The sequence below is a fragment of the Devosia faecipullorum genome (assembly GCF_015158295.1).
Lineage (GTDB): Bacteria > Pseudomonadota > Alphaproteobacteria > Rhizobiales > Devosiaceae > Devosia > Devosia faecipullorum.
In genome coordinates this window covers 1-56318 of record NZ_JACDXV010000009.1, presented here as the reverse complement: position 1 = coordinate 56318, position 56318 = coordinate 1, and the positions used below count along the sequence as shown (strand labels likewise).

57 protein-coding genes, 1 tRNA gene and 2 riboswitches (1 of these 60 running past the window's edge) are annotated in these 56318 nt (G+C 61.1%); of the genes, 36 read left to right on the top strand and 22 right to left on the bottom strand.

All coding sequences use genetic code 11. The features are described from left to right. The 9 genes from pyrE to H0482_RS15425 all read left to right on the top strand — a co-directional run. Positions 1 to 476, top strand: partial view of an orotate phosphoribosyltransferase gene (gene pyrE, locus H0482_RS15465; RefSeq protein ID WP_193730972.1) — the 3' portion only. The gene continues 115 nt to the left of window position 1, outside the view; only the last 476 of its 591 coding nucleotides appear in the window; the start codon falls outside the window, past its left edge; its stop codon occupies positions 474 to 476. Next, positions 473 to 901 (top strand): holo-ACP synthase, encoded by a 429-nt coding sequence (gene acpS, locus H0482_RS15460; protein WP_193730971.1) that lies wholly within the window; start codon positions 473 to 475, stop codon positions 899 to 901. The genes pyrE and acpS overlap by 4 nt, the downstream gene beginning before the upstream one ends. Positions 902 to 929: 28 nt before the next feature. Next, positions 930 to 1751, top strand: a complete 822-nt coding sequence (lepB, locus tag H0482_RS15455; protein ID WP_193730970.1) for a signal peptidase I — start codon at positions 930 to 932, stop codon at positions 1749 to 1751. Beyond that, on the top strand, positions 1748 to 2455 hold the full coding sequence (gene rnc, locus H0482_RS15450) for a ribonuclease III (RefSeq protein WP_193730969.1): 708 nt from the start codon (positions 1748 to 1750) through the stop codon (positions 2453 to 2455). Before lepB ends, rnc begins: the two co-directional genes overlap by 4 nt. Continuing rightward, complete coding sequence (gene era, locus H0482_RS15445) at positions 2452 to 3375, top strand: GTPase Era (protein WP_193730968.1); 924 nt, start codon at positions 2452 to 2454, stop codon at positions 3373 to 3375. The genes rnc and era overlap by 4 nt, the downstream gene beginning before the upstream one ends. A gap of 45 nt (positions 3376 to 3420) precedes the next feature. After that, positions 3421 to 4125, top strand: coding sequence for a DNA repair protein RecO (gene recO, locus H0482_RS15440; protein WP_193730967.1), 705 nt, complete (start codon positions 3421 to 3423; stop codon positions 4123 to 4125). A 66-nt stretch (positions 4126 to 4191) separates the two neighbouring features. Then, positions 4192 to 4587 (top strand): DoxX family protein, encoded by a 396-nt coding sequence (locus tag H0482_RS15435; protein WP_193730966.1) that lies wholly within the window; start codon positions 4192 to 4194, stop codon positions 4585 to 4587. A gap of 127 nt (positions 4588 to 4714) precedes the next feature. Next, entirely contained in the window at positions 4715 to 7015 is a 2301-nt protein-coding gene (parC, locus tag H0482_RS15430) for a DNA topoisomerase IV subunit A (RefSeq protein WP_193730965.1), read from the top strand. A 60-nt stretch (positions 7016 to 7075) separates the two neighbouring features. After that, positions 7076 to 7390 carry a Dabb family protein gene (locus tag H0482_RS15425; protein WP_193730964.1) on the top strand — a complete coding sequence of 105 codons (315 nt, stop codon included), beginning with the start codon at positions 7076 to 7078 and terminating at the stop codon, positions 7388 to 7390. Here the strand turns inward: H0482_RS15425 and H0482_RS15420 are convergent. After that, positions 7387 to 8118 carry an arginyltransferase gene (locus tag H0482_RS15420; protein WP_193730963.1) on the bottom strand — a complete coding sequence of 244 codons (732 nt, stop codon included), beginning with the start codon at positions 8116 to 8118 and terminating at the stop codon, positions 7387 to 7389. The genes H0482_RS15425 and H0482_RS15420 overlap by 4 nt on opposite strands. A gap of 61 nt (positions 8119 to 8179) precedes the next feature. Then, the gene (locus tag H0482_RS15415; protein WP_193730962.1) at positions 8180 to 8704 is read right to left on the bottom strand and encodes an RDD family protein; all 525 of its coding nucleotides are present in this window, start codon (positions 8702 to 8704) and stop codon (positions 8180 to 8182) included. Between the two features lie 153 nt (positions 8705 to 8857). On the opposite strand from H0482_RS15415, the gene H0482_RS15410 reads away from it, so the two are divergent. Further along, complete coding sequence (locus H0482_RS15410; RefSeq protein WP_193730961.1) at positions 8858 to 9796, top strand: DMT family transporter; 939 nt, start codon at positions 8858 to 8860, stop codon at positions 9794 to 9796. Between the two features lie 7 nt (positions 9797 to 9803). On the opposite strand, the gene hemB is transcribed toward H0482_RS15410, so the two are convergent. Beyond that, the gene (gene hemB / locus H0482_RS15405; protein WP_230989684.1) at positions 9804 to 10817 is read right to left on the bottom strand and encodes a porphobilinogen synthase; all 1014 of its coding nucleotides are present in this window, start codon (positions 10815 to 10817) and stop codon (positions 9804 to 9806) included. Between the two features lie 95 nt (positions 10818 to 10912). Here hemB and H0482_RS15400 point away from each other — a divergent pair, with 95 nt between their 5' ends. The 4 genes from H0482_RS15400 (at position 10913) to H0482_RS15385 (ending at position 13833) form a co-directional block, all read left to right on the top strand. Continuing rightward, the gene (locus H0482_RS15400) at positions 10913 to 11299 is read left to right on the top strand and encodes a hypothetical protein (RefSeq protein ID WP_193730960.1); all 387 of its coding nucleotides are present in this window, start codon (positions 10913 to 10915) and stop codon (positions 11297 to 11299) included. A gap of 248 nt (positions 11300 to 11547) precedes the next feature. After that, complete coding sequence (gene ldtR, locus H0482_RS15395; RefSeq protein ID WP_193730959.1) at positions 11548 to 12057, top strand: transcriptional regulator LdtR; 510 nt, start codon at positions 11548 to 11550, stop codon at positions 12055 to 12057. Between the two features lie 253 nt (positions 12058 to 12310). Then, positions 12311 to 13564: a L,D-transpeptidase family protein gene (locus H0482_RS15390; protein ID WP_193730958.1), complete on the top strand. Its 1254-nt coding sequence runs from the start codon at positions 12311 to 12313 to the stop codon at positions 13562 to 13564. Between the two features lie 56 nt (positions 13565 to 13620). Continuing rightward, positions 13621 to 13833 (top strand): DUF6898 family protein, encoded by a 213-nt coding sequence (locus H0482_RS15385; RefSeq protein ID WP_193730957.1) that lies wholly within the window; start codon positions 13621 to 13623, stop codon positions 13831 to 13833. 104 nt (positions 13834 to 13937) lie between these two features. On the opposite strand, the gene H0482_RS15380 is transcribed toward H0482_RS15385, so the two are convergent. Next, on the bottom strand, positions 13938 to 14381 hold the full coding sequence (locus H0482_RS15380) for a BA14K family protein (protein ID WP_193730956.1): 444 nt from the start codon (positions 14379 to 14381) through the stop codon (positions 13938 to 13940). A gap of 177 nt (positions 14382 to 14558) precedes the next feature. Then, a riboswitch (ZMP/ZTP riboswitch) is annotated at positions 14559 to 14641 on the top strand. Positions 14642 to 14761: 120 nt separating this feature from the next. Between H0482_RS15380 and glyA the strand changes: the two genes are divergently transcribed. The 4 genes from glyA (at position 14762) to nusB (ending at position 17624) form a co-directional block, all read left to right on the top strand. Continuing rightward, entirely contained in the window at positions 14762 to 16057 is a 1296-nt protein-coding gene (gene glyA / locus H0482_RS15375; protein ID WP_193730955.1) for a serine hydroxymethyltransferase, read from the top strand. A gap of 20 nt (positions 16058 to 16077) precedes the next feature. Beyond that, positions 16078 to 16557, top strand: a complete 480-nt coding sequence (gene nrdR / locus H0482_RS15370; protein ID WP_193730954.1) for a transcriptional regulator NrdR — start codon at positions 16078 to 16080, stop codon at positions 16555 to 16557. 115 nt (positions 16558 to 16672) lie between these two features. Next, entirely contained in the window at positions 16673 to 17146 is a 474-nt protein-coding gene (ribH, locus tag H0482_RS15365) for a 6,7-dimethyl-8-ribityllumazine synthase (RefSeq protein ID WP_193730953.1), read from the top strand. Further along, entirely contained in the window at positions 17139 to 17624 is a 486-nt protein-coding gene (nusB, locus tag H0482_RS15360) for a transcription antitermination factor NusB (protein WP_193730952.1), read from the top strand. The genes ribH and nusB overlap by 8 nt, the downstream gene beginning before the upstream one ends. Before the next feature lie 55 nt (positions 17625 to 17679). On the opposite strand, the gene H0482_RS15355 is transcribed toward nusB, so the two are convergent. Further along, positions 17680 to 18117: an outer membrane protein assembly factor BamE gene (locus tag H0482_RS15355; protein ID WP_193730951.1), complete on the bottom strand. Its 438-nt coding sequence runs from the start codon at positions 18115 to 18117 to the stop codon at positions 17680 to 17682. Positions 18118 to 18293: 176 nt separating this feature from the next. Between H0482_RS15355 and H0482_RS15350 the strand changes: the two genes are divergently transcribed. The 7 genes from H0482_RS15350 (at position 18294) to iolG (ending at position 23591) form a co-directional block, all read left to right on the top strand. Further along, a complete protein-coding gene (locus H0482_RS15350; protein WP_210319204.1) occupies positions 18294 to 18809 on the top strand; it encodes a ubiquinol-cytochrome C chaperone family protein in 516 nt (171 codons plus the stop codon). Beyond that, a complete protein-coding gene (locus H0482_RS16690) occupies positions 18806 to 19354 on the top strand; it encodes a YceD family protein (protein WP_193730949.1) in 549 nt (182 codons plus the stop codon). Before H0482_RS15350 ends, H0482_RS16690 begins: the two co-directional genes overlap by 4 nt. A gap of 76 nt (positions 19355 to 19430) precedes the next feature. Continuing rightward, positions 19431 to 20501: a phosphate acyltransferase PlsX gene (gene plsX, locus H0482_RS15340; RefSeq protein ID WP_193730948.1), complete on the top strand. Its 1071-nt coding sequence runs from the start codon at positions 19431 to 19433 to the stop codon at positions 20499 to 20501. Then, on the top strand, positions 20498 to 21475 hold the full coding sequence (locus H0482_RS15335) for a beta-ketoacyl-ACP synthase III (protein ID WP_193730947.1): 978 nt from the start codon (positions 20498 to 20500) through the stop codon (positions 21473 to 21475). The genes plsX and H0482_RS15335 overlap by 4 nt, the downstream gene beginning before the upstream one ends. 184 nt (positions 21476 to 21659) lie before the next feature. Continuing rightward, positions 21660 to 21971 (top strand): integration host factor subunit alpha, encoded by a 312-nt coding sequence (locus H0482_RS15330; RefSeq protein WP_193730946.1) that lies wholly within the window; start codon positions 21660 to 21662, stop codon positions 21969 to 21971. A gap of 27 nt (positions 21972 to 21998) precedes the next feature. Further along, positions 21999 to 22454, top strand: a complete 456-nt coding sequence (locus H0482_RS15325) for a MerR family transcriptional regulator (protein WP_193730945.1) — start codon at positions 21999 to 22001, stop codon at positions 22452 to 22454. 132 nt (positions 22455 to 22586) lie between these two features. Continuing rightward, a complete protein-coding gene (gene iolG / locus H0482_RS15320; RefSeq protein ID WP_193730944.1) occupies positions 22587 to 23591 on the top strand; it encodes an inositol 2-dehydrogenase in 1005 nt (334 codons plus the stop codon). A gap of 215 nt (positions 23592 to 23806) precedes the next feature. Here the strand turns inward: iolG and iolB are convergent, their stop codons facing one another. From iolB to H0482_RS15285, 7 genes are all read right to left on the bottom strand, one after another. Then, a complete protein-coding gene (iolB, locus tag H0482_RS15315; protein ID WP_193730943.1) occupies positions 23807 to 24607 on the bottom strand; it encodes a 5-deoxy-glucuronate isomerase in 801 nt (266 codons plus the stop codon). Continuing rightward, positions 24552 to 24803 carry a hypothetical protein gene (locus tag H0482_RS15310; RefSeq protein WP_193730942.1) on the bottom strand — a complete coding sequence of 84 codons (252 nt, stop codon included), beginning with the start codon at positions 24801 to 24803 and terminating at the stop codon, positions 24552 to 24554. The genes iolB and H0482_RS15310 overlap by 56 nt, the downstream gene beginning before the upstream one ends. Before the next feature lie 57 nt (positions 24804 to 24860). Further along, the gene (gene iolE, locus H0482_RS15305) at positions 24861 to 25778 is read right to left on the bottom strand and encodes a myo-inosose-2 dehydratase (RefSeq protein ID WP_193730941.1); all 918 of its coding nucleotides are present in this window, start codon (positions 25776 to 25778) and stop codon (positions 24861 to 24863) included. Between the two features lie 44 nt (positions 25779 to 25822). Next, a complete protein-coding gene (gene iolD / locus H0482_RS15300) occupies positions 25823 to 27670 on the bottom strand; it encodes a 3D-(3,5/4)-trihydroxycyclohexane-1,2-dione acylhydrolase (decyclizing) (RefSeq protein ID WP_193730940.1) in 1848 nt (615 codons plus the stop codon). Further along, positions 27667 to 29586 (bottom strand): bifunctional 5-dehydro-2-deoxygluconokinase/5-dehydro-2-deoxyphosphogluconate aldolase, encoded by a 1920-nt coding sequence (locus tag H0482_RS15295; protein WP_330998279.1) that lies wholly within the window; start codon positions 29584 to 29586, stop codon positions 27667 to 27669. Before H0482_RS15295 ends, iolD begins: the two co-directional genes overlap by 4 nt. A gap of 99 nt (positions 29587 to 29685) precedes the next feature. Next, positions 29686 to 30522, bottom strand: a complete 837-nt coding sequence (locus H0482_RS15290) for a MurR/RpiR family transcriptional regulator (protein ID WP_193730938.1) — start codon at positions 30520 to 30522, stop codon at positions 29686 to 29688. Positions 30523 to 30684: 162 nt separating this feature from the next. Further along, complete coding sequence (locus tag H0482_RS15285) at positions 30685 to 31653, bottom strand: DMT family transporter (RefSeq protein WP_193730937.1); 969 nt, start codon at positions 31651 to 31653, stop codon at positions 30685 to 30687. A 99-nt stretch (positions 31654 to 31752) separates the two neighbouring features. Further along, a riboswitch (FMN riboswitch) is annotated at positions 31753 to 31897 on the bottom strand. Between the two features lie 1005 nt (positions 31898 to 32902). Here H0482_RS15285 and H0482_RS15280 point away from each other — a divergent pair. Further along, the gene (locus H0482_RS15280) at positions 32903 to 34321 is read left to right on the top strand and encodes an MFS transporter (RefSeq protein WP_193730936.1); all 1419 of its coding nucleotides are present in this window, start codon (positions 32903 to 32905) and stop codon (positions 34319 to 34321) included. Positions 34322 to 34426: 105 nt separating this feature from the next. Here H0482_RS15280 and H0482_RS15275 read toward each other — a convergent pair whose 3' ends face one another. The 5 genes from H0482_RS15275 to H0482_RS15255 form a co-directional block, all read right to left on the bottom strand. After that, complete coding sequence (locus tag H0482_RS15275; protein WP_193730935.1) at positions 34427 to 36430, bottom strand: aldo/keto reductase; 2004 nt, start codon at positions 36428 to 36430, stop codon at positions 34427 to 34429. A 25-nt stretch (positions 36431 to 36455) separates the two neighbouring features. After that, the gene (locus H0482_RS15270) at positions 36456 to 37535 is read right to left on the bottom strand and encodes an ABC transporter ATP-binding protein (protein ID WP_193730934.1); all 1080 of its coding nucleotides are present in this window, start codon (positions 37533 to 37535) and stop codon (positions 36456 to 36458) included. Positions 37536 to 37545: 10 nt separating this feature from the next. Next, the gene (locus tag H0482_RS15265; RefSeq protein ID WP_193730933.1) at positions 37546 to 38358 is read right to left on the bottom strand and encodes a carbohydrate ABC transporter permease; all 813 of its coding nucleotides are present in this window, start codon (positions 38356 to 38358) and stop codon (positions 37546 to 37548) included. Next, positions 38355 to 39245 (bottom strand): carbohydrate ABC transporter permease, encoded by an 891-nt coding sequence (locus tag H0482_RS15260; protein WP_193730932.1) that lies wholly within the window; start codon positions 39243 to 39245, stop codon positions 38355 to 38357. Before H0482_RS15260 ends, H0482_RS15265 begins: the two co-directional genes overlap by 4 nt. A gap of 71 nt (positions 39246 to 39316) precedes the next feature. Then, complete coding sequence (locus tag H0482_RS15255) at positions 39317 to 40591, bottom strand: ABC transporter substrate-binding protein (protein WP_193730931.1); 1275 nt, start codon at positions 40589 to 40591, stop codon at positions 39317 to 39319. 63 nt (positions 40592 to 40654) lie between these two features. Here H0482_RS15255 and H0482_RS15250 point away from each other — a divergent pair, with 63 nt between their 5' ends. Further along, positions 40655 to 41611, top strand: coding sequence for a helix-turn-helix domain-containing protein (locus H0482_RS15250; protein ID WP_193730930.1), 957 nt, complete (start codon positions 40655 to 40657; stop codon positions 41609 to 41611). 53 nt (positions 41612 to 41664) lie between these two features. On the opposite strand, the gene nirK is transcribed toward H0482_RS15250, so the two are convergent. The 3 genes from nirK to H0482_RS15235 form a co-directional block, all read right to left on the bottom strand. Continuing rightward, positions 41665 to 42822, bottom strand: a complete 1158-nt coding sequence (gene nirK / locus H0482_RS15245; protein WP_193730929.1) for a copper-containing nitrite reductase — start codon at positions 42820 to 42822, stop codon at positions 41665 to 41667. 85 nt (positions 42823 to 42907) lie between these two features. Next, on the bottom strand, positions 42908 to 43147 hold the full coding sequence (locus H0482_RS15240) for a hypothetical protein (RefSeq protein WP_193730928.1): 240 nt from the start codon (positions 43145 to 43147) through the stop codon (positions 42908 to 42910). A gap of 189 nt (positions 43148 to 43336) precedes the next feature. Continuing rightward, on the bottom strand, positions 43337 to 43780 hold the full coding sequence (locus tag H0482_RS15235) for a universal stress protein (RefSeq protein ID WP_193730927.1): 444 nt from the start codon (positions 43778 to 43780) through the stop codon (positions 43337 to 43339). 289 nt (positions 43781 to 44069) lie between these two features. On the opposite strand from H0482_RS15235, the gene H0482_RS15230 reads away from it, so the two are divergent. The 4 genes from H0482_RS15230 (at position 44070) to H0482_RS16990 (ending at position 47209) form a co-directional block, all read left to right on the top strand. Beyond that, positions 44070 to 44146, top strand: a tRNA-Pro gene (locus H0482_RS15230). A 184-nt stretch (positions 44147 to 44330) separates the two neighbouring features. After that, the gene (locus H0482_RS15225) at positions 44331 to 44873 is read left to right on the top strand and encodes a hypothetical protein (RefSeq protein ID WP_193730926.1); all 543 of its coding nucleotides are present in this window, start codon (positions 44331 to 44333) and stop codon (positions 44871 to 44873) included. A 641-nt stretch (positions 44874 to 45514) separates the two neighbouring features. Then, on the top strand, positions 45515 to 46066 hold the full coding sequence (locus H0482_RS17045) for a DUF488 domain-containing protein (RefSeq protein WP_193730925.1): 552 nt from the start codon (positions 45515 to 45517) through the stop codon (positions 46064 to 46066). A gap of 159 nt (positions 46067 to 46225) precedes the next feature. Then, positions 46226 to 47209, top strand: coding sequence for a site-specific integrase (locus H0482_RS16990; RefSeq protein WP_193730924.1), 984 nt, complete (start codon positions 46226 to 46228; stop codon positions 47207 to 47209). Positions 47210 to 47238: 29 nt separating this feature from the next. Here the strand turns inward: H0482_RS16990 and H0482_RS15210 are convergent, their stop codons facing one another. Both H0482_RS15210 and H0482_RS15205 read right to left on the bottom strand, forming a co-directional pair. Next, positions 47239 to 47757, bottom strand: a complete 519-nt coding sequence (locus H0482_RS15210; RefSeq protein ID WP_193730923.1) for a Panacea domain-containing protein — start codon at positions 47755 to 47757, stop codon at positions 47239 to 47241. Continuing rightward, positions 47757 to 48605: a hypothetical protein gene (locus H0482_RS15205; protein WP_193730922.1), complete on the bottom strand. Its 849-nt coding sequence runs from the start codon at positions 48603 to 48605 to the stop codon at positions 47757 to 47759. The genes H0482_RS15210 and H0482_RS15205 overlap by 1 nt, the downstream gene beginning before the upstream one ends. Positions 48606 to 48874: 269 nt before the next feature. Between H0482_RS15205 and H0482_RS15200 the strand changes: the two genes are divergently transcribed. The 5 genes from H0482_RS15200 (at position 48875) to H0482_RS15180 (ending at position 56197) form a co-directional block, all read left to right on the top strand. Continuing rightward, positions 48875 to 49615, top strand: a complete 741-nt coding sequence (locus H0482_RS15200) for an NYN domain-containing protein (RefSeq protein WP_193730921.1) — start codon at positions 48875 to 48877, stop codon at positions 49613 to 49615. 70 nt (positions 49616 to 49685) lie between these two features. Then, a complete protein-coding gene (gene hsdR, locus H0482_RS15195) occupies positions 49686 to 53066 on the top strand; it encodes a type I restriction-modification system endonuclease (protein WP_330998278.1) in 3381 nt (1126 codons plus the stop codon). Further along, positions 53066 to 54547, top strand: coding sequence for a class I SAM-dependent DNA methyltransferase (locus tag H0482_RS15190; protein ID WP_193730919.1), 1482 nt, complete (start codon positions 53066 to 53068; stop codon positions 54545 to 54547). Before hsdR ends, H0482_RS15190 begins: the two co-directional genes overlap by 1 nt. After that, positions 54544 to 55947, top strand: coding sequence for a restriction endonuclease subunit S (locus H0482_RS15185; RefSeq protein ID WP_193730918.1), 1404 nt, complete (start codon positions 54544 to 54546; stop codon positions 55945 to 55947). The genes H0482_RS15190 and H0482_RS15185 overlap by 4 nt, the downstream gene beginning before the upstream one ends. A gap of 10 nt (positions 55948 to 55957) precedes the next feature. After that, complete coding sequence (locus H0482_RS15180) at positions 55958 to 56197, top strand: hypothetical protein (RefSeq protein WP_193730917.1); 240 nt, start codon at positions 55958 to 55960, stop codon at positions 56195 to 56197. Positions 56198 to 56318: the final 121 nt, after the last annotated feature.

The following is a 56318-nucleotide window of genomic DNA, read 5'->3' as shown; positions in this document are numbered from 1 at the left end:
TTCAATACGCACACCAGACCGAAAAGCTCTGCAAGGCACTGGCCGAGCGCATCCGCGCCGAAGTGCCCGGCGTCACCAAAGTGGTCTCCCCGGCCATTGGCGGCATCATTCCCGGCTATGAAACCTCGCGGCACCTGAATGTGCCGGCGCTCTATACCGAGCGCGTCGATGGCCAGTTCGAGCTGCGCCGTGGCTTCGAGATCGAGCCCGATGACGTGGTCGTCGTGGTCGAGGACATCGTTTCGACGGGTCTCTCTATCCGCGAATGCGTCGATGCGTTGCGCAAGATCGGCGCCAATGTCGCCGCCGCGGCCTGCCTGATCGACCGCTCCGGCGGCGAGGCCGATGTCGGCGTGAAGCTGGTCCGGCTTATCGAGTTCAAGGTGCCCGCCTATCCCGCCGACCAGCTGCCCCCCGAACTGGCCGCCATCCCCGCCGTCAAGCCCGGCAGTCGTGGCATCCAGGGGGTAAAATGATCATCGGCCTGGGCTCGGATCTGATTCAGATTCACCGCGTCGAGCAGACGCTGGCTCGGTTCGGCGACCGCTTCGTGCAGCGCTGCTTCACCGAGATCGAGCAGAAAAAGTCCGATCGCCGGGCACAGCGCGCCGCCTCCTATGCCAAGCGCTTCGCGGCCAAGGAAGCCTGCTCCAAGGCCTTGGGTACCGGCATATCCTGGGGCGTCTATTGGCGCGACATGGGGGTGGTCAACCTGCCATCGGGCAAGCCCACCATGCATCTGACCCATGGCGCGGCCCGGGCACTGGCCCGCCTTGTGCCGCCGGGACACGAGCCCCATATCCACCTGACCATTACTGACGATGCGGGCCTCGCCCAGGCCTTCGTCATCATCGAAGCCTTGCCTATCAAGCCCGTTGACCCGGCTGGGACAAACGCCTAACCCTTCCGCACCGCCCAAAGGGACTATCATGAGCCAGCCAGCCGACAAGACGACCAAGAAATCCGCGGCCAATGAATGGGTCGAAACCTTCGTGGTCATCGTCGAAGCGCTGCTGATCGCCATCGTGCTGCGGTTTTTCCTCTATCAGCCCTTTTCCATCCCCACCGCCTCGATGCAGCAGACGCTGATGATCGGCGACTATTTCGTCGCCAATAAATTCGTCTGGGGCTATGGCAAGCATTCCTTCTCGCTGGGGCGCTATGGCGATTTCGCGCTGCTCGATTTCGAGCTGCCGATCAATAATCGCATTTTCGGGCGCGATCCCAATCGTGGCGATGTCGCGGTTTTTCGTCCCGTTCCGCAGAACATGGAATATATCAAGCGCATCGTCGGCATGCCGGGCGACCGTATCCAGATGCGCGAAGGCCGCCTCTACATCAATGATGTGATAGTGGAGCGCGAATTGCTCGGCACCAAGCTCGATACCGACAGCATGGGCGATACCCGCGAAGTGAGCGTCTATCGTGAGACCTTCCCCGAAGGCAGCACGCATGTCATTCAGGAAATCGGCGACAATCTCTCGCTCGACAATACGCCCGAATATCTGGTGCCCGCCGGCCATTATTTCATGATGGGCGACAATCGCGACCGTTCGGCCGACAGCCGCGTGCTCAGCCAGGTCGGCTATGTTCCAGCCGTGAACCTGATCGCCAAGGCCGAAGCGCGCTTCTTCTCGATCAAGGATAATTTGCCGCCCTGGCAAATCTGGCAATGGCCAGCCAATGTGCGCTGGGATCGTATGTTCCAGTCCGTCTATGGCGATGCGCCGTATGACACGGACGCGCCGTGAGCCGCCGCGACAAGACCCACGAAAAACTCCAGTTCCGCCTCGGCTATCGCTTTGCCGATCCCGACCTTCTGGAGCGGGCGCTGACCCATGCCAGCGCCATATCGCCGGGCAAGCGCATCGAGCGCTCCTATCAGCGACTGGAATTTCTGGGCGACCGGGTTTTGGGCCTGGTGGTCGCCGACATGCTCTATCGGCTCTATCCCAAATCCAATGAGGGTGACCTGAGCCGCACGCTCAACACGCTTGTGCGCAAGGAAACCTGCGCCGATATCGCGCGCCAGTTGGACCTCGGCAAGGAGATGATCCTGGGCGACAGCGAGGCCCGCTCGGGCGGCGCCGACAAGGACGCCATCCTGGGCGACATGACCGAGGCGGTGATCGGCGCCATCTATCTTGATGGCGGACTGGAGCCGGCCCGTCTGTTCATCGAACGCAATTTCGAAGCCTTTCTCGCCAATGGCGAGGCCAGCCGCGCCGATGCCAAGACCACCTTGCAGGAATGGGCGCAGGCGCGCGGGCTTGAGCCCCCCGATTACGTATTGGTCGAGCGCACCGGCCCGGACCATGCACCCCAATTCACCATCGCCGTTGACCTTGCCGGTTTCGACCGGGTCGAGGCCACCGGCACTTCCAAGAAGATCGCCGAGCACAAGGCCGCCGAACTGTTTCTCGTCCGCCAGCAGGTCTGGAAGGAAAAATCATGAACTCGCCTGAAGAACTCGCCGATACGTCCTGCGGCTTCATCGCGCTGGTCGGCGCGCCCAATGCCGGCAAATCGACCCTGCTCAATTCGCTGGTCGGCACCAAGGTATCCATCGTCACCCACAAGGCCCAGACCACCCGCAGCCAGGTGCGCGGCGTGCTGACGCTGGAAACCGCGCAATTGGTCTTCATCGACACGCCCGGTATTTTCGCGCCGAAGCGGCGGCTGGATCGGGCCATGGTGGAAAGCGCCTGGGGCGGGGCAGGGGATGCCGACCTCGTCGCCTTTATTCTCGATGCCGAAAGGGGTTTAACCCCGGAAACGGAATCCCTGCTTGAAGGGCTGGAAAATATCCGCCAGCCCAAAGTGCTGATCCTCAACAAGATCGACACGGTCAAGCATGAGAGCCTGCTGGCCCTGGCGCAGAACCTCAATGAGCGGCTGCGTTTCGAAGCCACGTTCATGCTTTCCGCGCTCAGGGGCCATGGCGTGCAGGATTTCATCAACTGGTGCGTGAAGCATATTCCGCCCGGTCCTTGGCATTTTCCGGAAGATCATCTCACCGATCTCACCATGGCCATCACCGCCGCCGAGATCACGCGTGAAAAGCTGTTCCTGCGCGTCCACGACGAAATCCCCTATAATTCAACGGTCGAGACCGAGAGCTTCAAGATTCAGAAGGACGGCTCCTACAAGATCGACCAGGTCATCTATGTCGCCCGCGAGAGCCACAAGAAGATCGTGCTTGGCGCGGGCGGGCAGACCATCAAGGCCATCGGCGCGGAAGCCCGCAAGGAATTGATGGCCATGTATGAAGTGCCCATTCACCTCTTCCTCTTCGTCAAAGTCCGGGAAAAGTGGGCCGACGACCCGGAGCGCTACCGGGAGATGGGCCTAGAATTTCCGCACAGTAAGAATTAGCGGTGCCTCTTCCCATCCTCCAGGGGGAGAAGGGAAGGAAAAGAGATGGAATGGACAGGTGAAGCCCTGCTGATCGGCGCCCGCCGCCACGGCGAGGCCAGCCTCATTGTCGAGGCCATGGTCGTCGGGCGAGGCCGGTGCCTTGGCATGGTGCGGGGGGGCCGCTCGCCCAGGCTCGCCGCCACAATGCAGCCCGGAAACACAGTGCAGCTGACCTGGCGTGCGCGCCTTGAAGACCATCTCGGCACCTTCACCGTGGAACTGCTCCAGGCCCGGGCGGCCGAACTGATTGCCGACCGCAAGCGCCTCTATCTGGCGCAGACCATTTGCGAACATCTGCATCTCCTGCCCGAGCGTGATCCGCATGACCGGCTTCTGGCCATGGCGCTCGGCCTTATCGATCACGCTCCGGACGCCGCTGCTCTCGCGCGGTTCGAACTGGCGCTGCTCGAGGATCTGGGCTTCGGGCTCGATCTCGAGCGCTGCGCCGCCACCGGCGCCGCGACCGACCTGACACACGTTTCTCCCAAAACCGGCAGGGCGGTGTCGCGCACCGCTGCCGAGCCCTACAAGGACCGGTTGCTGAAGCTACCCAGTTTCCTGTTCGAGCGGGGCAATGCCTCGCCAGACGATCTGAAGGACGCGCTGCGCCTGACCGGTCATTTTCTCGACATGCATTTTTGGTCGGCCCGCCGCCGCGATCCGCCGGCGACACGCGAGCCGCTGATCGATCTGCTGACCCAACACTGAACCGGCTTGCGCAAATCATTGGCGGGACTAGCATCGCTCTCGGGTTCAAGAGAGGGAGACTCACCAATGATTGCCAAGGTTGTCTATTGGGTCAGCACGATCCTGTTCGTCGCGCTCTACGGTTTTAGCGTCTATAATTACGTCTCCGATCCGGTGGTGTCGGCCGCAGGCTATGCCGCCGTGGGCTATCCCGCCTATCTCGTCAGCATGATGATTTTCGTGAAGCTGGCCGGCATTCTCGCTGTGCTGGTCCGCCGGCCAATATGGCTCGCCCAACTGGCTTATGCGGGTTTCTTCTACCACCTGCTGCTGGCCGCGAGCGCCCATATCGCCTCGGGCATTCCAGGGGTGGAAATCGCCATCGTGCTGCTGGTTCTGGTCATTCTGTCCTGGCTGTCGCAGAACGCCGCGCGCGGACCGGGCGCCGCCTATGTGCCCCATTGGTTCGATCGCTTCGCCTGATTGCCGAGTGTGCCGCGCCAAGGTTCCGGCGCGGCACTTTTCCCCCGCCAAAATCGCGGGAAACCTAGGGTTTCCGCCCCTGTCGCTATATTCTGCTCCTGATTCGTTCCCATGAATTGAGCAGCCCATGTCCGACGCCGATAGTCTTCCGCCAGCCGACGATCTACGCATCGTCGATCTCAAGCAGGCGCTCGAAGAGCGGTATCTGAGCTATGCCCTGTCCACCATCACCCAGCGCGCTCTGCCCGATGCGCGCGACGGCCTCAAGCCGGTGCACCGACGCATTCTCCACGCCATGCGCCTGCTCAAGCTCGATCCGAACCAGGGCTACAAGAAATCCGCCCGTATCGTCGGCGACGTGATCGGTAAATTCCATCCGCACGGCGACCAGTCGATCTACGATGCGCTGGTGCGGCTGGCGCAGGATTTCGCGCTGCGCTACCCGCTGGTCGATGGCCAGGGCAATTTCGGCAATATCGACGGCGATAGCCCCGCGGCCATGCGTTACACCGAAAGCCGCATGACCGACGTGGCCACGCGCCTGCTCGAAGGCATTACCGAGAACGCCATCGACTTCAAGCCGACCTATGACGGGGAGGATGAAGAGCCGGTCGTGCTGCCGTCCAATTTCCCCAACCTGCTCGCCAATGGCTCCACCGGCATCGCCGTGGGCATGGCCACGTCGGTGCCGCCGCATAATCTGGTCGAGCTGTGCAATGCCGCGCTCAAGCTGATCCACAATCCTTCGGCAACGACCGAGGAATTGGTTCATCCCGATCCATCCGCACCGCCCAGCATGGACGATCTGGTGCGCGGCCCCGATTTCCCGACCGGCGGGCAATTGGTCGAATCGCGGTCCTCCATCGTCCATTCTTACGAAACTGGGCGCGGCGCCTTCCGGCTGCGCGCCATCTGGGAAAAGGAAGACAAGGGCAGGGGCGTCTACCAGATCGTGGTGACGCAGATCCCTTATGGCGTGCAGAAATCGCGCCTGGTGGAAAAGATCGCCGAGCTGCTGCTGGCGAAAAAGCTACCCCTGCTCAAGGATGTCCGTGACGAAAGCGCCGACGATATTCGCCTGGTGCTCGAGCCGCGGGCCGGCACGGTCGATGCCGTCATCCTGATGGAGCAATTGTTCAAGCTGACCGAGCTGGAAATCCGCTTCAGCCTCAATCTCAACGTCCTGGACAAGGGCACGGTGCCCCGCGTCATGGGCCTTGCCGATGTTCTGCGGGCCTGGCTCGATCATCGCAAGGTGGTGCTTGTCCGGCGTTCCCAGCATCGGCTCGAACAGATCGCCAACCGCCTCGAAGTGCTCGAAGGCTATATCGTCGCCTATCTCAATCTCGACGAGGTGATCCGCATCATCCGCGAGGAAGATGACGCCAAGGCCAGCCTGATGGCCGCTTTCGAGCTGACGGACAACCAGGCCGAAGCGATCCTCAATATGCGGCTGCGCTCGTTGCGCAAGCTCGAGGAAATCGAGCTGCGCAAGGAGCATACCAATCTCTCCGAGGAAAAGGGCCGGCTCGACGCCCTGCTCGCGTCCGACAAGCGCCAATGGGGCGAAATCGCCAAACAGGTCGAGGGGCTGAAAAAAGCCTATCCGCTGTTCGAGGCCGATGGAACCAGCCCCCACAAACTGGGCGCGCGCCGCACTCTTTTCGGCAATGCGCCCATCGCCGATGCGGCCGAAATTACCGAGGCCTTTATCGAGCGCGAGCCGATCACCGTCATCCTCTCGGAAAAGGGCTGGATTCGCGCGCCCAAGGGCCACAACGCCACCGTCGATGAAAAGGGCTTCAAGTCCGGCGACCGGCTGAAGCTCGCCTTCAATTGCGAGACCACCGACAAACTGCTCATGCTGACCACTGGGGGTAAGGTCTATACGCTGGGCGCGGACAAGCTGCCCGGCGGTCGTGGCCAGGGCGAGCCAGTGCGCATCATGGTGGATATCGAAGAAGGGCAGGACATCGTCGACCTCTTCGTCTATTCTCCGGGCCGCAAGCGCATCGTCGCCTCGTCCGCGGGCTATGGTTTCCTGGTCCCCGAAGACGATCTCATCGCCAATACCCGCAAGGGCAAGCAGATTCTCAACGTCACGCTGCCCGACGAGGCCCGCCTGATCGTGCCCGGCGACGGCGACCGCGTGGCCGTGATCGGCCTGAATCGCAAGCTGCTGGTCTTTCCCATGGCGCAACTCGCCACCATGAGCCGGGGCAAGGGCGTCCGGCTCCAGCGCTACAAGGATGGCGGCATTTCCGACATCAAGGCATTCTACGCCGCCGATGGCCTCACCTGGACCGACAGTTCCGGCCGCACCTATTCCAAGCCCACCGAGGAATTGACCGACTGGCTGAGCGATCGAGCTACCGCGGGCCGCCAGCCGCCCACAGGCTTCCCGCGAAATAACAAATTTGTCGGGTGATTAGGCCGGAATCCCTTTCTCAACGCTTTCGCCTAACCGATTCACAAGGCTCGTCAATTCATGATCCGGCACATTGTTCTCCTGCGCTTTCGTCCCGATATTTCTGCCGAGCAGCGCGGGGCCATCTTTGCTGAACTTGAATCTCTGCGTGAAGTTGTGCCCGGATTTCTCGGCATGAGCGCAGGCGCTAATGTGTCGCCGGAAAACAAGGACAAGGGCTTTGCCGATGCCTTCACCATGGATTTCACCGATTCAGAAGCGCGGGATGCCTATCTGATCCATCCGGCCCACCAGGCAGCGGGCGCAAAGCTGGTGGCGGCGCTGGAGGGCGGGCGCGACGGCCTGATCGTCTTCGACATGATAGTGGGTGATTAGTCTTCGAGCCGCTTCCAGCCCTCTGGGCCGCACTGCACCTCGAGCGGACGATACTCGCCCTTATAGGCCATTTTGGGCGAAGCGGGCACCCAATAGCCCAGATAGACATGGGCCAGCCCCGCCGAGCGCACCTGGGCGATATGGTCGAGAATGAGGAATGTGCCCAGGCTGCGATAGGCTAGGTCGGGGTCGTAGAAGGAATAGACCATCGACAGCCCGTCGGGCATGACATCGGTCAGCGCCACGGCGACCAGCGGCTGGTCGGGCAATTCGCGCAGGCGATATTCCACCAGCACCGATTGCACCGGCGTGTCCTCGACCATGTACTCATAGTCCTGGTAGCTCATCTGCGTCATGCCGCCGCCTTCGTGCCGGGCGGCGAGATAGCGTTTGAACAGATCGTATTGCTCGGCCGTCGCATGGGTCGGCTGCACGGCTATGCCGATATCGGCATTGGCGCGCAAGACCCGGCGAAAACGTCTCGACGGTTCGAATTGCGGCGCGACGATCCGTACCGACTGGCAGGCATTGCAGCCTTCGCAGGCGGGACGGTAGATGAGGTTCTGGCTGCGGCGGAAACCATTGTCGCTCAGCAATTGGTGCAGCATGGAGGCCCGCCGCCCGGACAGATGCGTGAAAAGCTTCCGCTCCATGCGATCGGGCAGGTAGGGGCACGGCATGGCCGCCGTCAGAAAGAGCTGGGTGGTTTCCGGTGTCTGCTCGGTCATCTATGACCTGGGATAGAACGAACCAGGTCAGTCTAGCGCCGCACAGGCGCGCAGGCAATGATTACGCGCTGTAGTGATCATCGTCCGACATTCTGGCGCGACGCCAGTGGTTCATCATCGGTGAGCGGCGCACCATGAGCGTGCCCATGATCAGATCGTGCAGCATCTGCCGGCGCGGCGTGAACAGCGCGAACAGGATGGTCACCGGCCAGCAGACCCAGAAGGTCACCCAGAACAGCAGGGCGTGAAATATCGCCATCCAGCCATCGAGCGGCTGGCCTCGTGTGGGCGTGAGCACCAGGTCCATGGCCTGCATGCCGATTGTTGCCCGCCGGGGCGAGCCAAGCGTGATGGCGTAATAGATGACGATGGCGGCCGGCACCACGAAGGCCAGCGACAAGAGGCTAAGCCCGAAAGTGAAAAGGCCCAGCGCGACGGCGACAAGCGCCAGGGCCAGCGTGATCGCGCCAATCAGCGCCGCGTCGATGAAATAAGCCACGACCCGCCGCGTCAGCAGCCCGTCGAACAATTCAGGGGCGCTGGATGGGTCCGGCAGATAGGGGCGGGCGGCGAAATCCTGGCTCATGCCTGACAAATTGTCACGGCCCCCAAGCAATGCAAGAGTGAAGGCACATAAATGTTTCCATATCTGTCATCCGGCGCGAGGCGTGGCTAAGCTCGGCCAATTGCTGCTTCTCGAGTCGCCGGATATTGACCGGCGTCCTGCTGGAACGTTTTCATGTCCACCACCGCCTCACCCGCGCCGCTGACCCATCAGCCATTGCGCGGCTTCATCCTCATTCTCCTCGGCACGCTGTTTTTTGCCTATAACGACTCAACCAACAAGCTGCTGCTGGAGGACTATGATGTTCCGCTGGTGGCGGCCATTCGCTACATTGGCCATACGCTGTTGATGCTGGCGCTGGTGGCGCCTTTCCATGGGCGCGAAATGGTCCGCACCACCCGTACGTTCTGGGTCGTCGTGCGGGCCGTCAGCCTGGCGCTGGGCTCGTTGCTGGTCAGCCTAGCGCTGCAGCGCATGCCGGTCGCTGAAACCACTGCCATCGTCTATCTCACCCCGGTCCTCGTCGTGGCCCTGTCCGGCCCGGTCCTGCACGAAAAGGTCGGCCTGACGGCGTGGATCGCGGCTGTTGTGGGCTTTGCTGGCGTATTGTTGATCGCGCGTCCCGGCGGCGGTCTCGATCCATGGGGCGTGGTTTTCGTGCTGGGCAACGTGATGCTGTCCGTTGCCTACAACCTTCTCTCGCGCGTCCTGGCCCGTACGGAGCGCACCATGGCCATGCTGTTCTATTCGGCGCTCGCCGGCGCAATCGGCTTCGGCATTTTTCTGCCCTGGACCATGTATGGCGCGGCGCCCACCTCCTTACAGCTTTTCCTGTTTATCGGCCTCGGGGTCTCGGCCTGGCTCGGCCACTACTGCTTCACCCAGTCATATCGCTATGCGCCGGCCGGCTTCATCGCCCCGATGAGCTATATGCACTTGCTCTGGGCCGGCATTCTGGGCTGGCTGCTGTTCGGCCACACTCCCGAGCCGGTGGCGCTGCTGGGCATGCTGCTCGTGGTCGCCGCTGGGGTGATCAGCGCGATCCGGCCAAGGCGCGGCGAGCGCCCCGCCCAATTGGCGTCGGAAGATGGTCTGACCGAAAAGGCAGGATAGCCTGAGGCTATGCGCCCAGTTTGCGGGCCATTTCCAACGCGTAATAGGTGAGCACGCCATTGGCGCCGGCCCGCTTGAAGGCCCAGAGGCTTTCCAGCACTGCCGCGTCGCGGTTGATCGCCCCGGCGGCCCCGGCCATCTCGATCATCGCGTATTCGCCGCTGACCTGGTAGGCGTAGATCGGCACGTTGAATGCATCCTTGGCCCGCCGCACGATGTCGAGATAGGGCAGGCCCGGCTTGACCATGATGCTGTCCGCGCCTTCGGCAATGTCCTGTTCGATCTCGCGCAGGGCCTCGTCCGAATTGGCATAGTCCATCTGATAGGTGCGCTTGTCGCCCTTGAGCCGGCTGCCGGAGCCGACGGCCTCGCGGAAGGGGCCATAAAAGCATGAGGCATATTTGGCGGCGTAAGACATGATCTGGATATGCTCGAATCCCGCATCGTCGAGCGCAGCGCGGATGGCGGCCACGCGGCCGTCCATCATGTCCGACGGGGCGATGATGTCGGCCCCGGCACGGGCCTGAACCAAAGCCGATTTCACCATGGCGGCGACCGTTTCATCATTGAGGATGACGCCATCGCGCACCAGTCCGTCCTGACCGTCGCTGGAATATTCGTCCAAGGCCACGTCGGCGATCAGGCCGATTTCCGGCACCGCGCTCTTGATGGCGCTGAGGGCGCGGCACATCAGATTGTCGGGATTATAGGCTTCGGCCCCATTCTCGCTGCGCAGCTGATCCGGTGTGTTCGGAAAGATCGCCAGGGCAGGAATTCCGGCGTCCCGGGCCTGCATTGCCGCGGCGACCAAGAGGTCGATGGACAGCCGCTCGACGCCCGGCATGGTCTTGATGGCGGTTTTTTCGTTCTGGCCCTCAATGACGAAAAGCGGCCATATCAGGTCGCGCGGCAGCAAGGCCGTTTCGCGCACCATGTCCCGGCTCCAGGCTGCCGCCCGCGTCCGCCGCAGGCGCTGCCCCGCCAGAAAAGACATGTCATGCTTGGGCCAGTCCTGACTCATCGGGCGTCTCCTTGTCGGACCCTGATTAACAGTCGGCGTCATGCTCTCCAAGGCAAAGCTTGTCGCACCGCCGCCAGCGTATTATCAAGCGAGCCATGTTTTTTCAGGCGCCCAGTCTCGCACTCTATGTTCGCATCGTCGCCATTCTTGCCCTGTTCCTGGGTTTGAGCGATGCGGCGCGCCTGCTTGGCGTCGGCAATGGCTCTACAAGCCCCATCGCCATGATGGGCTTTTCCGGCTTCGCCTATCTGACGGTGTTTTCACTCGCCAGGCTGTTCGCGGCCGTTGGCCTCTGGATCAAGGCGTCCTGGGGCGCGGTGCTGCTGGTGGCGGCGACTGCGGTGGAGCTGGGGCTCTATGTTGCCGGTAATGGCGATATTCGCATGAGCGCGCTCGGCTTTGCCCTGCGCATTGTGCTTCTCGCCTCCATCCTGCTGATTTTCGGGCTCAGCTTGCGGTTCCATCGCGCCCAGACGGATTGATCCCGCGCCGCCCGAGCTTGTGCTTTCGAAGAGGATTTCGGCCCTTGCCCATGCAGTCGCCCGGGGGCGTTTACACCTCGGAAAGGTTACAATTTTCTGACCCGGCGTAAGGCGTCGTTAAGCCAAATTCTCATTGCTTTCCAGTAAGATAGTTTTAAGCCTGTCCCTTAGGGCGATCTTAGTCCGGTCGCCGTAGTTTGGCCTCATGAGATGCGAAAAATCGCACACGACATTACAGTGAGGCACAAATGGCAATGAAATCGAACGCGGCCGAGGCGCTGAACCCGGAAAGGGGCGAAAGCCTCAAGCCACTCTATCTCGAAGCCGTTTCCCGCGTGGAACGCCTGCATCGCCGCCTGCTCGATCTGGTCAAGGACGAGTTCGACCGCATGGGCTGGGATGACATCAATCCCGTGCAGGCCTTGCTGATGTTCAATATCGGCGATGCCGAGCTGACCGCCGGGGAACTGCGTTCGCGCGGCTATTATCTCGGGTCCAACGTCTCCTACAATCTCAAAAAACTGGTCGAGACCGGCTACATCTTCCAGGAGCGCTCGCGCACCGACCGCCGCTCGGTTCGCATTCGCCTGACGCCCAAGGGCGAGGAAGTGGCGGAGGTGATCGACGAACTCTATGATCGCCACCTCAAATCCATCGACAAGGTCGGCGGGCTGGGAGACGAGGAATTCGACGGGCTGAACAAGGCTCTCGCGCGCCTTGAACGCTTCTGGGTCGATCAGATCCTCTACAAGCTCTGACCGGCCTGCCGGACGAAAATTCCGCAAGTGGTGGCGTGTTGCCTCCATGCCACAATTGCTGACAAGCGCCGGCCCTTGGGCCGGCGTTTCTTATTTGTGCCGCAAATTGCCGTCAGCCCCATTACGTGCTTGGAAACCATTTGCTGGCAAATGGTAGAATCGGGCGCTTCACAAGGCGTTGACCGTGATTGTGAGCGCGTGCCGGCGGTGCTAATCGCCGACGATATTGGCTTTTGGTCTTTTGGGTGGCTGAATGCGGCTGAACAGACGTACTTTCCTTGGCTCCATGACAGCTTTTGGCGCTTCCGTAGCCTTCCCGGTTCTGGGGCAGGAATCGCTGACCGACATGTTCTCGCGCAATTCGGTGCTGCGTAGCGCCGATCCCACCGGCAACACCGCCGCCGCCGCCGCGCTGATCGCCACCAATGAGCCGATCCTTTCCTACGATACGCTCTACAATCTCCAGCTTGCCATCTCGCAATATGAGCCCTTCGTGGCCGCCGGCGGTTGGGAGGAGGTGCCCCAGCGCGCCTTCAAGCTCAATCTTGGCAAGTCCGACCCCGCCGTGGTCCAGCTCAAGCGCCGCCTGATTTCTTCCGGCGACATGCCGTTGGTGGAATTCGCCAATGACATGTTCGACGCCGATACCGATCGGGCCGTGCGAGCTTTCCAGGCGCGTCATGGCCTGGTGGTCAATGGCTGGATCGACGAGGCGACCTGGTATGCGCTGAATGTGCCGGCCGCCACCCGCCTGCAACAGCTCTATCTCAACTATACCCGCGTCCAGCAGATGGCGCCGCAGCTGACCGAACGTTACGTCGTGGTCAATATTCCCGCCGCGACCATTGAGGCCGTCGGCGGCTCCATGGTGGAGCAGCGCCATACCGCCGTCGTCGGCCGCGCGGATCGCGCGACGCCGATCCTGGCCAGCAAGATTCACCAGATCAATTTCAATCCCTATTGGCATGTCCCCAAGTCGCTGGTGCGGCGCGACCTGACCAAATACATGCTCGAAAACCCGAACTATCTCGCCGAGCAGAATATCTTCATCTATGACGGCAGCGGCAATACGATCAGCCCTGCGACCATCGACTGGGCCAATATCACTGATTCCCAGGTGAATTACATGTATCGGCAGGAGCCGGGCGCCGAAAATTCGATGGGCCATTGCAAGATCAATTTCTACAACAAGCACGACGTCTATCTGCACGATACGCCGTCCAAGGCATTGTTCGGCGAAAATGCCCGCTTCCATTCGTCGGGTTGCGTGCGCGTCGAAGGCGTCAACGAGCTTGTCACCTGGCTCTTGCGCGACAACGGCGATTGGGATCGTGGCCGTGTCGATCAGACCTTTTCCTCGCTCGAGCGCCTCGACGTCAGCGTCAAGGGGCAGGTGCCGATCCACACGACCTATATTACCGCCTGGGCCAACAAACAGGGCACGGTCAGTTTCCGCGACGACGTTTACGATTTCGACGAGCAGGGCAAGATCACGTTCGAAGGCTAGGCGCTGGGTTGCACTCGCGACCGACAATCCACTATCCTTGCGATAAGGGAGGCCTCATGAGCAACGGCGCAGTTCTGTTCGAATTCGTCCAGATCGGCCAGCAGATGCGGGTTGCCGCCATCGATGAGGCAAGCGGCGTCGAGGTGGTGGTCATCACGCCGCTCAATGCGTCCCGCAATGACATGCAGCGCCTTGCCCTGGCCAAGCTGCAAAGAAAGCTGGGCAGCGAGCAATCGCCGCCGCCCCAGCCTCGTGGAAAATACGCTTAGAGCGGAATGCATTCTATCGAACGCGAAACGCAGCTCTAATCCTTGTGTCCGCGCATCGGGTTATCTGAAAACCGCAAGTTCACTTTTCGGCCCGATGCTCTAGACTAAAGGTTGCAGGCGTGACGGTAGCCGTCATAGCCCAGGAATGTGTCGGTGCGCTCGTCGTAGGACTTGTAGCGCGCATAGCATCGGGCCACGTGACCGCGGTCAAGGCGCGCCGGAGCGGGGGCTACACTGGGTGAGTTCTTGTTGCCGTTGGCGATAGCACCGGCAATGATCGCGCCGATGGCCAGGCCGAGAATGCCGGCAACGAGCGGCTCCAGACTGGAGCGGTTGCGGTAATAATACGCGTCATATTCCCGGTCGCCCCAGAACCAGTAGCCATTGCAGTTCCAGTCCTGCGGATTGGAGGCACAATAGCTCTGCACAACCTGCTTGCGCTGACTAAAGCTGAGCTGATTGTCCTGCGCCTGGACCGGGGTGAAACTGGTCAGCGTCAACAGACCAGTCATCGCAACAGCCGCAATTTTCGAAATAGAAGATTTCATGTCGCCCTCTGTGGAATTCTTTTGTGTTCCTGGGGATGTTGTAAGTAAAATTTATCTACTAAGCGTTCGTTTTACTGGTGAATGGGCGTTAAAGATATTCGAGAGAATTTTCTGATCGGGGGGAGGCGGATTGCCGCCGGCGCCACTTCACATTGGCTTTGTTCTGCGCCATAAATGGCCCGTTCGCGCGACTGGCGAGAAAGATGGGGAACCATCGGGGAACGCGAACCATAAGAGAGCCGCTCGCCTGGGCACCCAATCGTCAACAAGGGGAGCCCCATGACACCATCGCACATCGTCCGCCCTTGGAATCGCGCTTTGTGCCGTGATAAGAGCGCCTTCACGATCATCCGTTTCGTCTCTTGCGAGGTTTTTTTCTCATGAGCACGCAGTCGTCCTCGCTTTTCCCGAACTTCTTCTCCAATTCGGTCGCCCAGACCGATTCCGAACTGGCCGCCGCGATCGGCAAGGAATTGCAGCGCCAGCAGCAGGAAATCGAACTGATCGCCTCGGAAAACATCGTTTCCCAGGCTGTGCTGGAAGCGCAGGGCTCTGTGCTGACCAACAAATATGCCGAAGGCTATCCGGGCAAGCGCTATTATGGCGGTTGCGAATATGTGGATGTTGCCGAAAGCCTCGCCATCGAGCGCGCCAAGCAGCTGTTCGGCGCAGCCTTCGCCAATGTGCAGCCCAATTCCGGCTCGCAGGCCAATCAGGGCGTCTATCAGGCGCTGATCAAGCCCGGTGACACGATCCTGGGCATGTCGCTCGATGCCGGCGGCCACCTGACCCACGGCGCCAAGCCGAACCAGTCCGGCAAGTGGTTCAACGCCATCCAGTACGGCCTGCGCCAGCAGGACGGTCGTGTGGACATGGATCAGGTCCGCCAATTGGCCCGCGAACACCAGCCCAAGATGATCGTCGCTGGCTTCTCGGCCTATTCGCGCGTCATGGACTGGGCCGAATTCCGCGCCATCGCCGATGAAGTCGGGGCCATCCTGTTCGTGGACATGGCGCACGTTGCCGGTCTTGTGGCGGGCGGTGTCTATCCCAACCCGTTCCCCCACGCCCATGTGGCGACCACCACCACCCACAAGACATTGCGCGGACCTCGCGGCGGTCTCATCCTCACCAATGACGAGGACATCGCCAAGAAGATCAATTCGGCGATCTTCCCCGGCATTCAGGGCGGCCCGCTCATGCATGTCATCGCCGCCAAGGCGGTCGCGTTCAAGGAAGCGCTGACGCCCGAGTTCAAGGCCTATGCCAAGCAGGTCGTGACCAACGCACAGGTGCTGGCCGAAACCCTGGTCAAGGGCGGAGTGGACATCGTGTCGGGCGGTACCGACAACCATCTGATGCTGGTCGACCTGCGGCCCAAGGGGCTTACCGGCAAGGCCACCGAGGCCGCTCTCGGTCGTGCCTTCATCACCTGCAACAAGAATGCCGTGCCGTTCGACCCCGAAAAGCCCGCCATCACTTCTGGCATCCGTCTCGGCACCCCGGCGGGCACGACCCGCGGTTTCGGCGAGGCTGAATTCCGTGAAGTGGGCGAACTCATCATCGAGGTGCTCGATGGACTCAAGATCAACGGCGACGACAATAACGCCGCCGTCGAGACCGATGTACGCGAAAAGGTGAAGGCGCTGACGGCGCGCTTCCCCATTTACGGCTGACGGGAAGGTAAAGGGTCATTATGCGCTGCCCTTATTGTGGCAATGACGATACCCAGGTGAAGGATAGCCGCCCGACCGAAGATTCGGGCGCTATCCGCCGCCGCCGCGTATGCAATGCCTGCGGCGGCCGCTTCACCACCTTCGAGCGCGTTCAGTTGCGCGACCTGACCGTGGTCAAGAAGACCGGACGCAAGGTGCCGTTCGACCGGGAAAAGCTGGCGCGTTCGGTCAATACCGCCCTGCGCAAGCGCTCCGTTGATCCAGAGCGCGTCGAGCGCATGATTTCGGGCATTGTCAGGCAGCTTGAAAGCCTGGGCGATGTGGAAATCACCTCCGACCAGATCGGCGAATATGTCATGGAAGGGCTCAAGGGGCTCGATGACGTCGCCTTTGTCCGCTTTGCCAGCGTCTACAAGAATTTCTCGGCGGCCGACGATTTCCGCTCCTTCCTCACCGAATTGGCGCAGGACAAGCGGGATTTGGCGGGCGAAGACGATTGACGCTTCTCGGCGCCGGGCGGGAAGCATTCGTTCATCGCAGTACAATGCGCCTCTGCCGGACGACGCAATCTTGCGCTATCATGACGCCGAGTGTTGCGGTCGAGGGAGATTGACCATGGACTCCTACGGTGTGCGCTTCGAGGTGCCCGAGGGCGCGGGCAGGGGCCAGCATTTTCTCATCATCGAGGGCCGGGCCTATCCCGACATCGCCGATGAAATGAAGCGCGGCGCCATTGCCGCGCTCGAAATGGCCGGGGCGAGCCATGAGGTCATCGCCGTACCAAGCGCCATGGAAGTACCAGTGGTGCTCGCCATGGCCATTGAAACCGGCCGCTTTGACGGCTATGTGGCGCTGGGCTGCGTCATCCGTGGCCAGACCAACCACTATACGGCGGTGGCCAACGAAAGCATCCGTGCGCTGGCTGAACTGGCCGTCGTGGATGCTCTGCCCCTTGGCATCGGCGTTCTGACGGTAGATACCGAAGCGCAGGCTTGGATTCGAGCCCTAGTAAAAGATCAGGACCGGGGAGGGGACGCGGCTCGCGCGGCGCTCGCCCTTTCCGGCATAAAAGCGAAGCTGAATGACTGACCATCCCAAACGCGATAATGCCAGCCCCCGCGCCGCCAATCAGCGCGGCGCTGCCCGTCTTGCTGCCGTGCAGGCGCTTTACCAGATGGATGTTGGACGCGCTTCGCTCGAAGACACGTTGGCCCAGTTCGGTGCCTTTCATCTCGGAAGGGAAATAGAAGGCGAGCAATATCTGCCCGCCGATGCAGATTTCTTTCGCCAGATCGTCAGCGGCGTCGCCAAGCATCAGCTTGAGATCGACCCCTCGGTGGACAAGGCGCTTTCGGAAGGCTGGCCGATCGAACGGGTCGATGCCACGCTTCGCGCCATATTGCGCGCCGCAGCCTTCGAATTGCTCCGGCGCCGGGATATTCCCGCCAAGGTCGTCATCACCGAATATGTCGATGTCGCTCGCGCCTTTTATGAGGACGACGCCTCCGGTCTCGTCAATGCGGCGCTGGACGCCATCGCCCGAACAGCAGGCTCCGATCTGGCCTGAATGAACAAAGCCCCGGTCGATGACCGGGGCTTTTGAATTTCCGCGACGGGAACGATCAGAACGATTCGAGGATCGATTCGATGAAGGTCTTGTCCTGACCGAAAGATGGGGTGCGGCGCGTCTCGACATTGACGGCGCGGCCATCTTCAAGCGAATAGACGGCACGTTCGGTAACCTTCTTGTTGCGGTCGAAATAGACCGCCAGGACCGTGCGCTTCTGGATCATGTTCATGCCGAACGCTGTCTGGTTCACCTGCGTTTCGACATAATACCAGGCGGTCTGGTCGCCGAATGTATTGGTCGATTGCGGCGAGCCGAGCACGACCTGCACCAATTGCTGGCTCTGGCCGGGACGGATCTGCTGCAAGGCCGCATCTGGAATTTCATATCCCTGAGTGCGCTTGGAAACGAGCGACGTGCTGCTGGTGCAGCCGGCGAGCGCGACCGCAAGGACAGCAGCGGCGACGGAGGCTTTGGCAAGACGCAGGGTCATGAATTTGACTTTCCCGATGGCTCTCGACTATAGGCGTGACAACAAGGCGCGTGCCCCTTGCCGACGGAATGTGTAGCGGTCAACTGAGCGGTCTGGCAAGCTGGCATCGAAAAGCCGGCCAGTTCCGACCGTGTTTTACCGATACCGACGCTGAGTGCAATCCCATGATCCTGTCTTTGTTTCGTAAGAACACTGCCACTGAGCCGGTCTATGCCGTCTATAATTCCATTGTGGCGCAATCCCGGCAGCCGTTTTTCTATGCCGATTGGGGTGTGCCCGATACGGTGACCGGTCGTTTCGACATGATCAGCCTGCACATGGCGCTGCTGTTCCGGCGTCTACGCGATGAGCCCAAGCAGATCAAGGCCTTCAGCCAGGCGGTGTTCGATCTGTTCTTCAAGGACATGGACCGTTCGCTGCGCGAAATGGGGGCGGGGGATCTCGGTGTGCCCAAGAAAATTCAGAAGATGGGCAATATCTTCTTCGGCCTGCTCGCCGCGCTCAATGAAGCTTTGGATCGCAACGATGCCGAAGCGCTGGCCGCGGTGATTTCCCGCAATATTTTTGACGGCCAGGACAGCCCCCAGGTTCGGGCGCTTGTGGCCTATGTCATGGAGCGCGATGCTGCTCTCGCAACTCAGCCGGCGCAATCCATCATTGGCGGCGACCTGCGCTTCGAGGCCGCCGCGTGAGCCGCGCCGACGTCCCGATCTTCGATGCCATTGTGCGCATCGACAGGCTGCCCGCCGGCGGCCGCTCGCTCGCAGTCGAAGCGGACGAGACGGTTCGTGCCCAGATTGCACAGGCCATGAATATTCTCTCGGTCGAGCGGTTTTCGGCCCATCTGACGATCACCCCCCTGCGCGGTGGTCTCAGGGCCCTTGGCCATCTCGATGCCGCCGTCACCCAGGCCTCCGTCGTCAGCTTCGAGCCGGTCGCCGAAATGATTTCCGAGGACATCGATCGGGTTTTCCTGCCGGCTCCGCGTACGCATCAGGCGCCCACGGCGGGCTCCGAAATCTTCATCGATCTTGAAGATGACGATTTTCCGGATCATATCGACGGTCCCGAGGTTGACCTCAGTCCCCTACTGCTGGAAACCCTCGCGCTGGCGCTTTCACCCTATCCGCGACGCGATGGTGAGTCGCTTGAAACTCTCGGCCTGGGTGCGGATCAGGCCGAATCCGGTCCCTTTGCCGGGTTGGCCGCCCTCAAGGGCGAAGGCGACAAGGACTGATGTGGCGGGCCTTGCACCGGGGCGTTGATGTTATATGTTGCCGTGCTTGCCCAGACGGGCCTAGAAACAGGCTGAAATGAGCGATTTTATTACGATTTCCGTGGATGCGATGGGTGGCGACAATGCCCCGCGCGCCGTGATCCACGGGGCCCACCTGGCCCTCAAGGAGCGCAAGAATACGCGTTTCATCTTCCACGGCATCAAGGACCAGATCGCCCCGCTGCTGGACGAATATCCCGCGCTGAAGCCGGTTTCCGAGGTTCGGCATTGCGACGTCGTCATCGCCATGGACGAGAAGCCGAGCCAGGCGCTGCGCAAGGGCAAGAATACGTCTTCCATGTGGATGGCTATCGAGGCCGTGAAGAACAAAGAGGCCGATGTTGCCATTTCGGGCGGCAATACCGGCGCGCTCATGGCCATGTCCACCTTCTGCCTGCGGCCGATGCAGGGCATTTCACGCCCCGGAATCGCCGCCATCTGGCCGACTCTGCGCAGCGACATCATCGTGCTCGACATGGGCGCAACCATCGGCGCCGATGCCCGGCAATTGGTCGATTACGCCATTCTCGGTTCGGCGCTGGCCCGCGCCCTGTTCGATAGCGACACGCCCAGCGTCGGCCTGCTCAATGTCGGCACGGAAGAGGTCAAGGGCCTCGAATCGATCAAGGAAGCCGGGAAAATCCTGACCGAAGCTAGCGGCGCCGGTTTCACCTATCACGGCTTCGTCGAAGGCGACGATATCGGCAAGGGTACGGTGGACGTCGTGGTGACCGAGGGCTTTGTAGGCAATATCGCGCTCAAGACCGCCGAAGGCACGGCCCGCCAGGTCGGCTCCTATCTACGCAGTGCGCTCAAGGCCAATCTGATGAGCCGCATCGGCGCGCTGTTCGCGACCTCGGCGCTCAATGCGCTGCGGCGCAAGATGGACCCGCGCACCGTCAATGGCGGCGTGTTCATGGGCCTTAATGGCATCGTCATCAAATCTCATGGCGGCACCGACGAAATCGGCTACAAAAGTGCGCTGGGCCTTGCCTATGAAATGGCCCGCAGCAAGTTGATCGACAAGGTCGGCGACAGCATGCAACGCTTCCCCATCCACAAGGCGGCGGCCGATCTGCCGCCCGAGACCGAGGCCAATTCGGCGTGACCAGAATCCGTTCCGTCATTCGTGGCGTCGGCAGCTATCTGCCGGCTAAGATCCTCTCCAACGAGGAGCTGGCCAAGTCCGTCGATACCTCCGACGAGTGGATCCAGCAGCGCGTCGGCATCAAGCAGCGTCACATCGCTGCCGAGGGCGAGTTTACCTCCGACCTTGCCGTTGCCGCCGCCCGATCTGCCCTCGACAATGCTGGCATGAGCGTCGAGGACATCGACCTCATCGTCGTTGCGACCACGACCCCCGACTATACCTTTCCGTCCGCCGCTACTCTGGTGCAGATGAAGCTGGGGATGCATCACGGCTTCGCCTTTGACATCCAGGCAGTGTGCTCCGGCTTCGTCTATGCGGTCACCACGGCTGACAGCTATATCAAGAACGGCCTGGCGCGGCGGGTGCTGGTAATCGGCGCCGAGACCTTTTCGCGCCTACTGGACTGGACCGATCGGACCACCTGCGTGCTGTTCGGCGATGGCGCCGGCGCGGTGATCATGGAGCGCGTCGATCTTGCCGAGGGCGAGGCCGAACGGGGCGTGCTGTCCTCGGCGCTGCGCTCGGATGGCCGGCATTGGGACAAGCTATATGTGGATGGTGGGCCGTCGACCACCGGCACCACCGGCCATGTGCATATGCAGGGCCCCGAAGTGTTCCGGCACGCGGTCGGCAAGATCACCGACGTGGTCTATCAAAGCCTCGAACAGGCCGGCTACGGCGTCGATGATCTGGATTGGTTCGTGCCGCATCAGGCAAACCGGCGCATCATTGACGGGGCAGGGGCCAAGCTCGGCCTGCCGCCGGAAAAGGTCATCGTCACGGTTGATCAGCACGCCAATACCTCCGCAGCGTCCGTTCCCCTGGCTCTTAGCGTTGCCGTGGCCGACGGACGGATCAAGCCCGGCGATCTGGTCATGCTCGAAGCCATGGGCGGCGGCTTCACCTGGGGCGCCTCGCTCATTCGCTGGTAGCGACGCTTCTGCGCATTGACCTCAAGCGTTTCAAGGCGTTAGTCTCGCCTACTGGTGGAGGGAACCGGCGTCGCTATTCCGGCCGCAGAGCTGGAAACGGCGCCGCTTTGGGAAAGATATTCCCGATAATGTGCGTGCCCCGAACGGGGCAGGGAAGCCTTGACCGAGCAGGATGGGGAAACGAATGGCGCAGAAGACGGTAACACGGGCAGATCTGGCCGAGGCAGTCTATGGTTCGGTGGGCTTGTCCCGAACCGAGTCGGCCGAACTGGTCGAGCGCGTACTCGAACTGATCGGGGATGCCCTGGTGACAGGGGCGAATGTCAAGCTCTCCTCGTTCGGCTCTTTTCAGGTCCGGTCCAAGAACGAGCGGATCGGCCGCAACCCCAAGACGGGCGAGGAAGTGCCGATCCTGCCGCGGCAGGTTCTTGTGTTCAAACCTTCCAACGTGTTGAAGTCCAAGATTAACAAGTCTATGGTTGCCGCTGGAAAGTAAGGCTTTCTAGCGAGGGAGAGTCGCGGTTTGGACAAGTCGCCAGACGCGTTCCGTACCATTTCGGAGGCTGCTGAGGAGCTCGATCTTCCCCAGCACGTGCTGCGATTCTGGGAAACTCGCTTTGCGACGATCAAGCCGCTGAAGCGCGGCGGCGGCCGCCGTTATTACCGGCCCGAAGACGTGCTGCTGCTGCGCGGCATTCGGCACCTGCTCTACGATCAAGGTTTTACCATCAAGGGCGTACAGCGCATCCTCAAGGATCAGGGGCCGCGCTATGTCATCGCCGTGGGCGAGGGCAGGGGGCTCGAAGATATCCTGCCGATGATCGAGGAGGCCGAAGCGCTGGGCGACGAGGCCGAGCTCGAGGAAGCGGTCATGCTCGCCAGCCCGGCGCTGGATCAGGAATCGCGCGACAAGCTTTCCGATGTGCTGCGGGAATTGCTGGAATGTAAGCGCCTGTTGGAGCGTGCCAGGGAGCACTGATCGCCCCTTAGCGCATTGCTCCATGCAGTCTGCGAGTGGAATTCCTGTTCCATTTTGCGGGGCTTTCATCTATTTATTCCATCAATCGCATGGGCCGGGTGATTGCCGGCGAAAAGGGTGGAGTTCCCGCAAATGACTGTCCGTTTTGGTCTTCTCGGCGCTGGCCGTATCGGCAAGGTTCACGCCAAGGCCGTGACCTCCAATTCCAAGGCGAAACTGGTTGCTGTGGCGGACGCCATGGCGCAGGCGGCTAACGATCTTGCTGCACAATATGGCTCCGAGGTGCGCAGCATAGAGGCTATCGAGGCAGCCGGGGATATCGATGCGGTTATCATCTGCACCCCGACCGATACCCATGCCGACCTGATCGAGCGCTTTGCCCGGGCCGGTAAGGCGATTTTCTGCGAAAAGCCCGTCGATCTCGATGTCGAGCGGGTCAAGAATTGCCTCAAGGTCGTCGATCAGACCGATGCGACCTTGATGGTCGGCTTCAACCGCCGTTTCGATCCGCATTTCCAGGCGGTGAAAGCCGCCATCGCCGCCGGCCAGATCGGCGAAGTGGAGATGGTCACCATCGTTTCCCGTGACCCCGGCGCGCCACCGGCTGAATATGTCCAGCGCTCGGGCGGCATTTTCCGCGACATGACCATCCACGACCTCGATATGGCCAGGTTCCTGCTCGGCGAGGAAATCGAGAGCGTTTCCGCCCAGGCATCGGTGCTGGTCGACAAGGCCATCGGCGAGGCGGGTGATTATGACAGCGCCTCGCTGATGCTGTTCACCGCCTCGGGCAAGCATGCCACGATCTCCAATTCGCGCCGCGCCACCTATGGCTATGACCAGCGTATCGAAGTGCATGGCTCCAAGGGCGCCGTCGCGGCGGAGAACCAGCGCCCAGTCTCCATCGAAATCGCCAATGCCGATGGCTATACCAGACCGCCGCTGCATGATTTTTTCATGACCCGCTACACCGAGGCCTATGCCCGCGAGATCAGTGCGTTCATCGACTACGTGCAGGCCAAGGCGCCGGCCAGCCCCAGCGGCGCCGATGGGCTGGTCGCGCTGGCGCTGGCCGATGCGGCCTTGAAGTCGGTCAAGGAGGGCAGGGCGGTCAAGGTCAGCGAGATCACCGGCTAGACTCCATCCGGGCGTGATGGAACTGCTACCCGAATAGATCGTGAACTGGATTGCCCGGACAGGCCGGGCAATGACGATGGAATGGGTGACGCATGGCGGGATGGTTCTGCGCAGCGTGGAACCGTTCCGGTTCGGCTTCGGTCAAAAGAAAACACGACCCAATGGGCCATCCCTTGGGTCGTGTTTTTATATGGACCGGCAGGACCGGGCGTAGCTTATTTTAGCAGCCATTCATGCTCGGGCGCATTGTGGAATTTCCAGACCCGCTTCGGCCCGGCCATGACGTTCAGGTAATAGAGGTCATAGCCGGCCGTGGTCGCGACTGGATGATAGCCGCGCGGCACCAGCGTTACGTCGCCGTCTTCCACCGCCATGGCCTCATCGAGGCTCCGGTCGTCGGTATAGACACGCTGGAACGCGAAGCCCTGTGGCGGGTTCATGCGGTGATAATAGGTCTCTTCCAACTGGCTCTCATGCGGAAGATTGTCCTGATCGTGCTTGTGCGGCGGATAGGAGGAGGTGTTGCCCTCGGGTGTGATCACTTCCACGACCAGCAGCGCATTGGCCGCGCCGTCATCCTCGGGCATGATATTATAGACATGGCGCACATTGGCGCCCTTGCCGCGGGAAATGCGCGGATGCGTGCCAGGTGGGATGATTCTGGCGTGGAAATCCCCACCGCCCGGCGCCGAGCAGATCGCCAGTTCCAGATCGGTGCTGGCATCGACCGCCCAATGACGCCCGGCGGGCACATAGAGCGCCCATGGCGCGCCCTCGAACGGGCTCATCCGTTCGCCCAGTTCGCCGAAATCCTCGCCATCGACGGCAAAGCGGCCCTTGCCGCTGACCAGAACCAGGCAGACCTCGCGCTCGCCGGTTGCTTCCCCATAGGCCTCGCCGGGAGCCAGTTTGTGCAGGCCGAAGCCGACATGGGTCCAGCTTGCGGATGCGGGCGTTACCTCATGGATCTTGCCTGTTTTCGCCGTCGGCCGGACGAGGAGGGGCGATTTGCTCATTTTCGGTCTCCGACTTAGGAAAGGCATAAAAGAACGTGTAAAGCGCATAGGCGAGGGCCGCGCCCACCAGGATCACCCAGAACTGGTCACCGCTGAAAAGTATTTCCCAGCCCAGCCAAAGGCCGAGGAAAACAACTACGGCGACGCGCCGCCAGAGCGGCCGGAACCAGATAAGATCATTTTCCTTGAGCGCCATGCTGCATCCCCGCCTGATTCAGTCGCTCAAGATTTTAGCACAAGCGCTTCGAAAGATTCAGTCTTTCGGGAAGCCCTGCGTCTCCACACTATATCCAGCAGCATTCATCACGCGGACAAGTTCGGCATATCCGACCTGCGCCATTCGGAGCGGCGGATTGGCCACGGGATCCTGTTCGGCCTCGACGACGAACCAGCCTTCATAGCCACGGTCGGCGAAGCGCTGCACGATGGCGCCGAAATCCAGCGAGCCATCGCCCGGAACAGTGAAGGCACCGAGCGCCACCGCATCGAGAAAGCTCTGGTGGGAGCGGTCTAGGCCATCCACCACGGCGCGGCGAATATCCTTCACATGGACGTGGTTGATGCGGGCATGGTGATTGTCGATGGCGCGCAGCACATCGCCACCGGCGAAGGCGAGATGGCCAGCATCGAGCAGTAGCGGAATGCCTTCGCCCGAAGCCGCCATGAAGGCATCGAGTTCCGGCTCGGTCTCGACCACGGCGGCCATGTGATGGTGGTAGGAGAGGGGCATGCCCTGATCGGCGCACCATTCGCCAAAGGCGGTCACCTTGCGGGCATAGGCATTCATCTCGTCGTCGGTGAGTTTCGGCTTCTGCGCCAGCGGAAGCTCGCGCCTGCCCTGGATGGAGCGGCCCACTTCGCCATAGACGATGCAGGGCGCATTGACCGCCTTGAACAAGTCGATCATCGGGGCGATGCGGTCCTTGTTGGCGGCAAGCTCTTCGTCCACCAGCGTGCCGGAAAACCAACCTCCGCACAGGGTCACGTCGGCGGCCTTGAGGATCGGCAGCATGATTGCCGGATCGTCGGGGAAACGGCGGCCCTTCTCCATGCCGGTGAAGCCGGCCGAGCGGGATTGCCGCAGGCATTCCTCCAGCGACACGTCATCGCTAAGTTCCACCAGATCGTCGTTCCACCATGCGATGGGCGACATGCCAAGCTTGGCCTTCATTCACGTTCTCCCGCGCTGACGATCATCAACGTCTGCGTTCTGTTTTATCCCGCCCGCTGCGCAAGGAGCGCCTTTTCGTAGGCTTCGCGCGCGGCGTTGACGCTGGGGCGGGTGCTGACTTCCGGCACCGCCACGTCCCACCAATGGCCACCGGCTTCGGTGGTGATCAGCGGATCGGTGTCGATGGCGAAGACATGCACCCCCGGCGCGCCTTCGCTCGCGGACAGGGCGGATTCCAATTCATTGACCGAGGCGACCTTTTTGGCCTTGGCTCCCATGGAGGCGGCGTGGGCGGCGAAGTCCACGTTGGGCAATTCCATGTGATAGGTGTCGCGGAACAGATTGTTAAAATTGGCTCCGCCCGTCGCCATTTGCAGGCGGTTGATGCAGCCATAGCCGCCATTGTCCAGCACTACGATAGTGAGCCGCACGCCCATCATCACCGCCGAGACGATTTCCGAATTCATCATCAGATAGGAACCGTCGCCGACCATGATGACCACGTCCTCGTCCGGACGGGCGATGGCGACGCCCAGCCCGCCGGCAATCTCGTAGCCCATGGTCGAGAAGCCGTAATCGAGATGGTAAGAGCCCGGTCCATCGGCGCGCCAGAGCTTGTGCAATTCGCCGGGCAGGCCACCCGAGGCGCAAACAAGCAGCGCCTGGCTGCGGCCGCGCTGCACCGCGCCGATAACCTGCGCGTCAGAGGGCAATTCAACATTGCTGGCTGCGCGGGCATCGTCGGCGTCCTTGAGCCAATCTGCCTTTGCTTTCAGGGCCTTGTCGGTCCAAGCGGAATCAACCTGCCAACCCGTAAGCGCCGCATCCAGCGCCTCCAGCCCCACCCTCGCATCGCCCACCAGCGGCAATCCATTATGCTTGTGGGCGTCGAATGGCTGTACGTTGAGCCCGACGATCTTGAGGTTTTCATTCTTGAACAAGGCCCAGGATCCGGTGGTGAAATCCTGGAGCCTCGTGCCCACCGCCAGCACCAGATCGGCGTCCTCCGCCAGAACATTGGAGGCCGATGTTCCGGTAACGCCGACCGAACCCATATTCAGCGCGTGACCATGGGGCAGGGAGGACTTGCCGGCCTGCGTCTCCATCACCGGCACGCCATGCACTTCGGCGAAATTGGCCAGGCTGACCGAGGCCTCGGAATAGAGGACGCCGCCGCCGGCAATGATCACTGGCTTCCTGGCTAGCTTCAGCGCTGCCGCCGCCGCCGCGAACTCGTCGGCATCCGGCATGATCCGGCGCGGCATCCAGATTTTTTCGGCAAAGAAGCTCTCGGGATAATCATAGGCTTCGGCCTGCGTGTCCTGGCAAAGGCTCAGCGTCACCGGCCCGCATTCGGCCGGGTCCGTCAGCACCTGCATGGCGCGGCGCAGGGCCGGGATGATCTGTTCGGGCCGGGTGATGCGGTCGAAATAGCGGCTGACCGGGCGGAAGCAATCATTGGCGGAGACGGTGCCGTCGCCGAAATCCTCGACCTGTTGCAGCACCGGGTCAGGCAGGCGATTGGCGAAGACATCCCCCGGCAGCAACAGCACTGGAATGCGGTTCACATGCGCCAGCGCCGCTGCCGTCACCATGTTGAGCGCGCCCGGCCCGATCGAGGTGGTCGCGACCATGAAGCGGCGGCGGAAATTGGCCTTGGCATAGGCGATGGCCGCATGGGCCATGCTCTGCTCATTCTGGCCGCGATAGGTGGGCAACGTATCCTTGACGCCATGCAGCGCCTCGCCCAGCCCGGCCACATTGCCATGGCCGAAAATGGCCCAGACGCCGCCGAATATCGGCAGCGTTTCACCGTCAATGATGGTTTTCTGTGCCGTGAGGAAGCGCGCAACGGCCTGCGCCATCGTCAACCGGATTGTGTTCTGGCTCATTGTTGTTCCCAAATCTCCACCAACGCCCCGAACCGCCCCGCCATGTCGGCCACGGCTTCCTCGTCGCTCATCTTTCCATCCAGCCAGGCTCGCGCCGCATCGGCGAAAATGGTGCGGCCCACGGCGAAGCCCTTGACGGTTCGCGCCCGCTTCGCCGCCTTGAACCCGGCCTCCAGTTCTGCCTGCGGCGCATCGAGCCCGAGCAGGACAACGCCCCGGCACAGCGGATCGCGGGCTTCGATCACCGCATCGGTCTCGGCCCAGGCTGCCGCATTGGCCTGCGGCTCGAGCTTCCACCAGTCCGGTTTGATCCCGGCATCATAAATCTCGGTCAGCGCCCGCGCCACTGTGTCATCGTGCAGCGGACCATTCTTGCCGGAAATGATCTCGATGAGGATTTCGCGCCCGACACTGCGTGCAGCATCGAAGGCCGACCGGAGCTTTTCGATCTGTTGACGGCGCAGGGCATCGGGGTCGTCGGGATGGAAGAAGCAGAGCACCTTGATGCAATGATCCACCGGCCATTCCACCAGCCGCGAGCCGAGATCCTGCGTGAACTCGAATTGCAGCGGCCGTGAGCCGGGCAGTTCGATGGGCCGGGCAACCCAGAAATCCTTGAATGCCCCGGCAGCATAGAGGGCGTCGCGGCCATATTTGTCGTCGATCAGCATGCCGAAACCATCGCGGCCCCTGGCGATGCGCTGCGCGGCCTTGACGGCAAGCACCTTGAAGGCCGGGACGCGGGAGAGCTTTTCGGCGTCGTTGCCCGCCATGTCTTCCAATTGCACGCGATGATCCACCGCCAGCGCCATGAGCCGGGGAATGTCGCGCCGCCGCGTCGTCGCCCAATGCACGTGGTTGATCTCGGCATCCTTGCGCAGGGCGCGTTCCTTGCTGCCATGCTCGAGGAAGAATTGCAGTTCGGTCCAGGTCGGGATTTCGGGGGCACAGAGCAGGCGGGACACGGCGAAGGCGCCGCAGGCATTGGCCCAGGTGGCGCTGGTGGCGTGAGCTTCGCCGCGCAGCCAGCCGCGCAAAAAGCCGCTCATGAAGGCATCGCCGGCGCCGAGGACGTTATAGACTTCGATGGGAAAGCCCTTGCCGACAATACCGTCTTCGAGATCGGCGGGGATAACACCGTCATAGACTATGCAGCCCATGGGACCGCGCTTCAGGACGATCACGGCGGAGGAGAGTGACCGGATCGTCCTGAGCGCAGCATGGAGATCGTCGCCGCCAGCGGCGATAAGCACCTCTTCTTCGGTCCCGACGATCAAATCGCATTCGGGCAAGACCGTCCGCAGGTGGGCGGTGACCGTGTCCGAGGCAATATAGCGGCTGTCGCCGGCATCGTGGCCGGCAAGGCCCCATAGATTGGGGCGGTAATCGATGTCGAAGACGACCTTGCCGCCATTTTCGCGGGCAATGCGCATGGCCTTGCGCTGCGCCTTGTCACTATGGGGCTTGGCGAAATGGGTGCCGGTGACCAGCACGGCGCGGGTGGAGCGGATGAAGGCCTCGTCGATATCGTCCTCGTTGAGGGCCGCATCGGCGCAATTGTCGCGATAGAAGATCAGCGGGAAGGAATTGTCGTTTTCGACCGCCAGCAGAACCAAGGCCGTAAGGCGCTCCGGATCGGTGACGATGCCCCGGGTCTCGACGCCTTCGCGGGTCAACTGCTCACGGATGAAGCGGCCCATCTGCTCGTCGCCGACACGGGTGATCAGCGCCGATTTGAGACCCAGCCGCGCCGTGCCGACCGAAATATTGGTGGGGCAGCCGCCGACCGACTTGGCGAAGCTGCCGATATCTTCGAGCCGCGTGCCGATCTGCTGGCCGTAGAGGTCCACCGAGGCGCGCCCGATGGTGATGACATCCAGCTGTTTTCCCGTGGCTTTGCTTTGGCCGGTTGGCACCGCCATCCTCCCCTGCGAATGGTCTGCGGAACGATGGCATCAATGAAACATGAATTCCAAAGCGACACAAGATAGAACATACATTCTATTTGTGGAATATCACCGATGCTGTCGCTTCTCCGCCACCGAAACGGTCAGAGCCATCGCAAAGGCCATGCTGGCGGACAGGGAACGGAAACCGGCATGGTCCGCCTCGACCAGTTCGAACCATATATCGGCGCATTCCGCGAGCGGGGACAAAGCCGAATCGGTCAGCACGACCAGGGGAACGCCGTGTCCCGACAATGTCCGCGCCTGCGCGGCGCTTTCGGAGGCATAGGGCGAAAAGCTGACGGCGAATCCGGCATCGTCTGGCCCGGCCATGGCCAGCAATTCATCGTCCATGCCCGAGGCCGTGCCGACCATCTGGCAGCGCACTTTCAGCTTGCCAAAGGCGTAGGCCATATAGGCGGCAATGGGGAATGAACGGCGCTTGGCGATAAGATAGATCGTATCGGCGCGAGCGAGGATATCTACAGCCCGCTCGAAGGCGATGGGATCGATGGCAGCCGACAGGGCGTCGAGACTGGCATGGGCCGCGGCGACGAAATTGCCGAGAATGGCGGCGCTTTCTTCTTCGGCCATGCCATCGGCGGCCAGCTTGCGCAGGCGGTCCTCATAGGATGAGGTCCGCTCCCGCAACCGGGCGCGGAAGATCTGTTGCAGGCCGGAAAACCCGTCGAAGCCGAAGGATTGCGCGAACCGCACCAGGGTGGAGGGCTGTACGCCCGCCGAACTGGCAATGCTCGCCGCCGTGCCGAACGCGATTTCGTCGGGATGATCCAGAGCATAGGCGGCGACCTGAACCAGACGCTTGGGAAGGCTGGACTTGCGTTCCAGAATGGCGACCCGCAGGCTGTCGAAATCCTGCGCGGCAATAATTGTAGGCTCGGACATTCTGGCTCCACGGAACGAACATTCCACAATTGGAACAGAACGGGCCGTGACGCAAGAAAAAGGCGAAACCGCCCAAGGCGATTTCGCTGAAGGTCGCGGGAGCGAGCGAGACGGGATTTGGAATAGCTTTTCTGCCCCCGAACCGCGTCTCTTCGCAGGCAATCATGCGGCGGCCAGCGTCGTCCGGGGTTTATTTCTCTCGGCCCAGAAGATGAAGGCCGACGCCCCGACGATCAGCATGGCGCCGGGCCAGAACCAGATCGATGGCACCTGTCCCAGGGCGATCCAGCCGATGAGTCCGCCAAGGAACACCTTCACGTCGGAGAAGGGCTGCAGATAGGTGGCATCGGCATGGCGGTATGCAAAAGCCAGCAGATATTGCGCACCGGCTGTCAGCGCGCCCAGAATGAGCAGCAGCCACAGGCCATTGCCATCCGGCAGGGCAAAGGGGAAGCCAGGCGCCATGCCCAGCGGCAGCACGCCGGCAAAGGCATTGGCTAGCAGCAGGATGGCGAGGTGGTTCGGCGTCATCAGGACGAGGAGGGAAATGGTCAGCGTTTCCGGGCTCTCGCCCTTGCGGGTCAGGTGCTTGGTAAGAACATCGGTCGCGGCCCAGAGCGCTGCGGCGGTAATGGGGATCAGGGCCTGAAAGCCGATGCTTTCCGTGCCGACGCCGGAAATGATGATGGCTCCGGTAAATCCGAGCAGCGCCGCCAGCAGCCGGGCGGGGGACACCTTTTCCCGCAGGAACAACAGGGAGCCGAGGATGATGAACAATGGGCCGGTGGCCAGCAATGTGACCATCTGCCAGATCGGCACGCCCGACGCGTAACCATATACGAACACATGCACGCCGAGCGCCGAGACAAAAGCGCGAAGCTCATGCTCCAGTGGATGGGCGGTGCGCAGATTCCCTAGGCCGATACGCAGGATCAGCGGCAGCGCCAGCACCGAGGCGATGACATATTGCCAAAAGGCCATTCCGGTGGAACTCATGCCAAAGCCGCCATATTCGGCTGGGGTCGGCAGCACCGATTGCAGAGTGTTGGAGCCCGCGAACACAAGGCTCGCGGCCAGCATGAATAATGCGCCGGTCGCGGCGGCATTGCGGGGAGAGGAAATCTGGTTCATTCGTCGTCCTTTCCGTAACCAGTTTCCTCAGGGTTACGGGAGACGACAGGCCGGCATGCCGCAGCCAAATAGGCCACGCGCGCCCGGCAAGGCGCTTGGTCCCGTTCTCTTTCATCCGGACTATGACCGTCGGCTCCGGAATTACACCGGATCTGCTGACCCCCCGGACGTCCGGGGGCGCTCGCGGGCTTGGCATTGCTGCCTTACCGCCGGTGGGGAATTTCACCCCGCCCTGAGAACAATGCAGGCGAACCTGCACAGCCTATTTAGGGCAGGCGCCCTATCGCTACAAGTACGCACAAAAGTGTAACTGTATTCGGGTTTCGAACAATTGCGAAAAGCTGTTCACGCAAAATTGCCGGACGGCGAGGGGCCTCCGGGTTTGCTGTGGAGAAAGACCGCCATTCGAGCTTTGCGCTCATGGCCTTCTCGTTCATATCGGTCCACCGGAGCGATATGTCGGCTTCGCCGCACAACTCGAAGCTGCGGCGTGGGGCGAAATTCGCCTCGGTGCCGGTGGTCCGGCAAAGGTATAGGTTGAGGAAAACCTCGCCCCACGCACCGGCGGCTCGTTCAACGCGCTGGGTCCGGCGGAATTACGTCCGCTCCGATCCATGAGGGACTGCTTCGTCTTCGCCCTGCTGGCGACGTGGCAGCTGCCGATCCGGTGCAGCCGGAAGGGCCCGACATGGTTCCCCGGGGAGAGTACCGGGGGTCCGTCCATAGGCGCGAACGGAAGAAAGGCGACCCCTTCTCCATCCGGTCCCCCACACCGATTGTTCGTCGCGACCGCGCAGCCTGTGCAGGAGTGCGGATAATGTGCCTGAGGTTTCGGGGGAGGGGGATAGAGGGGATAAGTCCTGGGTCAATTCACGCGCAATTCGTCACCTTCGGGCGTGAACCGAGGGTTTTTCTGACGGGGCTTTTGCAAGAGCCCTCGGGTTACGCCCGAGGGTGACGAGAGGTGGGGGGAGGGTTTGTGGTCCCGACAGGACTCGGCGCTTGTTGATGATGCGGAACCTCCATCCTCTTTCGCTTCCCTCAGGGGAAGGGAGGCGCAGGAGCAGCTGGATCCGGACGGCCAGGCGAGTTTGAGGAGATGTCGGCCTCGAGCGAGGTTTTCATCCAAGGTGAGGTGAAAGCGGCTCCGGTGGCGGGTTCACGCGCATGTTTGCCTTCATCGGCAGAATTGCCTTGCTTTCCGTGGCAGGCAGATTAGGCAAGGTAATTCTTGTTTAATGAGTTTCCTATGTCCGATCTTGTCGAAGGCCGTTGGGCCGAGATTTTCGGGCCGCGCTATATCGCGGTCACGACCATTCTGGCTTTGGGCGTTACGCTTTTTGCCTTCAATGCCTTCCTCTCGTCTGCCGCCTTGCCCTCGGCAGTGCACGAATTGGGTGGCATCGAGATCATTTCCTGGGCGACGACGCTCTACCTGGTCTTTGCCATTGTCGGCGGGGCGGCGGCATCGCTGTTCAAGCGTCGGCTCGGCTCGCGCTATTCCCTGATCGGGCTGGCGGTCATTTTTCTGATCGGCACCATCATCGCGGCCATCGCGGCGGACATGAACCAGGTTCTGGTGGGGCGCGCCATTCAGGGTTTTGGCGAGGGCGTGGTCGCGGCGCTTTGCTTCGCGCTGATCCCCGAACTCTTTCCAAGCCGGCTGGTGCCCAAGGTTTTCGGCATGCAGGCCGTGGTCTGGGCTGTTGCCGCCTTTGGCGGGCCGGCCGGGGCAGGGGCGCTGACCGAACTGATTTCCTGGCGGGCCGCTTTCCTCATCAATGTGCCCTTCGTACTGATCTTCATCACCATGGTGCTGCTGGTGGTGCCGCGCGGCGAAAAGAACACCGAAGCCCATGGCTTTCCCGGCCTGCGCCTGCTTACCATCGGCGCCGGAACGATGATGGTGGCACTGGCGGCGGTGGCAACGCCCGTTCAGGCCGTGCTGCTGCTCGGATGCGCGGCTCTGCTGCTCGCCGCTGCCGTCTGGCTGGATCGGCGGTCGGCGGAGCGGTTGATGCCGCCCGACGCCTTTTCCTTGGGCAGCGCGGTCGGCTCGGGGCTCTGGGCCTATCTGCTCATGCCGGTGGCCGGCGCGGCGACGGCGGTCTATCTCATCATGCTTTTGCAGCAGCTTTGGGATTACGGGCCGACCCAGGCCGCCATTACCGGAGCGGTGATGGCGGTGGCCTGGAGCCTGTCTTCCGTTACCGTGGCCAATGTGCGCCAGCGCGCCACCCGCCGCATCCTGATCCGCACCGGTCCGCTGCTTCTGGCCTTGGGCCTGATCCTGGTGCTGCTGGGGCTGCAATGGACGCAATTGCCGGTGCTGCTCGCGGGGCAGGTCGCCATCGGCATGGGGTTCGGCATTTCCAACGGCTATATGATGCTGACGATCATGGAAGCCAGCACGAGCGCGGAAAGGGACCGCACCTCGGCCCTGCTGCCGACCACGCAATCGGCCGGGAATGCCCTTGGCGCGGCCCTTGCTGGGGTCGCGGCCAATGCCGCTGGCTATCCGCTCGCCGTTGCCAAGGCCGATGTCTTGGTTTCCATCGTGCCGCTTTTCATCATGGCGGCGATCTTTGCGCTGCTGTCATTTCTCGCCGCGCTGCGGCTGGCCCAATTGGCCAAGGTGACACCGCTTTCCACCTTTGCAGAGGAATAGAGGCGAACGCCTGTCATCACCATCCAGCCAGATGGATTGCCCGGTCCACGGATCAGGTCCGAGGAAGGCCGGGCAATGCCGATGTCGATAGGGCCCGGGAGCCAATCAGCCCTGTTCGAGCCACTTCACCTGTTCGGGCGTGAGCTGGATCTCAAATGCCTTGAGGCTGTCGTCCAGTTCCACCAGCCGGCGCGGGCCGATCAGCGGTACGCTGGGGAAGGGCTGGGTCAGCACATAGGCCAGCGCCACATGGATCGGCGAATGGCCGAGCTTGTGCGCCAGCTCGATGGCCCGATCGCGGCGCGCGAAATTCTGCTCATTGTACCAGACGCGGACCATTTCCTCATTGTCGCGCTTGTCCCGGCCCGCAAGGTCGGTGAAGAAACCGCGCGCCTGGCTGGACCAGGAGAAATTGGTGACCTGCCGGTCGATCAGCCATTGCTTGAAATCGGGCGTGGCGGCGGTGACGCAGCCATCCCAGATCGGATCGAGCATTTCGGCGAGAGCGAAATTGTTGCTGAGCGCCTGTGGCGGCGTCTTGCCATTGGCCTGCGCATAGGCGATGGCCGCATTCATCCGCTCCCGCGTCCAGTTGGAACCGCCATAGGGCCCGCGAATGCGGCCGCGCTTCACCTCAGCATCCATCGCATCGACGAATTCCCCGACCGGGACCTCGGGATTGTCGCGGTGCATGAAATAGACGTCCACATAGTCGGTCTGGAGGCGGTCCAGAGACTGGGTGAGCTGCTTGCCGATGACGTCTGGATAGACCAGCGGGGAGTGTGCGCCCTTGCCGATCAGTACCGCGCCCTCACGGGTGCCGCGGCTCCGGTGCCATTCGCCGAACAGCTTTTCGGTATAGCCCGCGCCATAGACATAGGCGGTGTCGAAGACATTGCCGCCGCGCTCCCAGAAGGCGTCGAGAAGAATTGCGCCGGAGGAGAAGGTGCGGAAATCCTCGAAACCGAGGGCGACGGCAGAGGCCTGCTTACCAAGGCCGGGAATGGCGCGCTTTGGAATGGCGCCCCGATTGGGACCGAGGCTGCGATTGTCGAGCGTCCTGGTGCGGGTCGTAGCCTTCTCGACGGAGAACTCGATCCCCGCATCGGCGCGCCATTTGTCGAGCACGCGCAGATTGCCGAGCGTGTCGACCCAGCTCATGCCCGGCGCATCGAATTCCTGCTTGCCCGCCAGGATGGCGAGCGAGGCGGCTTCCGCCTCGAAGGAATAGACATGGGCGGTTTCATTGACGCTGATGCTCTCGGTCTTACCGTCTGCGATGACGTCGATCTGCCCCAGGCCCTGGTCGCGATTGCCACCGGCGAACCAGAAATCGGGCACTTCGATCCGGCCTTGCGAGCCATGGATGCGCAGCACATTGTCGAGATTGGCCATGACGGCACAGGAGACCTGCGCGAGGAGGCCATTGGCAAAGGTCAGCGTTGCGGCGGCGACATCGTCGGTGCCTTCCGCGTTGAGGCTGGCCGCGCCGGCAATTTTGACCGGATCGGCGAAGGGCCTGCCGATGGCGGCGCCGGCAAGCAGCCGGGCCATGGAAACCGGGTAGCAGCCCACATCCATGATGCCGCCGCCAGCCAGATCGGAGGCGAACAGGCGATGCTCGGGCTGGAAACGGCCCATATTGAAGCCGAAGCTCGACTGGATGAGGCGGATGTCGCCGATCACTCCCGATTTGAGCAGTTCGAGCAGTTTGGCTACCTGCGGGTGGAGGCGGTACATGAAGGCCTCGCCGGCAAAGGTGCCGGCCTGGCGATGGGCGTGAAAGACCGCATCGGCCTCATGCGCGGAGAGGGCGAACGGCTTTTCTACCAGCACATGCTTGCCGGCCGCCGCCGCCTTGATCGCCCATTCCGCATGGCCGGTATGGGGGACCGCGATATAGACCGCGTCGATGTCCTTGTCGGCGAGCAGGGCCTCATAGCCATGCACGATGCGCGCGCCGGGAAAGTCCCCGGCAAGGCCCGGCCGGTCGGGATTGCGGGTAGCGATGGCAGCGAGAACACCATGCTTGCTGCCTTCCAGCCCGCCCCGGAACGCCTTGGCAATGCTGCCCGGCCCGATAATGCCCCAGCGGATTTTCGTCGTCATTTTATGGTCCTGTCAGGAAAAAAGGCTACCGAAGCCGCCGGCCATTTTGGTCGAACAGATAGGCCTTGGCTGGATCGATGGAGATGGTGAGGGTGTCGGCGCCGCTCTCGTTGCGCGAATCCTCGCGCTCGATGATCAGCGGATCGCCGTCGGTGCGGGCGTAAACATAGGACGTGGCGCCGAGATGCTCGGCCACGTCGATGTCCACCGTGATATCGGCGCCGCCCGCGCCAGGCGGACCGAAATGCTCGGGCCGCACGCCCAGGACTACATCCTGCCCCGGCTCTGCCGCGCTGACGGGGAGGGTCAGGCGCACATCGCCCAGCCGTTTCAGAATGATAGTGACGCCGGTGGACGATTTCTCGACCACTTGTGCCGGAATGAAATTCATCTTGGGCGAGCCGATGAAACCGGCGACAAACTGGTTGGCTGGATCGTCATAGAGGTCGAGTGGACGCCCTACCTGCTCGATGAGGCCATCGCGCAGGACCACGATCTTGTCGGCCAGCGTCATGGCTTCGACCTGATCATGCGTCACATAGATGATGGTGGTCTGCAATTCCTTGTGCAGCCGGGCGATCTCCACACGCATATGCACGCGCAGCTCGGCGTCGAGATTGGAAAGCGGCTCATCGAAAAGGAAGACCTCGGGATTGCGCACGATGGCGCGACCGATGGCGACGCGCTGCCGCTGCCCGCCGGACAATTGCTTGGGAAGCCGGTCGAGCAGGGGTTCCAGCGCGAGAATGCGCGCCGCGTTATTCACCTGCCGGGCAATCTCGTCCCGGGGCACCTTGGCGAAGCGCAGCGCGAATCCCATATTTTCGCGCACCGTCATGTGCGGATAGAGCGCATAGGTCTGGAAAACCATGGCGATGCCGCGCCGCGACGGATCGACATCGTTCATGCGCGCGCCACCGATGTCCAGACTACCGGAGCTGATGGTTTCGAGGCCCGCGATCATGCGCAGCAAGGTGGATTTGCCGCAGCCCGAGGGGCCGACGAAAACCACAAATTCCTTGTCCGCGACGTCGAGATCGACGCCCTTGATGACCTCCAGGTTGCCATAGCTCTTGCGAATGTCCTTGAGGCTGAGGCTGCTCATTTCGTGTTCCTCATTTGACCGCACCCAGCATCCCCTGCACGAATTGCCGTTGCAGGACGAAGAAGATGATCAGGGTCGGAAGCGTTGCAAGCACGGTCGTCAGCAGAATGACGCCGTAATCGGGTGTGTAGGCCGCCGTGAGCGTCGAGATCACCAGCGTGATGGTCTTGTTTTCCGGCGTTTGCAGGACAATCAGCGGCCAGAGATAATTGTTCCAGGCCGCCATGAAGACGATGATCGTGGCCGCCGCATAGGTCGAGCGCATGGTCGGCAGATAGACGAAAAGGAATATCTGCCATTCCTTGAGCCCATCCACCCGCGCCGCGTCCCGCAACTCGCCCGGAAACGCCTTCGTCGCCTGACGGAAATAGAAGACGATGAAGATGGACACGATGGTGGGCAGGATGACTGCGGTGAAGGTGTTGGTCAGCTGCGCCCGCGAGATCAGCACGAAGAGCGGCACCATCAGCGCCGCAAAGGGGATCGACATCAGCAGCAGCAGGATCTGGAAGATGCGTTCGCGCACCCGCGAGCGGAAGATCTCGAAGCCGTAGCCGGCCAGCGAGGAGACGGCCAGGGTCAGAACAGTCGAGACGATGGCGATCAGGAACGAATTGCCGAAGATGCGCAGCAGATCGACCTGGGCAAGCAGATTCTGGAAATTGACGAGGAGATTGCTCCCGATCGTCACCTTGCCGGTGACGATGTCCGTCGATTTGTTGGTTGCGCCGATCGCCATCCACAAGAAGGGAAAGACCGACAGGAAGGCGGCAAGCGACAGGAAAGCGTAAATCCCCGCCCGCCGCAGCATGTAAAGGTTCATGACGTCCTCCTGCGGTCGCGGGCGATGACGAACTGGATGATGCTGAGCAGAGCGACGATCACCACGATGACCCAGGAGACGGTGGCCGAATAGCCGAAGCTGGGCATCATGCGGAAGGTCAGGTTGTAGATATAGAGCGATAGGGTCATGGTGCCGTTGCCGGGCCCGCCCTGGGTGATGTTGTTGACCTCATCGAAAAGCTGGAGCGTGCCGATCGTGGACATGATGGTCGTGAACAGGATCACCGGCTTCAGCATCGGCACGGTGATACTCCAGAACCGCGCCCGGGCAGGGATTCCGTCAATGCGGGCGGCCTCGTAAATCGACTTGTCGATATTCTGGAGCGCCGCCAGGTAGAAGATCATGTTGTAGCCGGTCCAGCGCCAGGTGATGGACAGGATGATGACGATTTTGGCCCAGAATGGATCGGTGAGCCAGGGAATGGGCGTGCCGATCACATGCAGCGCCAGCAGCGTCTGGTTGATGATCCCGTCATTGGAAAACATCGACTTGAACAGGCTGGAATAGGCGATCAGCGAGATGACACAGGGAAGGAACAGCATGGTCCTGAACACGCCCCGGAAGCGCAATGTCGAATCGTTGAGCAAGACCGCGAAGACCAGGGCCAACATGATCATGATCGGCACCTGGATGATGAAGAAAATGATGGTGTTGGATAGCGCCTGAAGCAGCAGCGCGTCATTGGCCAGCCGCTCGATATTGGCCAGCCCGCCGAAAGAAAAATTGTTCCCGCGCCCGACCTGGAAGCTCATCCAGAGCGACCACAGGATGGGATAGATCATGAATATGCCGAGCAGCACCATTGCCGGCATGATGAATGCCCAGCCATTGATCTGCTCGCTGCGGTCCAAACGGGTTTGCGCCATATCCCCCTCCGATAGAATGCGTCGGTCCTGCCGGATCGGGGCGGGCCTGAACCCGCCCCGCCGGCATGAAACTATTGCATCTGCTGGCGCAATTGGGCGTCGATGGCTTTCAGGGCCTCGTCGATATCGCCGCCATTGGCGATATTGGGCAACTGTGCCCTTACCGCCAGACGCGCTTCGGGGGTGAATGTGCCGTAATCGACGGAAGGCACCTGCGCCAGCCAGTCGGAGAAGTTCTGCCAGACCGGCTCATCGCTGAAGAACGGGTCGCTGGCCTTGTAGGCATCGCCTTCGCGCGCGGCGAGGAGCGAGCCGACTGCACCCTGATTGACCAGAATGCCCTGGTAGAAATCGACGTCCGAGGCCCAGACGGTCTTAAAGAAATCGATGGCCTCGTCCTGGTTCTGGGAAGACGCCAGCACGTACCAGCTGGAGCCGCCATTGTTGGAATATTGAGTTGCGCCCTCGACGCCGTCGAGCTTGGGCATTGGCGCCACGCGCCACTTGCCCGCCTGCTCGGGCACCGACTTGATGGTGCCGGTGATCCAGACGCCCTGCGGCACCATGGCCACCTCGCCGGAGGTGAAGGCGCCGGTATAGCCCGTCCAGTCCGAAACCGGCTTGATAAGTCCTGCCTGGGCCATTTCCTGGAAGGTTTCCAGCGACGCCTTGAGTGCGGTATTGCCGATGATGTTCGGTTCGTTCCCGTCCTTGAGGTACCATTGGCCGGTGGACTGCATCATCATGATGATCTGTCCATCGTCATTATAGTCCATGTCGATGAGCGGATGGCCGGTTTTGGCCAGCATGTCCTTGCCGATCTCGATCAGCCGGTCCCAGGTAATGTCCTGAACGTCTTCGGGCTTGTATCCGGCCTCTTCCAGATAGTCGGCGCGATAGAAGAGCCCGGTCACGCCGGAATCGAAGGGCAGGGAATAGGATTTGCCTTCATGGGTGGCGGCAGCCACCTTGTAGGAGGCGAATTGCGACATATCGATGTGATCGGAGAGCGGCACAAAGGAGCCGGGGAACGATTGCAGGAAGCGCTGGATATTGTCGTCCTGGATCAGCACGATATCGGGCAGGCCATCGGAGACGCCGGCAAGGAACTGGGTCTGCAGCTTCTGGTTGATCTCGTCCTGCGTGATGTTGTTGATGTTGAAGGTCGTTTCCGGGTGCGCTGCCGTATAGCGCGCGCCGGCATCGGCCATGGCTGGTATGTTGAAGTTGGGGTCCCAGCACCATACCGTCAGTTCGGCGGCGGAGGCGGCGGCAACGCTGGCCATGCTGATGCCGGTCAGTGCGAAGGCGAGCGTGCGGGTCCACCGCGAGACATTGCTAGTCATTGGTATCCTCCCTTTTCGTTTGCTCTTGGTCAGAGCCCTTCCTAAGTTATAAGGATGCCGGGCATGGTCGCTCACAACGGGAATGTCGAATTGGCGGAAAGTAAGATCATGGAAAGGGCGTATTACGAACCCGGCGCCAACGGTGTGGAGCTTTTGCCCACGACACTCCAGATGTTCTATGCTTCGCCGCTACTTATGCGCCATGCGCATTGGCACGCCCAGGTCGAAGTGAATTACATCATCAGCGGTTGGGCGCATTACCGCATGAGCGGCTATGACATTACCTTTCGCCAGGGAGATCTTGCCCTGTTCTGGGGCGGGCTGCCGCATCTGCTCGATGGCGCCTCGGACGATTTGATCTATGCCGGCGGTCATCTGCCGCTGCTGCATTTTTTTCGCCTGCGCCTGCCCCAGGATGTGCAGTCGCAATTGATGCGCGGAGTGACGCTGCTCACGCGGGCAACCGACGCCTCCGACCCGATAAACTTCGCACGATGGAACATTTATGCGCGCTCGGGCGATCCGATGAAGGCGAGCCTGGCTGTGGACGAATTGCTGCTGCGGATCGAGCGTATCCGCTTCTCTCCCTATAGCCTGCTGCCTGACAGCAAGGCCGTTGAGGATGAAGGCGGGCTCGATCATCACGCCTCCCCCATCGTCGTGCGCATCTGCGAATATATCGCCGACAATTTCCGGGAAGATATCGACTCGGTAGACATTGCGGTGGCCGCCGATGTTCACCCGAAATACGCCATGACCGTCTTCAAGAAATCCACCGGCATGACGCTCAACGATTATATCCTGCTCATGCGCCTGTCCTATGCACAGGCCATGCTGATGCGCGACGAAGACAGTGTGCTCGCCGTCGCCATGGATAGCGGCTTCGGCTCGCTCAGCGCCTTCAACAAGTCATTCCGCAAGGTGGCCGGCATGTCGCCGAGCGATTTTCGCCGCGACGTTCGGGCCCGGCCCGAGGTGCAAATGCCGGTCCAGCCTGCCCCCGGCAGTTCCTATTTCTGATCCCATGGCGCAGCGTGCCGCGCCATGGTCTTCGGTTATGCCCGAATAGCCAATCAATGCCCGGACATTGACGGGTCAGGCGGTTCGCCAATCGGCGAAAAGATGTCAGGCTGCTCCTCGCCTTCAACGATCAGATAGCCGGCCAGTCCGCGTTCGGCGCGCGAGAGGGCATGATCGACCAACACATAGCGGCCGGGCACCTCGCATTTGAACTCGACCATCGCTGCGCCGCCGGGCGGAACCGACACGGTTTGAACATTGGTCAGTGGCGGGCTGGTCAGCGAGGCGTTCACATAGACGCGATCGAATATCTCGCCGATCACGTGAAAGGAGGAGGTGAAGTTGGGGCCGCCGACACCGAAGAAAATGCGCACGGTCTCGCCCACATTGGCGCGAAGGGGGAAATGATCGGTAAGCGCTCCGACATGGCCGTTGAAAACGAAATATTCAGGGCGCTCGTTGATGAGCTTGTCGTAGCTTTCCGTCAGCAGGCCGGCGCTGCCGAACTCTTCCTCGGTATAGATTTCGCCCTGCATGACGTAAAATTCCCGGTCCACGGGGGCCAGACCCTCTTCCGGCTCGACCAGGATCATGCCGTACATGCCATTGGCGATATGCAGCGCCACCGGCGCCACCGCACAATGATAGACGTAGAGGCCCGGATTGAGCGCCTTGAAGCGGAAAGCGAATTCCTCGCCGGGAAGGGCGGTGGTCAGAACGGCGCCGCCGCCGGGTCCGGTCGTGGCGTGGAAGTCCACATTGTGGGCCATCCAACTGTCTTCAGAATTCTTGAAATAGCATTCGACCGTATCGCCGACCCGCACACGGATGAACGGGCCGGGGACGCGCGCATTAAAGGTCCAGAAGCGAAATGTGCTGTTGGAATCGAGGTGAGCCTCCAACTCGATCGTTTCGAGTTCCACGCGCACAGTCTGCGGCTCGCGGCGGTCGATAGGTGGTGGAATGTCCGTCGGATCGTGGGCAATATCGTTGTGCTCCGGCATGTCCGGATTGATCTGATAGAGCCGACTGCTAAGGCTGCTGCTGCCATGCGACATATGCGTGGCATGTTGCTGGGCGGCATTGCTGGCCTGCTGCGCCAGGGCCTGGCCTCCTACGGCGCCGGCCAGTGTCAGGCCGGCTGTGCCGGCAAGTAGCCCGCGGCGGCTGATGGCGGGACCGGGTGGCGTTTCGTCGGCATTGTCAGACATTTTTGCTCTCCTCAAAACAAAAGGCTGGCCGCGAGGAGGTGAGGCGGTCCGGCTGCGATCACGTTCCGGCGCTGCCCATTCGCGACTATTTCACGTCATGCGAAAACCATTTACGCGCCAAGGTTGCGCGAAAACCCCTGCGTCGCAACGTTCCGGCAATCAGGCTTTTCACTGCTTCGTTTGCCGGTACTGGCCCAATGGGCAGGAGGTAAGTCTGGTTCCCCAGATTGGCGTGTATGGTCCCATTCTCCACGAAGTAGCTGGCCGTGTGAATTTGCCCATCAATCTCGACACTGACGTCCTGCACCACGTTTTCCTGGTCCATGATAGCCTCCTGTCCGCTCCGATACTCTCGGGCAGGCACATGGGATGGTCAAGAAACGTTGTTCCAAAGCCCATGCCCACCCGGAAATGATCGAGGCGGTCAGGGCGCGAGCCTGCGGTGTCCGGCACGCTTCCGGCGCCGGTGCCGCTCCGGTTTGAACTTGTGGCCCTTCAATTGGCCGTGAAGCGCCTATTTTACGATCAGAACCGGCACGCCTGAATGGGACAGAACCTTTGCAGCCTGGCTTCCCAGGACGAGCTTGCTGATGCCACGATAGCCGTGCGATCCCATCACGATCAGGTCGGCGCCGATCTGACCCGCCACATCGATGATCGCTTCAGCCGGGCCACTGTTCTCGATATGGATACTGTCCTTGAAAGCGACTCCGGAAATCCTGGCGGCCTCGGCAAATATCCGCTTCGCCTTGGCCGCATTGGCGGTGTGGATTTCATCATAGACCGAGGCGGGGATGCTCCAGCCGATTTCGGACGCAGCAAAGGTAGGGGGCGGCGGCGAAACGGCGATCACCGAAACAGACGCCCCGATCGCCGCGGCCAGGCGAGCAGCATGGATCACCGCTTCATTGCCGAGGTCAGTCCCGTCACAGGCCGCCAGAATGGTTTTGTAGGTCATGCATGCCCCTCGCGATCGGCTGATCATAGCGCCGGTCAAATACGAAATCATCCCCTTCGCCTTGGCGCCCAGAAGCCCCGTCCGGCTGCCCGATCTGCCCTTGGTCCGCCCAATGCGGAGAGTCCTTCCACTCCGGGACGCCGTAAACGGCAGGACAAGCCGTGGGGGGCGTCTGGTCGGACCGGCCCCGCCAATCTGTGCAAACCTGCACCGAATTTTCCTTTTGTTTTGTCGAGGCGAATTTTGGGGCTTGCCTCGAAAGCCCCCTTTGCCTATGTCTCCGCGCAGTCGGGGCGTAGCGCAGCCTGGTAGCGCATTTGTCTGGGGGACAAAGGGTCGTCGGTTCAAATCCGGCCGCTCCGACCATTAAACCTACTGAAATCGTTAGGTTCTTTGCACTTCTGCTGCACGGGCTCATGTCCGTGCAAGGGAGGCTAAACCCCCATAAATCCGCTCTAAGGAACCCAAATCCCCAGAAAAACCCCCAGACTGATTTGGAGGCGAAACTGGCGGGTTGCTTGGGTTTCCCGCATGTAACGGCGGGCGATCCATGGCGCTGGTGATCCCGAAGACCCAGAAACCGAACGGCACGGACGCAAAGGCCAAGCACACCAGCGTCTTTAAGGTTCGCCCCACTACCGTGGCGATTGTTCATTCTCTCGTGGAAGGGGCGGGCGCTGCCCGGCTCCTCCATGCGCTGCTTGAGCTTTGGGTCCACGCCGATCCGGCAAGGTTCCCCGTTCGGGAGCATGATGGGCAACACTTGCGGTTCCTCATCCTGTCATCGAAAGACGTGCAAGACGGCACCGGCATGTCGGAAAAGCAACTGGAACGTGCCTTTGCCGACCTCAAGTCCAGCCCTTATGTGGTCGTCAAGCGGGGGCGGTTGTCACCTCATGACCCGATGAACCGACGCTTGATCCATATCCGGGTGAAAGCCATCTGGTTCGAGGTGGACGGGATGATGGGTGCAACCAAGATGACGCTGGTGGACAAAGGGGAGGGCATCAAGACCCAAGCCTTTAAGGTCAGCAAGGATGAACTTCCCTACCTGTTTCGGCGGCTGTTTGAGACAGCGGAAAGCACCCCCTAAACCCCCGAAATCGGGGGTCTCTCTACGCGCACGAGAAACCACCGAAATCGAGGGTCTCTTGAGAAACCCCTGAAATCGGGGGCTTCATGAGTAACCCCCGAAATCGGGGGCTTCTATATAGAATACACATAGGGAATACCCACTTCGTGGATAAGAATACCAAGGATATCTCCTACTACTTACTTCGTAAGCAGTAGGGCGCGAGGTCAGCTTCGCCTCCCTCTCGCAATCGCCGCTGGCGCTGATCCGGTGGCCGTCCATTCCGGGGAAGAAAGAAGGTTCGCTTCGCTCACCCTCCACCCCCCATAGCCCCCCGCCTCACGATCGTTGCATCGGAACCCGGTAGGGCATGGATACGCGGCGGGCTGTGGGTAGCACTAAGGATCGGTCCAGACACCATGGCGGACGTTCTAAGGCCCCCTAGGAGGCTGGGAGGCAGCGGCGGCACCCTTTACCCCATCCGTGCTGCGCACCTCGGCTGTGAGCCTTCCTAGCGCGATCTTCTGCCACTACTGCTGTGAAAGCATCGGTTAGACGCAAGTATCGAGTGCGCCCAACGGCTAAAAAAATCGCTAAGTCACTGAAATTAATGTCATTTCTGTGTCCATCGTGTTATCCTGTTGATCATCAGGAGCATCTTCATGAGCATCAGGACCATCGGCCACTCGAACCATGCCTGGCCCGCATTTCGTCGCCTTCTTGACCTGCATGGGATCGGAGCCATCGCAGATGTTCGATCTCGGCCCCGATCCCGCCTCCCGCATTTCACCGCGCCACGCTTCCGAGCCAACCTGAACCAAGTCGGCGTGGCCTACGTCTTCTTGGGCGACCAGTTGGGCGGCATGCCTGCTCATGGCCCTCACCGATACGAGGACATGGCCCAGACCATCGCCTTCCGCACCGGCATCGCCCGCCTCATCGAGATCATGCCAAGAACGCGCCTCGCCATCTGCTGCTCGGAGCACGAGGTCCTCGAATGTCATCGTTTCCTACTGATCTCGCGTCACCTCACTGAGCATGGGGTCGAGGTCCAGCATATTCACCGCGACGGCAGTATCGAGACCCACCTCGAGGCAGAGCAGAGGCTCCTAGCGCGGACGCGGGTACAACCCGACCTACTCGGCACTAGAGAAGACGTCTTGGCCGAGGCATATCGTCGGCAGGAGATGCGTCTTCGTGGAGAGTTCGCATGAGGAAAACACGCGATCCTCGATGGTTCGTCTGGGAGGTGGGCGACCTTCAAGACCTCAAGGGGGCCTCGGCAGGTCTAGTTGTACGAGGGCTAGATCAGGGCCCTTCTCCAGTGATGAGGATAAGAAACAGGGACGACCTTCCAGTGGCCGTTCATTGAAATGAGCGAAGGATACAGTTTGCAATTAATTGCAAACATCTTCGCGGCTCCGATCAAGGAGGACAGGCGCTGTTCACCTGCCGAAATTGATACTCTCGGAGAGCCCGTCAGAGAGCTGCTACGTGAGAGCTTGGCGGCTAATACGAGGCGCGGATACGCCTCTGACCTAGCAGTCTTTGGCCGGTGGGGCGGCGTAATTCCTGCCGACCCAGCAACCGTGTCCCGCTTTATAGCCGAACTGTCCGCCACTCATGCCGCGAGTTCTATCAGCCGGATGCTATCAGCTCTCAGCAAAGCCCACCGATCCGCTGGGCATGCCGACCCTACTAAAGAGGAGGTCGTGAGGGCCACGATGGCGGGTGCCCGGCGCACCTATGGCAGCGCCCAGCGTCAAGCGCAGCCAATCCTAAGGGACGAGTTGTTCGCCATGCTGGATAGGCTGGGAGACCGACCAAAAGATATCAGGGATCGTGCGATCCTGTTGCTGGGCTTCAGCACAGCCCTGCGACGGGCAGAACTCGTCGCCCTCGACCTCAAAGACATTGCAGTGTCAGCACGGGGGCTCACCGTAACGGTTCGGCGAAGCAAAACCGATCAGGAAGGCCACGGGCGTTCGATCGCAGTCCCACCCGGACGAACACGGCATTGTCCGGTCAAGGCGCTGGCCGAATGGACGGCTTTTGCTCAGCTTCAGTCCGGGCCGGTTTTCCGAGGCGTGGATAAGCACGGCCATATCCTCGACCGTGGAATTTCGGGGGAGGCCGTCTCATTGGTCATCAAGACCCGCATGGAGGCGGCAGGGTACGACCCCAGCGGGTTCAGCGGCCACTCGTTGAGATGCGGGTTCGTAACAGCAGCCGCGCTGGCCGGAGCGCCCTCGGCCAAAATCCGCGAGACGACCGGCCATAAAAGCGAAGCCTCAATGGCCCGCTACCTCCGACAGGTGGACATGTTCAGCGATCCGGCTATAGCGAGAATACTCTAAAAAGCGGTCCTGAAAAGCGCGTTCACCGCTCAACCGTCCACGCCGACGAGCGGATCGGCGGCCCCAGCTACGCTTGCGCCAACCGCCTTGTACTCTTTCGCTTTCTGGACGAGATCGAGATAAGTGTAGCGTTGTGAGCTAGCAATAGGATGGGTTGAGTAGACGAGTTTGATAAAGCCGTCCCAGTAGAGACGCTTGGTGACTTCAATCACATGGTTCAAGGAATTCCGCTCTTCGGCAGAAATTGCTGGCTCGTATGCTTCGTTCTTAAGGGAGAAGGTCTTTTTCGGCTGGCCATACATATTATTGCCGAGGTCAACCGAAAACAGGTCTTCCCGTTGCGCCGCTGTCGTCTCGATGTCTTTCACGAATGGGCCGAAATTATCGAAGTACCATTTGATATCGGTCATCTGGCCGCCAGTTTGCAGCACATAATGCCAGTCAGCCAAGTACACCATTTTCGTCAGTCGAGCGTTCGATAGCTCGTGAGACATATGGTCAGGGTAGTGTCCGATGATATAGGCCATCGCTTCGGATAGTTCGGCCATCACAACCCACTTTCTGCCGCATTGGCGGGGTTCGGAATATATCGATGCAGCGTATGGATCATTCGGGCAAAATCATCAGCCACACCGTCAAGCGTAGCACGGATGAATTCCTCTTCAAAATGATCTGGCTCTATGGCTTCTACAACCAGTACTGCCACGGCGGTTCCAAGCGCATCATCGAGGCGGCGAGCCGCATATAGCCGCGACTTCATCCTGATAGCTTCATTCACGTGGTCCGGGATCGCGTATTGTTTTTGATTATATGAGCGTCGTGCAGCGCCGTTGGCTGGCACTTGATTGTCAAAATGCCATTCCTTCAGCCAGCCCTGCGCAATACAGCCTTCATCATCGGGGTAAGAGGTACGGCCGGGTTCGGCGAAAACAGGGTTCGGAGAGTACCGACCACACCTGACAAACGCTTTCTGATTTTTGTCGTGCATGTACAGTGAAACACGGACCTGCGCCCCTTCTGTCAGTTGCAGCTTTCTGCCCACATTAAGTAGGAGGCCGTCGAACAAGATGGTGATGCTATTGCCTATCTCATCTATTTCAGACTGACGTTGACGGAGATGGCTCCTCATCGTGGCGAGCGTTCCGTGCCGCCTTGTTTCAAGTATGCTAAGTGCGAAGCTGACCAAACCTGCGATCAAGAGAACGACAAAAAGTGGCGTTGCTTGGAGAACGCCAAACACGCCGCGCCATTCCGGATACTGTAACGCCAAAGCAGCAAAATCGAAGCTCAGCATGGTGCCGGACAGAAGCACGACAAGAACCAGACCGGGCTGCACCCAGACGGCACAGAAATCGAGAAACGCCTCCCATGCTTTGCGTCGCTTCACTGACAACAACTGCCCTTCATCGCTTTGAGCGGCGCTCCACCCTGCAGAAGCTAGTTAGAGGATGAAGTCGTGCACGACAACATTGCATCGCCATTGTTGATATGTAGGCCTGCGAAAACGATGGATCAGAAGTTGTTCAAGGCCAAGGCAAGCTGTTCAGGCCCAACTGGGATATTCTCCATTATCGCGACCCAAAAATCCGCCCCCAACGGGCCGCCTCTCTTGACCCAAAGCCGGTCCAAGTTGGCATAGTGGCCTATAGCCACCGGACCCCGACCATGCCTGACACACGCTCCCCCCGCCTCGCTGTCCTGATCGATGCCGACAACGCCTCGGCCCGCATCGCTGATGGTCTATTCGAGGAAATTGCCAAGATGGGGGAGGCCAGCGTCCGGCGCATCTATGGCGATTTTTCCAGCTCCCGATCGAAGGCATGGGCCGAGGTGCTGTCAAAGCACGCCATCATCCCGCAGCAACAGTTCGCCTACACCACTGGCAAGAATGCCTCTGACATCACCTTAGTAATCGACGCGATGGACCTACTGCACAGTGGTCGCTTCGATGGCTTCTGTCTGGTGTCATCGGATAGCGACTTCACGCGCCTCGCCGCACGCATTCGGGAGCAAGGCATTGATGTGTTCGGGTTCGGCGAGCAAAAGACGCCAGAGAGCTTCCGCCAAGCCTGCCGCCGCTTCGTGTACACCGAAAACCTACTGCCTGAGGCTCCGGCGAACGCCGATGAACCGGGGGCCAAGGCCGCGCCCTTGCAATCCCACGCTGATGCTGTGCCAATCCTGATGCGTGTTATTGAACAGATGGAGACCGACGATGGCTGGGTGCCGCTGGGCGCTGTAGGCAACCAGCTTGCCAACCTTGCGTCCGATTTCGACCCCCGCACCTTCGGTTTCCGCAAGCTCAGCGATCTTGTGCGACAAACAGATGCCTTCGAGCTGGACCACCCCGAGGGTCGGGCTCTGCGCATCCGGGTGAAGCCGAGAGGGAAGAAACGTCAAAAATAGTCTGCGTCGCGTTAGACATTTGCAACTTTGCCATGCATTCATGTCGGGTGATCGCAACCATGGAGGGGCAGTGGGATCGCCGAGTAACTTCGCCTTTCTTGGCGATCACGACACACGACTGGTAGCTTTCGGGGGTCTTGCGGAACGATACTTCCGCGACGACCCTTCGACGGCCATTGTCAAGCTCAGGCAATTCGCCGAACTTACCGCCAAGTTGATCGCCGCCCGGCACGGAGCCTATCGCGAGGAGCGCGAGACCTTCGACGACACGCTGCGACGTCTTTCTTACGACCGGTTAATTCCAAGAGAAGTTGCGGATATCTTCCACGCGCTGCGAAAGGCGGGTAACGCGGCGGTGCACGAGGGCAAGGGTGGACACGGCGAAGCGCTGACCGCTTTGAAGTTCGCACGGGCCTTGGGCGTATGGTTCGCCCGGACCTACGGCAGCCAGCCCGACTTCGATCCCGGTGTTTTCACCCCACCACCTGAGCCTGTAGATGCGACCGCGTCGCTGCGGCAGGAGATTGATGCCCTCCGACAGAAGGTCGCGGAGAGCGAGGATGCCGCCGCTGCGGCTCAGCGGGTAGCAGAGGAACATGCTCGTGCCCGCGAGACGGTCGAAGATAGACTTGGGCGCGAGGCCGACGAACGGGCCGCGTGGGAGCAGCTTGCTCAGGAGAGCGAAACTGAGAAATCGGCCATTGCTGCCAAGCTGGCGAGCTTGCAGGCCGACGCGGAGGCGGCATCCCGCGCCGAGGTTCAGGAGCTGGTGGAGCGTGGTGAGCAGGCTGCCACCAAGCTCGATCTCGATGAGGCGCAGACCCGCGCCCTCATCGATCAGCAGTTACGTGAAAACGGCTGGGAAGCCGACACCAAAGCGTTGCGCTACAGCGCTGGGGCGCGACCCGCCAAGGGCCGCAACATGGCAATTGCCGAGTGGCCGACAGCGAATGGTCCCGCCGACTATGCACTGTTCGTCGGCACAATCCTGATCGGGGTCGTTGAGGCCAAGCGCAAGCGCAAGAACATCTCAGCGGCCATTGACCAATCACAGCGGTATTCAGCGGGGATTAGGGAGAGCGGTGACTTCACGTTCGCTGGTGGTCCATGGGGTGAGCATCGCGTGCCATTCGTGTTCGCAGCCAATGGACGGTCATACCTCAAGCAGATCGAGACCGAGAGCGGCATCTGGTTCCGGGATACGCGCCGCAGCGCCAACCATCGTCGCGCGCTGGTGAATTGGCTAACCCCAGCGGGCCTTTTGGGGCTTCTGGAAGTCGATCAAGACGCGGCAGATGCGGCGCTGAAGACCCAGCCGTTCGAGTTCGGCTTCCCGCTCCGGCACTATCAGGAGGCTGCGATCCGTGCCGTAGAGACCGCACTCTCGGAGGGTGAGCGGTCGATGCTGGTGGCGATGGCAACGGGCACCGGCAAGACCAAGCTCGCCATCGCATTGCTCTATCGGCTACTGTCGGCCAAACGGTTCTGCCGCATCTGCTTCGTCGTGGACCGCTCCGCTCTCGGCCACCAGACCGAGGGCGAGTTCTCGACGACCAAGGTGGTGTCCGGCAAAACCTTTGCCGAGATTTTTGGGCTCAAGGGTCTAGGCAACGTATCGCCCGACATGGAGACCAAGGTCCACATCTGCACGATACAGGGGCTGGTGAAGCGGGTGCTCTACGCTGCGGATGTGTCGGAGGCTCCGCCCGTCGATCAGTACGACCTGATCGTCATCGACGAGTGCCATCGTGGTTACCTGCTCGATCGGGAGATGTCCGACGCCGAGCTGTCGTTCCGAGGGCAGGACGACTACATCTCCAAGTACAGGCGCGTGCTGGAGTATTTTGATGCGGTGAAAGTCGGGCTGACGGCCACGCCCGCCTTGCACACCACCGACATCTTCGGCGAACCTATCTTCCGCTACTCCTACCGTGAGGCGGTGATCGACGGCTTCCTGATCGACCATGAGCCGCCGATCAGGATAGAGACGGCGCTGGCCCGCGCCGGGATCACCTTCGAGAAGGACGAGCAGCTCGACCTCCTCGACACAAAGAGCGGAGAGATCGACACCGCCACCTTGCCCGACGAACTGCACTTCGAAATCGAGAAGTTCAACAGGCAGGTTATCACGCCGGAGTTCAACCGCGTTGTCGCCGAGGAACTGGCGAAGCATATCGACCCCGAGCTGGGCGGCAAGACCCTCGTCTTTGCGGCGACCGATGCTCATGCCGACCTCGTGGTCAACGCCCTCAAGAAGGCGTTTGCCGACGCCTATGGCGAGATCGACGACACGGCGGTCAGGAAGATCACCGGCAGCGTAGACAAGGTGCAGACATTGATCCGCTCCTTCCGCAACGATGCCAACCCGAAGATCGCCGTGACCGTCGATTTGCTGACCACCGGCATCGACGTCCCAAACATCACCAACCTCGTCTTCCTGCGCCGCGTTAACAGCCGCATCCTCTACGAACAGATGATCGGGCGAGCGACACGCCGCTCCGATGAGATCGGCAAGGAGGTGTTCCGCATCTTCGACGCCGTGGACCTATACCCGCATCTCCAGAACCTCACCGACATGAAGCCGGTTGTGGTGAACCCGTCCATCAGCTTCGAACAGCTAGTGGCTGATATGCTTGGTGCGACCGACGATGCCCAGCGGGAGACGATCCGCGAGCAGATCGCGGTCAAGCTACGCCGTCGCCTCAAGAAACTGCCCGATGAAGCGCGCCAGCGGTTCGAGGCCGTGGCAGGCGAGACGCCCGAGGCGATGTTCCAGCGCCTCCTGTCCGGCTCCGCGCCCCAGCTTGCTGCATGGCTCAGAGACCGCGCCGCCGTCGGCCCGATACTCGACTGGCAGTCGGAGGGCGACAATCCGCGCTATGTCCCGATCTCGCACCATGCCGACGAAGTCGTGGCCGTCACTCGTGGCTATGGCAACGCTGAGAAGCCGGAAGACTTTCTCGAGGGGTTCTCCGCCTTCGTGCGCGACAACGTCAATGCCATCGCGGCACTAAAGCTGGTCATCCAGCGCCCGCGTGACCTGACCCGTGCAGATCTGAAGGAGCTGCGTCTCGCACTCGACCGAAAGGGCTACTCAGAGGCGAACCTGCGCCGGGCATGGGCGGATGCAAAGAACGAGGAAATTGCCGCCTCGATCATCGGCTTCGTGCGTCAGGCTGCCATTGGCGACCCGCTCACGCCCTATGAGGATCGCGTCCGGACGGCTATGCGGTCAATTATGACCAGCCGCCAGTGGACAGAGCCGCAGAAACGATGGCTGAAGCGCATCGGCGAGCAGATCGAGAAAGAGGTCGTCGTGGATCGTGAGGCCATCGACAAGGAGCCCTTCATCGCCGATGGAGGCTTCACCCGGCTCAACAAGGTGTTCGGCGGCGAGCTTGAGACCATCCTCGCCGGGATTAACGAAGAAATGTGGAAGAAGACCGCCTAATGCTCGCAAATCTGCCAAGTCCGACCGCTGACATCGTCGCCAAGCTCTGGAGCCTATGTAACGTACTGCGCGACGATGGCATCACTTACAATGAGTATGTGACTGAGCTGACCTACCTGCTGTTCCTTAAGATGCTGGAGGAGACTGGCAAGGAGAGCCGCCTACCAGATGACTACCGTTGGCGCGTCCTAGCCAAGACGGCGGGACTGCAGCAGCTCGACTACTACAAAGCCATGCTGCTCGAACTCGGCAAAGCCAAAGATGGTCTCGTCGCTGCGATCTTCACCGACGCGCAGACCCGGTTGCGCAAGCCGACCAACCTAAAGGCGCTGACCTCGAACATCGACCAACTCGACTGGTTCTCAGCCCGCGAGGAGGGTTTGGGAAATCTTTATGAGGGCCTGCTGGAGAAGAACGCAGCCGACAAGAAGTCTGGCGCTGGCCAATACTTCACGCCTCGTCCGCTGATCGACTGCATCGTGCGGCTCATGCAACCGCAGCCAAGTGAAACGGTTCAGGACCCGGCGGCTGGCACCGCAGGCTTTCTCGTCGCAGCCGACCGCTACATCAAGGATCACACGGACGACCTCTACACGCTGCCAGAGGCCAAAGCCTTCTTCCAGCGCCACAACGCGTACGTCGGGGGCGAGCTGGTGCCGGACACGCATCGGCTCTGCCTGATGAACTTGCTGTTACACGGCATTGAGGGCGGCGTGGAGTTAATCGACACGCTGTCGCCGGATGGTGAGGCGCTGCCCAAGGCCGACCTGATCCTGACCAATCCGCCCTTCGGCACCAAGAAGGGTGGCGGTCGCCCCACCCGCTCGGACTTCTCGGTAACAGCGGACACGTCGAACAAGCAGCTTGCCTTTGTCGAGCACATCGTCCGCGCACTGAAACCCGGCGGCCGCGCCGCCGTGGTCGTACCCGACAACGTATTGTTCGAGGACAACACGGGCCGCCGCCTGCGCACATGGCTGATGGACCTCTGCAACCTGCACACGATCCTGCGACTACCTACCGGCATTTTCTACGCGCAGGGCGTCAAGACCAACGTGCTGTTCTTCCAGCGTGGCAGGGCGGACAAGGCCAACACCAAGGCGGTCTGGGTCTATGACATGCGGGCGAACATGCCTGCTTTCGGCAAGACACGTCCGCTGGCCGTCGCTGATTTCGCCGCCTTCGAGACCGCCTATGGCTCCGATCCGAATGGCGGGGCCGAGCGCATGGACCAGGGCGAGGCTGGACGCTGGCGGGTGTTCAGCCGCGAGGCCATCACCGCCCGCAACGACAATCTCGACATCGCATGGCTGCGCGACACCGAGGCCGAAGCCGAGGAGGCGTTAACCGATCCGGAAGACATTGCCGCCGCCATTATCGGCCACCTCAAGGCGGCGCTGGAGGAGATCGAGGCACTGTCCGAGGAGATCGAGCCGGATAGCGTCGAGGAGGCCGCTGCCGTCGTGGAGGCGGCAGAATGAGCGAGCTGCCACTCGGATGGGCCGAGACCACTATAGGGGCAGTCTGTGACCTCGTGAATGGCAAGGCGTTCAAGCCGTCCGACTGGTCGGACACCGGGCTGCCAATTGTTCGTATCCAAAACCTCAACAGGCCAGACGCCAAGTTCAACCATTATGCTGGACATGTGGAAGAGCGCTTCTTGATCGAAGGAGGTGACTTGCTGTTTGCATGGTCGGGCACACCCGGCACGTCGTTTGGCGCGCACATTTGGGACGGGCCTAAGGCGGTCCTGAACCAGCACATTTTCAACGTGCGTTTGGACACCGAGACCTTGGATAGAGCCTTTTTTCGTTATGCGATTAACCAGACGCTTGATGAGCAGATAGCAAAAGCGCATGGCGGGGTGGGTCTGCGTCACGTGACCAAGGGCAAGTTCGAGGAGACCGCCATTGCTCTCCCTCCGCTCCCCGAGCAACGGCGGATCGTGACGAAGATCGACAGCCTCACCGGCAAATCCAAACGCGCCCGCGATCACCTCGACCACGTTCCCCGCCTTGTCGAGAAATACAAACAGGCCGTGCTGGCGGCGGCCTTCCGAGGCGATCTCACAAGGGAATGGCGGCGTGACCAGCCGAGCTTCATAGGTGTGAACGCTCGGCCAATGACCCAGATCAAACAAAAATACACTGACGTTGGCGGCTTCCACCCCCCATATGAGGTCCCCGCAGGCTGGCGATGGTATCGACTACCTCAGCTTGGTGATTTGGATAGAGGCAAGTCGCGCCATCGCCCCCGAAACGACGAGCGTCTTTTCGGAGGGCCTTACCCGTTTGTACAGACCGGCGAAGTCAGACAGGCGGATCGGTTTCTAGGCACATTTGAGCAAACCTATAGTGACTTCGGCCTCGCGCAAAGCAAGTTGTGGCCCGCCGGCACCGTCTGCATAACCATTGCCGCAAACATCGCAGAAACTGCGATCTTGGGTATAGACGCCTGTTTCCCAGACAGCGTTGTAGGCTTTTTGCCTGATGCGGAACGCGTTGAGGCCAGCTACGTCGAGTTCTTCCTCCGGACTGCGCGGAGCGAGCTGCAGGCTTTTGCTCCGGCAACCGCTCAAAAAAACATCAACTTGGACACGCTCGCGATGGTGCGAATTCCAACAGCGCCTTTGCTTGAGCAAATGGAAATAGTCAGTCGTATCGAAAGAGCCTTTTTCTGGATCGACCGTCTTGCGTCCGAGGCCACCAATGCCCGAAAATCAATAGACCGGCTCGATCAGGCCGTCCTCGCCAAAGCCTTTCGAGGCGAACTCGTGCCGCAAAACCCCGAGGACGAACCTGCGGGCGTGTTGCTGGAGCGGATCAGGGCCGAACGCAGCGCGACACCAAGAGCCAAGGTTGGCCGCAAGGCAAGAGTGTGAGGATAGACTGTTGGCCAAGCCAATCGAAGATCACACCGACCAACAGCTGCGGAATGTCATTGAGAACCACCGCAAAGCCGGAAAACTCTACGAGCCCTACTATCTTGCGGCGCTGAAAGAACTCGCAAGACGCAAAGGGCTCGGCCTCGACTTTCAGAAATCGTTCGACTTGATCCGTAAAGCCGCAGCAGAGGGCCGGTACATCTCCTACAAGGAATTGGCCGACGCCAGCGGCGCGGAGTGGTCGTAAGCGCGACGCCGATCCCCTCCTGCCATTTTTGACTTGATCCAGCCATTCTGCGCGGATTCGCGTGACGGAGGGTTTGGATTTTGGAAGTAGACGGCAAAATGGGCGTCCATTTGGGCGGCTC

Bases quoted from the DNA above. Each gene is read 5' to 3' on its own strand.
- H0482_RS15235 (WP_193730927.1), bottom strand. From the start codon at position 43,780: ATGACCTACAAAACCATTCTGGCGGCCTGTGACGGGACTGACCTCGGC.
- H0482_RS15390 (WP_193730958.1), top strand. From the start codon at position 12,311: ATGCGGCTGAACAGACGTACTTTCCTTGGCTCCATGACAGCTTTTGGC.
- H0482_RS15410 (WP_193730961.1), top strand. From the start codon at position 8,858: ATGTCCACCACCGCCTCACCCGCGCCGCTGACCCATCAGCCATTGCGC.
- nusB (WP_193730952.1), top strand. From the start codon at position 17,139: ATGACTGACCATCCCAAACGCGATAATGCCAGCCCCCGCGCCGCCAAT.
- H0482_RS15400 (WP_193730960.1), top strand. From the start codon at position 10,913: ATGTTTTTTCAGGCGCCCAGTCTCGCACTCTATGTTCGCATCGTCGCC.
- H0482_RS15420 (WP_193730963.1), bottom strand. From the start codon at position 8,118: ATGACCGAGCAGACACCGGAAACCACCCAGCTCTTTCTGACGGCGGCC.
- H0482_RS15275 (WP_193730935.1), bottom strand. From the start codon at position 36,430: ATGACGACGAAAATCCGCTGGGGCATTATCGGGCCGGGCAGCATTGCC.
- nirK (WP_193730929.1), bottom strand. From the start codon at position 42,822: ATGTCTGACAATGCCGACGAAACGCCACCCGGTCCCGCCATCAGCCGC.
- H0482_RS16990 (WP_193730924.1), top strand. From the start codon at position 46,226: ATGAGCGAAGGATACAGTTTGCAATTAATTGCAAACATCTTCGCGGCT.
- H0482_RS15185 (WP_193730918.1), top strand. From the start codon at position 54,544: ATGAGCGAGCTGCCACTCGGATGGGCCGAGACCACTATAGGGGCAGTC.
- H0482_RS15425 (WP_193730964.1), top strand. From the start codon at position 7,076: ATGATCCGGCACATTGTTCTCCTGCGCTTTCGTCCCGATATTTCTGCC.
- H0482_RS15270 (WP_193730934.1), bottom strand. From the start codon at position 37,535: ATGAGCAGCCTCAGCCTCAAGGACATTCGCAAGAGCTATGGCAACCTG.
- H0482_RS15310 (WP_193730942.1), bottom strand. From the start codon at position 24,803: ATGGCGCTCAAGGAAAATGATCTTATCTGGTTCCGGCCGCTCTGGCGG.
- H0482_RS15210 (WP_193730923.1), bottom strand. From the start codon at position 47,757: ATGGCCGAACTATCCGAAGCGATGGCCTATATCATCGGACACTACCCT.
- ribH (WP_193730953.1), top strand. From the start codon at position 16,673: ATGGACTCCTACGGTGTGCGCTTCGAGGTGCCCGAGGGCGCGGGCAGG.
- H0482_RS15380 (WP_193730956.1), bottom strand. From the start codon at position 14,381: ATGAAATCTTCTATTTCGAAAATTGCGGCTGTTGCGATGACTGGTCTG.
- H0482_RS15290 (WP_193730938.1), bottom strand. From the start codon at position 30,522: ATGTCCGAGCCTACAATTATTGCCGCGCAGGATTTCGACAGCCTGCGG.
- recO (WP_193730967.1), top strand. From the start codon at position 3,421: ATGGAATGGACAGGTGAAGCCCTGCTGATCGGCGCCCGCCGCCACGGC.
- H0482_RS15385 (WP_193730957.1), top strand. From the start codon at position 13,621: ATGAGCAACGGCGCAGTTCTGTTCGAATTCGTCCAGATCGGCCAGCAG.
- H0482_RS15250 (WP_193730930.1), top strand. From the start codon at position 40,655: ATGGTCGCTCACAACGGGAATGTCGAATTGGCGGAAAGTAAGATCATG.
- iolB (WP_193730943.1), bottom strand. From the start codon at position 24,607: ATGAGCAAATCGCCCCTCCTCGTCCGGCCGACGGCGAAAACAGGCAAG.
- iolE (WP_193730941.1), bottom strand. From the start codon at position 25,778: ATGAAGGCCAAGCTTGGCATGTCGCCCATCGCATGGTGGAACGACGAT.
- parC (WP_193730965.1), top strand. From the start codon at position 4,715: ATGTCCGACGCCGATAGTCTTCCGCCAGCCGACGATCTACGCATCGTC.
- H0482_RS15285 (WP_193730937.1), bottom strand. From the start codon at position 31,653: ATGAACCAGATTTCCTCTCCCCGCAATGCCGCCGCGACCGGCGCATTA.
- H0482_RS15260 (WP_193730932.1), bottom strand. From the start codon at position 39,245: ATGGCGCAAACCCGTTTGGACCGCAGCGAGCAGATCAATGGCTGGGCA.
- H0482_RS15280 (WP_193730936.1), top strand. From the start codon at position 32,903: ATGTCCGATCTTGTCGAAGGCCGTTGGGCCGAGATTTTCGGGCCGCGC.
- H0482_RS15415 (WP_193730962.1), bottom strand. From the start codon at position 8,704: ATGAGCCAGGATTTCGCCGCCCGCCCCTATCTGCCGGACCCATCCAGC.
- hemB (WP_230989684.1), bottom strand. From the start codon at position 10,817: ATGAGTCAGGACTGGCCCAAGCATGACATGTCTTTTCTGGCGGGGCAG.
- H0482_RS15225 (WP_193730926.1), top strand. From the start codon at position 44,331: ATGGCGCTGGTGATCCCGAAGACCCAGAAACCGAACGGCACGGACGCA.
- iolG (WP_193730944.1), top strand. From the start codon at position 22,587: ATGACTGTCCGTTTTGGTCTTCTCGGCGCTGGCCGTATCGGCAAGGTT.
- nrdR (WP_193730954.1), top strand. From the start codon at position 16,078: ATGCGCTGCCCTTATTGTGGCAATGACGATACCCAGGTGAAGGATAGC.
- H0482_RS15265 (WP_193730933.1), bottom strand. From the start codon at position 38,358: ATGAACCTTTACATGCTGCGGCGGGCGGGGATTTACGCTTTCCTGTCG.
- plsX (WP_193730948.1), top strand. From the start codon at position 19,431: ATGAGCGATTTTATTACGATTTCCGTGGATGCGATGGGTGGCGACAAT.
- acpS (WP_193730971.1), top strand. From the start codon at position 473: ATGATCATCGGCCTGGGCTCGGATCTGATTCAGATTCACCGCGTCGAG.
- era (WP_193730968.1), top strand. From the start codon at position 2,452: ATGAACTCGCCTGAAGAACTCGCCGATACGTCCTGCGGCTTCATCGCG.
- glyA (WP_193730955.1), top strand. From the start codon at position 14,762: ATGAGCACGCAGTCGTCCTCGCTTTTCCCGAACTTCTTCTCCAATTCG.
- H0482_RS15240 (WP_193730928.1), bottom strand. From the start codon at position 43,147: ATGGACCAGGAAAACGTGGTGCAGGACGTCAGTGTCGAGATTGATGGG.
- H0482_RS15200 (WP_193730921.1), top strand. From the start codon at position 48,875: ATGCCTGACACACGCTCCCCCCGCCTCGCTGTCCTGATCGATGCCGAC.
- H0482_RS15255 (WP_193730931.1), bottom strand. From the start codon at position 40,591: ATGACTAGCAATGTCTCGCGGTGGACCCGCACGCTCGCCTTCGCACTG.
- H0482_RS15435 (WP_193730966.1), top strand. From the start codon at position 4,192: ATGATTGCCAAGGTTGTCTATTGGGTCAGCACGATCCTGTTCGTCGCG.
- lepB (WP_193730970.1), top strand. From the start codon at position 930: ATGAGCCAGCCAGCCGACAAGACGACCAAGAAATCCGCGGCCAATGAA.
- H0482_RS15330 (WP_193730946.1), top strand. From the start codon at position 21,660: ATGGCGCAGAAGACGGTAACACGGGCAGATCTGGCCGAGGCAGTCTAT.
- iolD (WP_193730940.1), bottom strand. From the start codon at position 27,670: ATGAGCCAGAACACAATCCGGTTGACGATGGCGCAGGCCGTTGCGCGC.
- ldtR (WP_193730959.1), top strand. From the start codon at position 11,548: ATGGCAATGAAATCGAACGCGGCCGAGGCGCTGAACCCGGAAAGGGGC.
- H0482_RS15355 (WP_193730951.1), bottom strand. From the start codon at position 18,117: ATGACCCTGCGTCTTGCCAAAGCCTCCGTCGCCGCTGCTGTCCTTGCG.
- H0482_RS15190 (WP_193730919.1), top strand. From the start codon at position 53,066: ATGCTCGCAAATCTGCCAAGTCCGACCGCTGACATCGTCGCCAAGCTC.
- H0482_RS17045 (WP_193730925.1), top strand. From the start codon at position 45,515: ATGAGCATCAGGACCATCGGCCACTCGAACCATGCCTGGCCCGCATTT.